The sequence below is a fragment of the Actinosynnema sp. NPDC004786 genome (assembly GCF_053601135.1).
In genome coordinates this window covers 57672-115342 of the sequence record NZ_JBSGBG010000028.1, presented here as the reverse complement: position 1 = coordinate 115342, position 57671 = coordinate 57672, and the positions used below count along the sequence as shown (strand labels likewise).

Sequence of the window (57671 nt, the reverse complement as noted above, 5' to 3'; positions counted from 1 at the left end):
CGCAACGCCGCCCACGAACGGGAGAAGAGGTCCACCCCGCCACGGTAGTGCGTCGCGCCGGCCGCACGGGCGCGTTCCGCCGTCCGCGCGAGCCCGCCGCACCGGCGCGCGAAGACGTCCCGCCGGCCGAACGGGGACGTCCCGGCTGTCGCACCAGAACGTCCCCGCCGGCCGAGCGACAACCTCCCGCCGCAGCCCGGGAAGACGTCCCCCGGCGGGCACACCGGACCGGGGTTCCGCGCGTCGCGGTCGGGTCCCCCGCGGCCCTCCGACGGGCCCACCCGCCGTCACCGGGGCCGCGACCGGCAACACCTAGGCTGACCGCATGATTTTCTACACGGACGCCGAGAGCCGGACGCTGCGCACGGCCGTCTTCGGTGTGATGGTGCTGGTGTCCCAGGCCGACCCCGGTCCCGTGATCCAGGAGCGCCACGCCGGCCTCCGCGCCCTGATGCGGCTGTCGGCGGAGCTGCGCGGCGTGCTCCACGCGTCCCGGGTCGACCTCCCGTCCGGGTCGGGGACCGAGTTCGAGGAGCAGGTCCTGGAGGCCCTGCGGATGTCGGTCAAGATCCTCGCCGCGAAGGCCCCCGACGAGGCCGCGTCGTTCCCGGACGCCGTCGAGGCGATCTGCCACGAGGTCGCGCTCGCCGACGGCCAGGTGGCCGAGGTGGAGGCCGCCGTGATCGCGAAGGTGCGGGCCGCGCTGGGCGCGTGAGGCGCGGCGGCGCGACCGCCACCGGACACGTATGGTTTGCGAGCATCGCTCATCTTGACGTGGACGGAGGCGGCAGTGGCGGGGAAGGCGGCGGCCGTGGACCCGGACCGGCTGGACCGGGAAGCGCACGAGTTGTTCCTGCACCTGGAGCCCGCGCCCGCGGTCGGGCAGGACAAGGACGGCCGGACGGTCACGATCCCGCCCGGCGAGCGGTTCGCCGGGATCGCCCGCCGGGCGCGGTTCATCGCGGTGAGCGACACGCTCGCCCAGGCCGTGGCCGCGCTCCTGGCCCGGCGGGACGTGCCGGCCGAGGTCGGGCACGTGCGGGTCGACCCGGCCGCGGACGGCGACGAGCAGGTCCTCGGGCTGGACGTGGCGGTCGCCGGGGCGCGGGCCGTCGTGCCGATCCGCCCCGGCACGGCGCGGCTGCGCGCCTACCCCGCGGTCGAGGGGATCGACCTGGCCGGCCACGAGCCGCTGCTGACGATCGACCTCCCGGCCGACGCGATCGGCCGGGACGGCTGGATCACCGCCGACGCCATCGCCACCGCCCTGGCCGCCGCCCTGACCACCGAGCCGGCCCCCGCGGCCTGACCGCCACACGACCCCCGGGGACGGGAGAGCAGTCCCGACCGGGCCGGGCGCGCACGGGCGACCGGGACCGCCTGACGGCCTCGCGCACGACGAACGGGAACGGTGGGAAGGGGGTGCTCCGCGCCTTCCCACTTCACCGTACCGCGCGTCCCCGGGCTTGCCGCAAGACCCGGCGGGTGCCGCAGAATCAGCCGTCTCGACGGCAAGGGGGAGCGGCCCGCGCACCGCCGACCGACGGCGGCTTGACAGGGGCCGGACAATGGAAAGTCGGCGTGTCCCCGGAATTTCGAAGGGACTCCGCCGATCCTAAGTACGAGGTTAGCCGCTGTGAGGGGCATGTGTCAACTCGAGGGTACGAAGCAGAACTGCGGTCCGAACGCGACTACGTGGCCGGGCTCTACCAGCGCCTCGACGCCGAGCGCGCGAGGGTGAGGGCCCGGTACGGAGCGGCGCTGCGGGGCACCGGCGGCACGCCCATGGAGCGGGACGACGAGGTGCGGGCGCTGGCGCGCGAGGCGAAGCGGCTGGACGTGGCGGACAACGGGCTGTGCTTCGGCCGGCTCGACGCGGTCACGGGCGAGCGCTCGTACATCGGCCGGATCGGCCTGTTCGACGAGGAGGACGGGTACCGGCCGGTACTGCTGGACTGGCGCGCGCCCGCGGCGCGCCCGTTCTACGTCGCCACCGCCGCCAACCCGGAGAACATGCGCCGGCGCCGCCAGTTCCACACCCGCGGCCGGCGGCTGGTCGACTTCACCGACGAGGTCCTCGGCCGGCCCGGCGGCGAGGAGCGCGGCGACGCGGCCCTGCTCGCGGCGGTCAACGCGCCGCGCGGCGAGGGCATGCGCGACATCGTGGCCACGATCCAGGCCGAGCAGGACGAGATCATCCGGCTCGACCACCCCGGCGTGCTCGTGATCGAGGGTGGGCCGGGCACCGGGAAGACGGTGGTGGCGCTGCACCGCGTCGCGTACCTGCTCTACACCCAGCGGGAGCGGATGGAGCGCCACGGCGTGCTGGTGGTCGGGCCGAACCCGGCGTTCATCAACCACATCAGCCGCGTGCTGCCGTCGCTGGGCGAGTCCGACGTGGTCTTCCTGACCCCCGGCGACCTCGTGCCCGGTCTGCACGTCACCGCCGAGGACGCGCCGGAAGCGGCGCGGCTCAAGGGATCCCGGAAGATCCTGGACGTGCTCGCGGCGGCGGTCGCCGACCGGCAGCGGCTGCCGGAGCGGCCGGTGCCGGTCGAGCTGGGCGGCGTCGTGGGGCGGGTGGACCCCGAGACCGCCGAGTGGGCCAGGCAGGAGGCCCGGGACAGCGGGCTGCCGCACAACGAGGCCCGCGCGGTGTTCACCGAGGTCCTCACCTTCGCGCTCACCGAGCGGGCGATCGGCCGGCTCGGCAAGGGCTGGCTGAGCCGGTCGGACCGGGAGTCGTGGGAGCGGGTGCGGGCGGACCTGCGCAAGGAGCTGGCGGAGGACGCGGCGTTCACCGCCCTGCTCGACGAGCTGTGGCCGGTGCTGACGCCGCAGGCGCTGCTGTCGGGGCTCTACTCCTCGCCCGAGCGGCTGCGCGCGGCGGGCGCGGACCCGGCGTTGTGGCGGGCCGACGGCGAGGCGTGGACGGTGTCGGACGTGCCGCTGCTGGACGAGCTGGTCGACCTGCTCGGCCGGGACGGGGCCGACGACGGGGCGGCCGAGCGGAAGCGGAAGGCGGTGGCCGCGTACGCCGCCGACGTGCTCGACAGCCTGGTCGGCCGCCGGGACTCGATGGACGACGAGGACCACCTGTTCGCCACGGACCTGCTCTACGCCGAGGACCTGGCCGAGCGGGTGCTCGAACGCGACACCCGCGAGCTGGTCGAACGCGCCGCCGCGGACCGGGACTGGACCTACCGGCACGTCGTGGTGGACGAGGCGCAGGAGCTGTCCGAGATGGACTGGCGGGTGCTGATGCGGCGCTGCCCCGGCCGTTCCTTCACCGTCGTCGGCGACCTGGTCCAGCGCCGGTCGCCGGCGGGCGCGACGTCGTGGGGCGCGATGCTGGAGCCGTACGTGCCGGGCCGCTGGGTCCACCGGTCCCTGACCGTGAACTACCGCACGCCGGCCGAGATCATGGACGTCGCGGCGTCGGTGCTCGCCGACTTCGCGCCGGGCGTGCGGCCGCCGGAGTCGGTCCGGGCGTGCGGTGTCCGGCCGTGGGCCCGGCGGGTGGACGGGGACGGGATGGCGGCCGCGATCGCGGAGTTCGTGCGGGACGAGTCCGGGCGCGAGGGCACCAGCGTCGTGATCGGGCCGCCGGACGTGCCGGGCGCGGTGGCGGCGTCGGAGACCAAGGGCCTGGAGTTCGACGCCGTCCTGGTCGTGGACCCGGACCGGATCCTGGCCGACGGGCCGCGCGGCGCGGCCGAGCTGTACGTGGCGCTGACCCGTGCCACGCAACGCCTCGGCGTGCTGCACCGCGGCCCGCTGCCCGCGCTCCTGGACGGGCTGGTCGAGGTCGGCGTGGCCGTCTGACGCCACCGGTCACAGCAGGTGGGCGCCGGCGTCGCCCGCGCCGGTCTCCACCAGGACCGCGCTCCACGCCGCCGCCGGGCTGGTGTCCAGCAGCACGACGCGGCTGCCGGGCGGCACGTCGGCGGTGTGGAGGTTGTGGAACGTGTCGTTCGGCCCGAGGTGGCCGTGGCGGACGAGGTTCGCGCCGCACGACGGGGCCAGCGGGGCGTCCAGGATCTCCGCGTAGACGCCGTGCGAGGGCGCGGAGAGGTTCTGCGCCACGTAGCACGTCACGTCGGAGGGGGTCAGCGAGTTGCGGGCGAGGAGGCGGGCGGTGAGGTCGCGCAGGCGGTCGCGCGTCTCCCGCGCCAGCCGGAGCGCGTAGGCGACCGGGTCGGCGCACTCCTCCCGCCACTGCGCGAACGGCCGGTCCCGGTACGGGACGCGGAACAGGTCGGCGTAGTCGCCGTTGGTCTCCAGCAGCACGTCGCGCACGCGGGTGTCGCCGGTCCTGGTGAGCACCAGCGCGCCCCCGGCGTCGCCGTAGATCGTCACCGGGTGGCGGTAGCGGCGGGACGTGGCGGGTTTGCTGCCGTGCGCCACGAGCACGGTCCGCACGCCGGGGTCGCGCAGCAGGCCGGCGGCGGTGAGCAGGGCCGGGGTGAGCGACGCGCACCCGAGCCCGCCGACGGAGAACGCCATCGCGCGGCGCGCGCCCAGGGCGGCCTGGAGCCGGGTGGCGTCGGAGCTGATCAGCGCCTCGGGCGCGCGGGGCTCGACGGTGATCACCACGTCGACGTCCGCCTCGGACGCGGAGGCCGCCGCCAGGGCCCGGCGGGCGGCCACCACGGCGAGGTCGGTGGCGGTGGCGGACTCGGCCACCGCCACGGTCTCGATGCCCAGCCCGGACCACACGGCCCGTTCCGCGTCGCCCAGGTCGGCCCACTCCGGCAACCGCGACACCGGCACCGGGTCGCCCAGGCGCCAGCCCGTGCCCGCGACCGCGATCACGCCGCCTCGCCGTAGGCGGCGGCGATCGCGTCGGCCAGCTCCTCCAGCCCGGACGGGTCCGCGCCGACCGACCCGCTCAGCTCCAGCCGCACCTCGCCGTCCCGCTCCGACACGGCGATGATCAGGCCGAACCACGCCGTCATGGCGTGCTTGAGGTTCACCGAGAGGTCCCACCGGCTCCGCAGCAGCCCGACCCCGGAGTCGAACGCCGCCATGTCCCCCGGCACGTGCACGAGCAGCACCCCCGGCTCCGGCAACGCGCGCAACCGGTCCACCCCCGGGCCGTGCGGCGACAGGTGGCGCAGCACGCCGTACCCGACGCCGTCGTGCGGCACGGACCGGGCGCGGTCGACCACGAGCGACAACGTGTCGCGCGCGGCGCCCGCCACGGGCAGCGCGACCGGGTGCAGGCTGGTGAACCACCCGATCGACGGCCCGCGGCCGGCCCGCCGGTACACGTTGGGCGTGGCCTCGCCCTCCACCATCAGGTACGCGCCGGCCGCGCCGCCCACCCGGGCCAGGCCCGACGCCGCCGCGCACAGCGCCAGCTCCCGCCCGGACGCGGACGGCACGTCCACCGGCGCGACGGACCGGCTCGCCAGGCCCTCCCCGCCCGTCCCCGCCACCGTCCCGTACGACCCGCCCTCGCGCAGGACCGCCGTCCAGTACGCCAGCTCCCCCGCGACCTCGTCGGACTCGGCCAGGTCGTGCAGCCGCCAGGCCCACTCCCGCCACGCCGCGGGCGCGGGCCGGGGCGCGGCGGCACGTCCGGCCGCCGCCTCGGCGAGCAGCGCGTCGAGGTCGTCCATCAGCACGACGGTGGACATGTTGTCGAACACGAAGTGGTGCACGAGGAGCGCCAGCAGCCCGCCGCGCCGGTGCCCGCGCTCGTAGTAGCGGGCGCGGGCGAGCGGTCCGCGTTCCAGGTCGAGGTCGTGCCGCAACGCCCGGCAGTCGGCCTCCACGACCTCGCGCTCGTCGCCCGGCGGGAGGAACACGACGTCGAACGGCGCCTCCGCGTCCGGGGCGCACTCGGCCCGGGTGCCCACGGCGTTGCGCCGGAACCGGTAGCGCAGCGGTTCGTGGCGCGCGACCAGGTGCCGCAGGGCGGTGCGGACGGCGTCGGCGGTGATGTCGGCCGACGTCAGCTCCAGCACGTGCACCTCCACGAAGTCGCCGCGCCGGTCGGGCAGGTGCTCCAGGAAGCCGCGCATGATCGGGGTCAGCGGGATCGGCCGCCCGTCCGGCGCGGCCGCGGGCACGGGCGCGGGCTCCGGCTCGGCGGCCGGCGCGCCGTCGACCACGGCCGCCGCCGCCAGCTCGCCCAGGGTCGGGTGCTGCAACAACTGCTGCGGCGTGATGTGCACGCCCGCCTTGGCCGCCCGTGCCGCCACCCGCACGCCGAGCACGGAATCGCCGCCCAGCGCGAAGAAGTTGTCGGCCGCGGACACGGCGTCCACGTCGAGCAGGTCGGCGCAGATGGCGCTCAGCACCTCCACCGCCCGCCCCGGGCCGCCGCCGTTCCCGCGCGCCCCCATCGCCCCGGTCGCACCGCCGTCCACCACCCGCACCCCCGTCGGACCGTCGTTCACCACGTGCGCCCCCGTCGGACCGTCGTTCACCACGTGCGCCCCCACCTCGGTCAACTCGTCCAGCCGCACGTCGGGGTCGGCCACGACCCGGGCGACGACGGCGGGCAGCCACGACGCCAGCCGCTCGGCGGTCGCGCGGTCGTACAGCGCGGTGGCGAACTCGACGTAGCCGCTCATCGCGCCCGCGCCCTGGTCGACCACGCCGAAGGTCAGGTCGAACTTCGCGGTGCCGGGCGCGATGCCCGCGATCGCGCCGTCGAGGTAGCGGGAGCAGGGCAGCCCGGCCAGCTCGGCGGTCGCCTGCGGCACGTTCTGGTAGGTGTAGACGACGTCGAACAGCGGGTGCCGCGCCGGGTCGCGGCGGCCCAGCACGTCGGCGACGACCTTCTCCAGCGGCGCCTCTTCGTGGTCGAGCACGTCGGCCACGGTGCGCGCGCACCGCCGGACCAGGTCGCCGAACCGGGCCTCGCCGCGCACCGGCGTGCGGAACGGCAGCACGTTGTTGAAGTAGCCGATCAGGTCGTGGCTCGCCGGGTCCACCCGGCCGGAGGTGGCCACGCCCACCACCACGTCGGTGAGCCGTCCCCAGCGGTGCAGCAGGGCGTCCACCACGGCGAGCATGGTGACGAACGTGGTCACGCCGAGCCGCCTGCTCAACGCGCGGACCGCCTCGGCGTCCCGCTCGCCCACCTCGAACTCGACCATCCCGCCCGCGAACGAGCGCGTGGCGGGCCGGGGCCGGTCCAGCGGCAGCTCCGGCGTCCGCAGCCCGGCCAGCTCCGACCGCCAGAACGCCAGGTCGCGCTCCAGCGCCCCGTCGGCGAACCGGCGGCGCTGCGAGTCGGCGAAGTCGGCGTACTGCGCGGTCAGCTCCGGCAGGTCGGGCTCCCGGCCGGCCAGCGCCGCCAGGTACAGCTCGGTGAAGTCGCGGAAGAACACCGTGGGCGACCAGCCGTCGAAGACGATGTGGTGGTAGCTCCACAGCAGCACGTGGTCGTCGTCGGCCAGCTTGATCAACGACGTCCGCGCCAGCGGCCCGGAGGCGAGGTCGAACGGCCGCACGGCCTCCGCGTCGACCAGCCGGCGGGCCTCGCGGTGCCGTTCGGCCGCCGGCAGCCCGCTCAGGTCGTGCACGACGAGTTCGGGTTCCTCCTCCCGCACGTACGCCCGCGGCACGCCGTCGTCGTCGGCCTCGATGCGCGTGCGCAGCACCTCGTGCCTCGTCAGCACGCCGCGCACGGCGGCGAGCAGCGCGGTCCGGTCCAGCGGCCCGGTCAGGCGCAGGTCGTGCGGGATGTTGTAGAGCGGGGTGCCGGGGTCGAGCCGGTCGAGGTACCACAGCTGCTCCTGGCCGAACGACACCGGCAGCGCGCCGCCGCGCGGCACGACGGCCACCGACGCGGGCGCGCCCGTCCCGCCCGCGTCCCGGAGTTCGGCGACCCGGGCGGCCAGGGCGCGCACGGTCGGGTGGGCGTAGAGGTCGGCGAACGTGAGCCGCACGGCGAAGTCGCGCTCCAACGCCCGCAGCACGCTGATGCCCGCGATGGACGTGCCGCCGAGGGCGAAGTAGTCCGAGTCCGGCGTCAGCCCCTCCGCGCCCAGCACCTCCTGCCACACCTCGGCCACGCGTTCCTCGGGCCCGCCACGGCGTTCCCCCGCCTCGCCGCGCCCGCGCCCGGGAGCCGGCCGTTCCCCCGGCTCGGCGCGCCGGGGTTCCGGGGCCGGCCGGGCGTCCCCGACCGGGCCGAGGGGGCGGCACCAGCAGCGCACCGGGTCGAACGGGTAGGTGGGCGCCTCGACGCGCGGGACGGCGGCGTCGGCGTAGTGGGCGTCCCAGTCGACCCGCGCGCCGAGCCGGTACAGCGCGCCGAGCTGCCGCAGCACGCCCCGCCGCCCCGGCACCGAGAACAGCTCCACGCACGGCAGGTCCGGCCGCAGCCGGCGGATCTCCCGCGTCAGCACGCCGTTGCCGCCCAGGTCCACCAGCACGGCCTGGTCGGCGGCGAACCGCTCGACCACCCCGGCCAGCCGGGTGCGGTCCAGGTCGGCGGTCAGCCCGAGGTCCGCGGCGGCGGCGACGGCGTCCGACGTGGACAGCTCACCGCGGGCCACCCGCACCGCGAGGTTCCCCGCGCCCGAGCCGACCAGGTGCGCGTCCCGCACGCCGAGCGACCGCGCGAGGTCGAGCAACGCGGTCTGCGCCACGACCAGCCGGGCCGCGGGCGTCCCGGGCAGCGCCACCCCGGCCAGTTCGGGGAACGCCGACACCAGCTCCGCCCACGCGGCGTCGTCCGGCGCGGCGTCGCCCGGCAGGAGCACCACGACGGGCCGGTCGTCGGGCGCGGCGGCGTCCGGCGGCACGGCCGACCGCAGCGCCTCGACCAGCTCGGCGGCGCTCTCCGCCGGGAACGCGCCGCGGAACGGGTGGTCGTCGCGCCCCCGGTTCATCGCGTGCGCCACGGTCCGCAGGCCGTGCCCGGTGCGCTCGACGAAGTCGGCGAGCCGGTCGCAGTACGCGCGGAACGCCGCCGCGGACTTCGCGGACACGGTCACCAGCTCGACGCCGGACCGCGGTTCCGCCGGGTCGGACGGCGGCGGCTCCTCCAGCACCGCGTGCACGTTCGTGCCGGTCATGCCCAACGCGCTCACGCCCGCCCGGCGCGGCACGCCGTCACGTCCCGGCCACGGCCGCAGGCCGGGGTTGACGTGCACCGGCCCGGACAGGTCGAGCATCGGGTTGGGCGACTCGAAGTGCGCCGTCGGGTACAGCTCGCCGCGCGTCACGGACAGCAGGGCCTTGAGCAGCCCGGCCATGCCCGCCGCGCCGTCGAGGTGGCCGACGTTGCCCTTGACCGACCCGATCGCGCAGCCCGGCGCGGGCACCCCGGCCTCGGTGAACGCCTCGCGCAGCGCGTCCACCTCGATCACGTCGCCCAGGGGCGTGGCCGAGCCGTGGCACTCGACGTAGGCCACGGTCGCCGGGTCGACGTCGGCGTCGCGCCACGCCTGGCGCAGCACCTCGGTCTGGGCGACCCGGCTGGGCGCGCTGAGGCCGACCATGCGGTGCCCGTTGTGGTTGACCGCGACGCCCTTGACCACGGCGCGCACCGGGTCGCCCGCCGCGACCGCGTCGCGCAGCCTGCGCAGCAGCACCACCGCGCCGCCCTCGCCCGCCGTCGCGCCGGTGGCCTTCGCGTCGAACGGGCGGCACCGGCCGTCCGTGGACTCCACGCCCCGGACCGGGGTGTGCGTCTGCTCGGTAAACAGCACGGGCCGCACGCTGACCCCGCCCACCAGCGCCAGGTCCGCCGTGCCCCGGCGCAGCTCCTCCACCGCCTTCGCCAGCGCGGCGAGGCTGCTGCTGCACGCCGTGTCCACGACGTACGCGGGCCCGGTGAGGTCCAGGTGGTAGGCGACGCGCGCGGCCGACGACGCCGACAGCGCGCCGAGCGTCTGGTGCGGGTCCTCGCCCTGGTAGAGGGTGTCGTAGTCGGACTGCGCGTGCCCGAACACGACGGCCGTGCGCGACCCGCGCAGCGACCCCGGTGCCAGGCAGGCGTTCTCGACGGCCTCGTGCGCGAGTTGGAGCAGCAGCCGCTGGTGCGGGTCCATCATCTCGGCCTCGCGGCGGGAGATGCCGAAGAACCGGTGGTCGAACAGGTCGATCCGGTCCAGGTACGCCATGGGCAGGTACCGGGCGCCCGCCCGGCCGCCGGTGTGCCGCACGCGGGTCGGCGACGGTTGGCCGACCAGGTCCGTGCCGTCGGCGAGCAGCCGGCGCAGCGCGTCCAGCCCGCCGCCCTCCAACCCGGGCAGCAGGGCGGCGACCCCGATGATGGCGATGTCCTCGTCCCGCACGGCGGCCTCCGTCGTCACAGCTCGTAGTCCCGCGCCCGCGCGTCCTCGGCGGCGGTGCGCCCGAGCGCCGCCGCCAACGCGCCGACCGTCGGGTGGTCGAACAGGGTCCGGGGGGCCACGGCGCGCCCGAAGACGGGCCGGAGCCGCGCGGCGACCCGGATGGCGAGCACGGAATCGCCGCCGAGGGCGAAGAAGTCGTCGGCGCACCCGACCCCGTCCACCCCGAGCACCTCGGCCCAGGCCCGGGCGACCTCCCGCTCCCCCGGCGTGGTCGGCGGCACGAACCGCGCCGGACCGGCGGCGGACGGCAGCCCGGACGGCGGGTCCGTAGGCGGGTCCGTCGGCGGCTCCGTCGGCCGGGAAGCGGCCGGCAGGGTCACCGCCGCCGCGTCGCCCGCCAGGTCCGCCAGCAGCCCGGCGAACTCGTCCACCAGCCCGGCGGCCGTGGCGGCGTCGAACAGGTCCGGGTCGTAGCCCAGCTGGGCCGTCAGCGGCTCGGCGTCGTGCACGACCAGGTGCAGCGGGTAGTTCGTGTTCTCCACCGCCCGCACGTCGACCGCCGCGAGCCCGTCGTCCACCGGGTAGTTCTCGACCACCACGACGCTGTCGAACAACGGCGTCCCGGCGGGCGCCCCGGCCCACCGCCGCACGTCGGTCAGGGCCGCGTGGTCCGACGGCCGCCCCTCGGCCTGCCACCGCGCCAGCCAGCGCGGCACGTCGTCGGTCTCCACCCGGACCCGCACGGGCACCGTGTTGACCAGCATCCCGACCACCGCGTCCGACCCCGGCAGGTCCGGCGTCCGCCCGGACACGACCAGCCCGAAGCACACGTCCGACGTCCCACCGCGCCGCGCCAGCAGCAACGCCCAGGCGCCCTGCACGACGGTCCCCAGCGTCAACCGGTTGCGCCGCGCGAACGCCCGCACGCCGGCGGGCAGCCCGGCCCCGTGCACGGCCGACGAGCACGACAGGTGCGCGCGGTCCGGGGGCCGGTCGTACGGCAGCGGGGGCGGCCCGCGGAAGCCCTCGAACGCGGCACGCCACCGCTCCTCGCCGGGATCCGCGGCCAGCACCCTGGCCACGTGGTCGCGGAACGGCCGCCGGGCCCGCGGCCCGCCCAGGACCTCCGACAGCACCTGGAACGCGCTCCACCCGTCCAGCAGCACGTGGTGGAACGTCCACAGCAGACGGACCTCCCGCTCACCGGTCCGCACGACCGCCACCCGGGCCAACGGCCCGGAGGACAGGTCGAACCCGGCCGCCCGGTCCTCGGCCAGCAGCCGCCGCCAGCGCTCCTCCCCCGCCGCGCCCCGCCAGTCGTGGTGCGCGATCGGCAGGTCGACCGACCGCCGCACCACCTGCACCGGCTCGCGCACCCCCTCCCACACCACGGTCGTGCGCAACGCGGGGTTCGCGTCGACCACCCGCCGCCACGCCCGCGCCAGGCCCTCCGGGTCGGCGTCGGCGAGGGTCAGGTGCACCTGCTCCACGTACGCGTCGGGCCGGGACAGGCTGTGGAACAGCATCCCGCTCTGCGCGGGGGTGAGCGGGTACACGTCCTCGACGGACCGGCCGTCGCCCGCGACCAGGTCCAGCTCCGCCTGGTCCAGCCGGGCCAGCGGGAAGTCCGACGGCGTGACGCCGCCCGCGCCGGGAGCGACGCAGTGGTCGGCGATCTCCCGCAACGCGGTCAGCACCTCCTCCGCCAGCCGCGCCACCTCCGGCGTGGGGTGCGCGTCGGGCGCGTGCAGCCACTCCACCTCCAGCTCCCCGGCGGCGGTGACGGCGGCGGTCACGTCCAGGCGCGGCGCGGTCGTCGGCGGCTTGGCGAGCCGGATGCCGCCGGGGACGCGGGCGAACACCGCGTCGAAGCGGCCCAGGTAGTTGACCCGCGCCCACGGCCGGTGGTCGGCCGGGCGGGTCGTGGTCAGCCACCGCAGCGCGCCGTGGCCCAGCCCGTGGTGGTGCGCGGCGCGCAGCCCTTCCTTGGCGGCCTTGACCGCCGTGCCCCAGTCGTCGTGCGCCTCGGCGGCGAACGGGCACAGGGTGGTGAACCAGCCGACCGTGCGGGACAGGTCCACCCCGGCGAACAGGTCCTCCCGCCCGTGGCCCTCCAGCTCCAGCGGCACGCGGGCCACCCCGCGCCACCGCCCCAACACCCGGGCCACGGCGGCGACCAGCACGTCCTCGACGCCGGCGCGGTAGGCGGCGGACGCGCCGCGCAGCAACGCGGCCGTGTCCCCGGCCGGCAGCCGCACGGTGACGGCGCGCTCGGGCAGCTCGGGTTCGTCCCGGGCGGCCTCGCCGGTGACGGCGCGGTCCCAGTACGCCGCGTGGTGGTCGAACCCGCCGGCCGCGGCGTGCGCGCGCAGCCGCCGCGCCCACTCGCGGAACGACGTCGTCCTCGGTCCGAGGTCGACGGCCCGGCCGGCGGCGGCCTGCTCGTAGCCGGTCGCCAGGTCCTCCAGCAGGATCCGCCACGACACGCCGTCCACCACGAGGTGGTGCGCCATCAGCACCAGCCGTCGCCCGGACAGCACGGCCCGGAACAGCGGCCCCTCGGCCAACGACGGCCGCCACTCGTCCGGCCCGGCGGACCCGGTGGCGAAGACCTCGTGCCCCACCTCCTCCGGCACGTGCTGCCGCCACTGCCCGTCCACCCGCTCGAACCGGGCGCGGAGCTGGTCGTGCCGCACGGGCAGCGCCTCGACCGCGGCCCGCAGCGCGGCCACGTCCACGTCCGGGTCCAGCTCGACCTCGACCCACTGCGCGCAGTGCGCCGGCGTCGGCGCGGTGGCCAGGAACCAGTGCTGGACCGGCGTCAACGGCACCGCGCCGGTCGCGGGTCCGGTGTCGGCGGGCGCGGGCCGGGCGGCGGTGGCGTGCGCCGCGACGCCGCTGAGCGTCTGGTGCAGGAACACGTCCCGGGGCGTCACGGACACGCCCAGCTCCCGGGCCCGCGACACCACCTGGATGCTGAGGATGGAGTCCCCGCCCAGGGCGAAGAAGTTGTCGTCCGCGCCGACCCGTTCGACGCCGAGCACCTCCGCCCAGACCCGGGCCAGCGCCTCCTCGGCCGGCCCGCTCGGCGGCACGTGGGCGCGGGTCGAGCGGGCGCGCGGCGGCGGCAGCGCCCGGCGGTCCACCTTGCCGCTCACCATCAGCGGCAACGCGGGCAGCGGCACGAACACGGCGGGCACGAGGTGCGCGGGCACCCGGTCGGCCAGGAACCGGCGCAGCTCGTCGGTCCCGGTGCCGGCGACGACGTAGGCGACGAGCTGCCGGTGGCCGGGCACGTGCTCGTGCGGCACCACGGCGACCTCGGTCACGTCGGGGTGGCGGCGCAGGGCCGCCTCCACCTCGCCCGGCTCCACCCGGAACCCGCGGATCTTCACCTGGTCGTCGGTGCGGCCCAGGAACTCCAGCAGCCCGTCGGCCGTCCAGCGGACCACGTCGCCCGTGCGGTACAGCCGCCCGCCGTGCCCGAACGGGTCGGCGACGAACCGCCGCGCGGTCAGCCCGGGGTGGCCGAGGTAGCCGCGGGCCAGGCCGGTCCCGCCGACGTGCAGCTCGCCGGGCGTGCCCGCCGGCACCGGGTCCAGGTTGTCGTCCAGCACGTAGCAGCGGGCCCCGGTGATCGGGCGGCCGATCGGCAGCGCGGCGGCGGCCAGGTCCGCGGGCCGCACCACGTGCGCGGTGGCGAACGTGGTGTTCTCGGTGGGGCCGTACCCGTCCACGATCCGCAGGTCCGGCACGTGCCGCAGCACGGCGGCGCAGTGCTCGGGCGAGATCACGTCGCCGCCGCTGCCCAGGTGCCGCAGCCCGGCGAACGCGGTCGGGTCGGCGGCGGCGACCTCGTGGAACAGGCCGGCGGTCAGCCACAGCACGGTGACGCCGTGCGCCGCCGTGAAGGCGCGCAGGTCCTCCGGCGACAGCAGCGTCCGGGAGGACACCGCGAGCCGCGCCCCGGACAGCAGCGCCGCCCAGATCTCGAACGTGGACGCGTCGAACGACAGCGTGGAGCACTGCGCCACCACGTCGTGCGGCCCGATCGGGAACGGGTCGCCCTCGGCGAGCCGGGCGACCGACCGGTGCTCGACCAGCACGCCCTTGGGGCGGCCGGTGGAGCCGGAGGTGAACATGACGTAGGCGGCGTTGCGCGGCCGCACCACCACGGGCGGGGCGTGGTCGGGCCACGCGGCGTCCGCCTCCAGGTCCACGACCTCGACCCCGGCGGGCAGCCGGTCGCGCAGGTCGGCGGGCGCGAGCACGAGGCCCGTGCCGGAGTCGGCGACCATGTCGGCGAGCCGGGTCGTCGGGTAGGCCGGGTCCAACGGCACGAACGCGGCGCCGGCCTTGAGGACGCCCAGCAGCGCGACGACGGCGGCCGGGCCGCGCGGGGCGCAGACGCCGACGCGGTCCTCCGGCCGCACGCCGCGCGCGAGCAGCCCGTGCGCGAGCCGGTTGGCGGAGGCGTCCAGCTCGCGGTAGGTCAGGGACACCCCGTCGCAGGTCACCGCGATCGCGTCGGGCCGGGCGGCGACCCGGTCGGCGAACCGGCCGGTGACCGTGCGGTCCGGGGCGGTCGCGCCGGGCGGCCAGTCGTGCAGCACCCGCCGCCGTTCGCCGGGCGCGAGCAGCCGCAGCCGGGACAGCGGTCGGCCCGGATCGGCGGCGACGTCGGCGAGCAGCACCAGGAAGCGGTCGACCAGCCGGGCGACGGTGGCGTCGTCGAACAGGTCGGTGCGGTACTCCGCGGCCAGCCGCAGGCCGCGGTCGTCGCGGGTGAACTCGAGCGTCAGGTCGAACGCGGCGGCCCGGCGCGGCGGGTCGAACACCGCCACGTCCAGGCCCTCCAGCGCGGGCGGTGCGGCGGGCGCGTTCTGCAGCGCCACCACCACGTTCACCAGCGGCGAGCGGCCCGCGTCGCGGTCGGGCCGCAGCAGTTCGACCAGGCGGTGGAAGGGCACCTCGTCGTGGTCGAGCGCGTCGCGGACGACGTCCTTGACGCGGCGCAGGAAGTCCGCGAAGGACAGTGCGGGGTCCACTTCGGACCGGATCACCACGGTGTTGACGAAGAACCCCACCAGCCCGGCGAGGTCCGGGTGGTCGCGGCCCGAGGTCACCGTGCCGACCGCGACGTCCCGCCGGCCGCTCACCCGCGCCAGGAACGCCTGCGCCGCCGCCACGAGCGTGGTGAACAGCGTCACGCCGTGGGCGCGGCCCAGCTCGCCCAGGGCGGCGGCGACGTCGGGCGGCACGGTCCGGTGGTGGGTCGCCCCGGCCGTGGTCGCCACCGCCGGGCGCGGCCGGTCGGCGGGCAGGTCCAGCACCGCCATCCCGGCCAGCCGCCGCTCCCAGTGCGCGAGGTGCGCGTCCAGGGCGGCCCCGGCGAGCCGGGCGCGCTGCCGGCGGGCGAAGTCGGTGTAGCGCAGGGGCAGCGGCGGGAGGTCGGGCTCCCGCCCGCGCACCGCGGCGGAGTAGCACAGGCCCAGCTCCTCGGCCAGCACGCCCATCGACCAGCCGTCGGTGACGATGTGGTGCAGGCACAGCACGAGCAGGTGCTCGCCGTCCTCCTCGCCGTCCAGCAGGGCGGCGCGCAGCAGCGGCCCGGTGCGCAGGTCGAACGGCCGGTCCACGAAGTCGGCCAACGCGGTCACGGATTCCAGCGCGACCTCGTAGGGCGGTCCGACCACCTGCGTGCCGCGGCCGTCGACGGTGTGGAAGGTGGTGCGCAACTGCTCGTGCCGGGCGACGAGCCGGGTCAGCGCGGCGCTCAGCGCGCCCCGGTCGGGTTCGCCGCGCAACCGGAACCCCGCCGTGGTGGTGTACTCCGCGCCGCCGGGCGCGAACTCGTCCAGGAACCACAGGCGTTCCTGCGCGTACGACAACGGCGCGGAGGTGTCGGGCGGCCCGGTGGCGGGGTCGGGCGCGGGGCGGTCGTCGGACAGCTCGGCGGCCAGGGCCTCGACCGTGCGCAGCGCGAACACCCGCCGCGCGGGCAGGTCCGGGTCCAGCGCCGCCACCACCCGCATGGCCAGGATCGAGTCGCCGCCCAGCGCCACGAAGTCGTCGTGCGCGCCGACCCGCTCGACGCCGAGCACGTCCCGCCACACGGCGGCGACCCGTTCCTCGGCGGGGGTGCGCGGCGGCGTCACCGGGCCGGCGGGTCGCGGTTCGGGGAGGCCGCGCCGGTCGAGCTTGCCGTTGGGCGTCAACGGCAGCGCGGGCAGCGGCACCACCGGCGACGGCACGGCCTGGGCCGGCAGCCGGTCGGCGAGGAAGGACCGCAGCGCGTCCGGCGCGGTGTCCGCGACCACGTACGCGACCAGCCTGGCGTCCCGCAGCACCACCGCCGCGGCGGACACGGCCGGGTGCCGCAACAGGGTCGCCTCGACCTCGCCCGGGTCCACCCGGACCCCGCGCACCTTCACGTGCCCGCCGGTCCGGCCCAGGTGGTCGAGCAGCCCGTCCGGGCGGCGGCGCACCAGGTCGCCGGTGCGGTACATCCGGCTGCCGGGCGGGCCGTGCGGGTCGGCCACGAACGACGCGGCGGTGAGCCCCGGCCGGCCGAGGTACCCGCGGGCCACGCCGGGACCGGCCAGGTACAGCTCGCCCTCCCGCGCCGGGCGCAGCGCGTCGTCCAGGACGTGCGCGCGGACGCCCGCGATCGGCCGGCCCAGCACGGCGTGGTCGACCTCGGTCACCGGGCACAGGAGGCTCTCGACCGCGACCTCGGTGGTGCCGTAGGAGTTGTGGGCGGCGACGCCCGCGGCGACCAGGCTCGCGCACAGGTCCGGGTCCACGGGCTCTCCGCCGGTGACCACGAGCCGCGGCCGGCGGTCGCCGTCGAGCAGGCCCGCGCGCAGCAGCTCGCGCAGCCGTGACGGCGTCTCGTCCAGCACGTCGATCCCGGCGGCCGCGACGTGCGCCGCCAGCGCCCTCGGGTCGGCGAGGGTGTCGTCGTCGATCACGTGCAGCTCGTGCCCGGCCAGCATCCACAGCAGCGGCAGCCACATCGCGTCGAAGCCGAACCCGGCGGTGTGGGCGACCTTCAGCCGGGCCGCCGACGCGAACAGGCCGCCGGCGTGGTGGGCGTGCAGCGCGAGCAGGCCGCGGTGGGTGGCCAGCACGCCGTTCGGGCGGCCGGTGGAGCCGGAGGTGTGCAGCACGTAGGCGAGGTGGTCGGGGGTGAGGCGGGGCGGGGGGATCCCGGCGGCCGGGTGGTCGTCCTCGACGAACGCGGTGGGCACGTCGGGCAGCCGGTGCGCGAGCCGTCGCCGGGTGAGGACGAGGGCCGGGCGCGAGTCGGCCAGCAGCTCCGCCAGCCGCACGTCCGGCAGGTCGGCGGCCAGCGGCGCGACCGCGCCACCCGCCCGCAGGATCGCGAGCAGGGCCACCACCGCGTCCACGCCCCGGTCGAGCAGCAGGCCGACCGGGTCCTCCGGCCGCACGCCGCGCGCGAGCAGCCCGTCCGCCACCCGCTCCACCCTCGCGGCCAATTCCCGAAAGGTGAGCCGTTGCGCGCCGCACACCACCGCGGTCACGTCCGGTTCGACGCCGACACGGTCCGAGAAGAGGTCGGCCACGCTTTCCACCGACAACGGCCCGACCTCCATGCGCAATTCCGCCAGTCGACTCCGGATTTCGCCCGATGTCCGCGACGACCGGGCCGCCGACGTTTCCAGCGGTGGCCGGCGGCGGCAACCGCCGATCGGCGGCATACCATTTCGGGGAACCGAACCGGCTACCCCGGGCAGCCGGTTCGCGAATTCCCGGACCGCACGACCGGATTATTTCGACCCCGATCCGGAGGACGCGGGAAAAAGACGTTCAGCCGACCCCGTGCCGAATAGCGGTTCCGGGGCTCAGGGGGCGCAGGCGGCGGTGAGGTCGGCGACCCGGGCGGCCTTGTCCTCCAGCCACGCGGCCGGGCGCAGGACCAGGTCCTCCAGGGTCACGTCGCGCAGCGTGGCGGCCAGCGCGCCGACGGCCTCGTTCACGGTCGTGTTCCCCGCGTCGGCCGCCAGGTCGGCCAGGGTGGCGCCGGCGGCGTGGGCCTGGTCCACCGCGCGCTCCGGGCTCGACGTGTCGAACACGGTCGTGGCCTGGGACAGCGCCTCGGTGCAGACCTGCACGGTGGAGGCGGTGTCGGCGACGGCGGCGGCCGCGTCGGAGGCTTCCTGCAACGAACCGCACGCGCTCAGCGCGGTGACGGCGGTGATCGTGGCGATGGCGGCGACTACCCGGGACGTGACGCGCATGGCTCCTCCGGCTCTCGTCCGAACCAGAGGTCTCCCCGGCCACCGAGCGCGGTGACGCCGTGACCGGGCCGCCGCGGAGCGGCCGTAGTGACGATCACGGGCGGAGTGGGTACTCCCCTCTGCCACCAGCATGCCGGTGATCGAACCGGGCGTCAAAGTGACGCCGGTTACGCGCCGTTTCCGGCCGCCGGCACGATCATCGACGTGCGGAAAGACGACCCGAGCCGTGCTCACCTGTTTGCGCGAGGCGTGCGCAGGGCATTCGGAAGTGTCCTGATCACGCGACCGGAGGTATGACGGTGTCACCCTCGGTAAGCGACAACGTGCTGGCCGACCGCTACCAGTTGATCGAGCCGATCGGGGCCGGCGGCATGGCCGAGGTCCACCGCGCGTGGGACGCGGTCCTGCGCCGGCACGTCGCGATCAAGCTCTTCCAGCCCGGTTTCGACCCCGCGGCCGCGCAGCGGTTCGACAACGAGGTCCGCGTGCTGGCCGCGCTCTCCCACCCGGCGCTGGTCTCGGTGTACGACGCCGACACCACCGGTCCCCGGCCGTTCGTGGTGATGCGCCTGGTCGAAGGCCGGACCTTGCACGACCGGATGACACTCGGCCCGGTGCCGGTCGACGAGGTGCGCACGCTCGGTGCCCGACTGGCCGACGCGCTCGCGCACGTGCACGCCCACGGCCTCGTGCACCGGGACGTGAAGCCGGCGAACATCCTGCTCGACCAGGACGACGACGCCTACCTCGCCGACTTCGGCCTGGCCCACCTGACCGGCGCGACCCGGCTGACCCGCACCAACCAGCTCGTCGGCACCGCCGCCTACCTCGCGCCGGAGCAGGTGCTGGGCGGGGACGTCGACCACCCGACCGACGTGTACGCGCTCGGCCTAGTGCTGCTGGAGTGCCTGACCGGGCGGCGCGAGTACCCGGGCAGCGAGGTGGAGGCGGCGGTCGCCCGGCTGCACCGCCCGCCGGTGGTGCCCGTGGAGCTGCCCGCCGACCTGCGCCGCCTGCTGGCCGCGATGACGGCGTCCGCGCCGGAGGACCGCCCGACCGCGCACGAGTGCGCGCGGGTCCTGGGCACGTTCCCGCCCGCGTACCCCGCACCGGCCGAGCCGGACCCCGGCGACCCGACCGAGGAGCTGCCGCGCCGGGCGGGCACGTCGTGGAAGGCGCTGGTGGCGTCGGCGGGCGCGATGGCCGGGGCGTTCGCGATCACGCTGGCCGCGCTGTCGGGCGACGAGCCGGCGACCCCGTCGCCGCCGGGACCGGCCACGCAGCAGGCCGAGCCGAAGCAGGCGGTCTCCTCGGACACGGCGGAGGACCCGGCCCAGCCCCGGTTCCTGGTCACGCCCCGCGCCCCGGCCCCGTCCGAGGAGACGACCGCCGAGGCCACGACCTCCGCCGCCCCGACCGGCACGCCGGCGGGCGACACCCCCGAACCCGTGACGGACGGCGGCACCACCACCGCCAACCCCGTGCCCACCACCACGCCGCAGCAGCAGCCGACGACGAGCCAGGCCCCCACCGCCACGCAGAGCCCGAGCGCCAGCCCGGACCCCGTCGAGCCGCCGGCCGAGCCCACCGGCGACGGCAACCCGAACGACGGCGCCTGAGCGCCGGCACCGGGGTGACGACACCGGGATGACGAGACCGGGATGACGCCGGTTGCCGGCGGATCCCGCCCCGGCAACCGAACCCGAGCGACCACGACGGCGGACCCGCGGACCGGCCCCGCCACCCGACTCACCGGTCGGGCACCGCGCCGAGACCCGTCAGCGGCGGATCCGGCGGTGGACCCGTCAGGGATGGCCCTCGGCGGTGGATCTGCCGGCGTTGCGCCCGTCGGCGGTAGGCCCGTCGGCGGCTGATCCCCGCAGTGAACCCGTCAGGGTTGGGTCGCCGCGGTGGACCCGTCAGGGGTGGATTCGGGCGGTGGATCCGTCGGGGGTGGACCCGTCGGGGTGGATGCCGGGTCCGTGGTCCGGGTCGTCCGCCGGCGCGATCGGGGTCGGGCTGAGCGACGACTCGTCCTCGCCCTCCTCCAGCAGCGTGGCCGCAGGCCCGACCACGCGCGGGTCCGGCTCGCCCACCACGTCGTGGTCCTTGTCCGCGTACTCGACGCGCGCCAGCACGCTGCGCATGGCCTCGATGCGGGCCCGCTTCTTGTCGTTGCTCTTCACCACGGTCCACGGCGCGGCCTCGGTGTCGGTGGCGCGGAACATCGCCACCTTCGCCTCGGTGTAGGCGTCCCACCGGTCCAGCGACTTGATGTCGTTGGGGCTGAGCTTCCACTGCCGCACCGGGTCCACCTGCCGGATCAGGAACCGCGTCCGCTGCTCCGCCCGCGACACCGAGAACCACAGCTTCACGAGCACGATCCCGTCGTCCACCAGCATCCGCTCGAACGTCGGGGCCTGCCGCATGAACCTCTCGTACTGCTCGTCGGTGCAGTACCCCATCACCCGCTCGACCCCGGCGCGGTTGTACCAGGACCGGTCGAACAGCACGATCTCCCCGGCGGTCGGCAGGTGGTTGACGTACCGCTGGAAGTACCACTCCCCCTGCTCGCGCTCGGTCGGCTTGCCCAGCGCGACCACGCGCGCGCCGCGCGGGTTGAGGTGCTCGGTGAAGCGCTTGATGGTGCCGCCCTTGCCCGCCGCGTCACGGCCCTCGAACACGATGACCATCCGGCCGCCGGTGTCCTTGATCCAGTACTGGAGCTTGAGCAGCTCGATCTGGAGCAACCGCTTGGCCAGCTCGTAGTCCTCGCGCGAGAGGCGCGTCGGGTACGGGTAGTTCTCCCGCCAGGTGTCGATCTCCGAGCCGTCGGGGTGGCGGAGCACCGGGTCGTCCCCGTCCTCGTAGTCCACCACGAGGTCGTCCACGCGCAGGCCGGGGAAGAGGTCGGCGATGTCGAGCGGGGTGTTCACGCTTCCGACGTACCCGGGCGCAGATCGGGCAAACCCGACCGGGTGGCCGATGACGCACATCTCGTCGCCGACCGCCACGACCCGCGCGTCGGGCTCCAGTCGGCCGACGCCGGAGGGCCGAAGTCGGTCACACCGCGTGACGTCACCCGGACGTGTCAACCCGCCGAACGCCGGACTCGTCCGTCCACTGTGGACGGCTAGCGGGCGTCGCGTCGCTGGTCGATCGCGGCCGACTCGACCACCTGGTCGAAGGACTCGTAGCGGCGGTCCGGGATCGAGTGCAACGCGTGCACGGTGTCCTCGTCGGCGTTGTTGCGCGACGCGTGGTCGACCAACTGCCCCTTGTCGGCCGGGTACGCGACGTCCCCGAGCACGTTCCGCAACCGGCCCACCGTCGTCGTGTCGCTCATCGCTCTCCTCCCGAACGCGTCGGTCGCCCACCCGGTTACCCCGCCCGGCCGCGCCGACACGCGCCGGGTCGGCGGCGGGCCGGCGACCCGCCGATCCGCAGCCCGCCGATCCGCGGCCCGGCGTGCGCCCGGGTCGGCGGCAAGCGGTCGGCAGCCCACCGGTCGGCGGTCCGCAGGCCGGCGGCAACCCGCGGGTCGGTGGCACGCCGGTCGGTGGCACGCCGGTCAGCGGCGTGCGCCGGTCCGGACCACGTCGCGCACGGCGGCGGCGATGCGCCGGCCGCCGCGCCCGTCCCCGAACGGCGACGGCAGGGCGGCGAGCGCGGCACGGCGGTCGTCGCCGTCGGCGAGCCAGTCCAGCGCGAGGTCCGTGAGGTCGTCGCCGGGGCCGACGGGCACGCCGAAGTCGCGCAACGCCTCGGGCCGCGCGGTCTGCCGCCCCACCGCGAGGACCGGTCGCTTGAGGACGGTGGCCTCCTCCAGCACCGCGTCGGAGTCGGTGACGAGCAGGGCCGCGTGCCGGGCCAGCGCCAGGAACTCCGAGTGCCACAGCCGGTCCACCACGCGCAGGCCCATCCCGCACGACAGCGCGCCGGCGCGGGCCAGCGCCGCCTTCGTGCGCGGGTCCGCGGGCAGCACGACCGGGTGCCCGGCGTCCACCACCCCGGCGAGCTGGTTCGCCAGCGAGAACAGGGCCTCCTCGTCGTCCACGTGCCCCAGGGTGGCCAGCACGTAGTCGTCGGGCCGCAGCCCCCGGTCCCGCAGCACGGCGAGCCGGCCCGGCTCCGACCCGAGGCGGTGGCGCACGGCCTCCACGGCGGTGGTGCCGGTCACCCGGACGTCCCGGTCGCCGAGGCCCTCGGCCTCCAGGTTGCCCACGTCGCCGGGGGTGGCCGCGCACAGCACGTCGGCGGCCCGGTCGAGCACGACCCGGTTCTGCTCCTCGGCGCGGTGCGGCTCGTGGCCGCGCAGCCCGGCGTCCACCCGGACCACCGGGATGCCGTGCGCGCCGGCGGCGAGCGCGGCGGCCACCGCGGTGTCGGACTCGCCCGGTACGAGCACGGCGTCCGGGCGGTCGGCGGCGAACGCCCGCCGCATCCCCTCCAGGGCCACCGCGATGCGGCAGCCGCGCACGTCGCCGGCCACCGCGGCGGACTCGTCCCGCGCGGGGCGGACGACCCGGGCGGCGTCGCCCAGCGCGCCGAGCACGGGCGCGAGCTTGAAGACCTCCGGCCGGGCGCCGAGGACCGCCGCGACGCCGCCGGGTCGCAGGGCGGGCGCGGGCGTGGGCGCGGTGTGGACGGTCGGGCGTCGGAGCGTGGCGGTCATCGGGGCCTCCGTCGGTCGAATGGTCGGTCCTCTCCAGGAGACCCCCGTCGGGGCGGTGGCCGTGTCGTCCCCCGGTGACAGGTCGGTGCGCCTTGTGGACGCGGGTTGACGGCTCGGTCGTCCGCGAGTCGCCGGGGCGCGGTGGAGCTGCTTGCATGGTGCGGGTGATCCGACGGTGGCAACGCCTGTTCCGCTCACGGCGGGCCAGGGACGTCATGGCGGCGCTGGTGATCGCCGGTCCGGCCGCGGTGGGGCTGCTGACCGGGCTGCACCGCACCGCGCCCACACCGACGCCCGCCGCGTTCGCCGCGATCTCGGCGTTGTGCGCGGTGGTGGTCGGGTTGTGGCGGCGCGACCACGATTGGCCGGCCGTGGTGGTGGCGTGCGCCACGTTCCTGCTGACCGACCTGCCGTACCCGATCTACGTGATGACGTTCTCGCTGACCAGGCGGCGGCGCTGGCTGCCCGCCGTGGTGTCCATGGCGTGCGTGCTGCTGTGGCCGACGCACCAGGTGCTCTTCCAGCCGGTGGCCACCGGTCGCCTGTTCGAGTTCCGGGCCGACCTGCCCGCGCACGGGGTCAACGGGCTCGTGTACTGGTCGCTCGCCACCGTGGCCCCGTTCGTGATGGGCCTGGCGAAGAACAGCCTGGAGGAGGCGTCGGCCGAGCGCGAGCGGCTCGCGGCGCAGTCGGCCGAGCGGCAGCAGCGGTTGCGCGAGAGCACGCTGCGCGAGCGGAGCCTGACCGAGCGGGCCCGGCTGGCGTCGATGATGCACGACGGCGTCGGCCACCACGTGACCGTGATGGTGACCACGGCGGGCGCGATCAGCGTCGACCCGACGGCCACCGAGTCGGTCCGGCGGCGGTGCGAGCTGATCGCGGACGTCGGCCGGGAGGCGATCGGGCAGCTCCGCGAGGTGCTCGACGTGCTGTCCGCGCCGGCGGACGCGCACGGCCCGGCGCCGGCGTTCGGCCTCGACGACGTGGCGGACCTGGTGCGCGACTACCGGTCGCTGGGCGTCGAGGTGGCCTACTCGGCGGACGTGCCGGGCGAGGTGCCCGGCACCACCGGGGACCTGTGCTACCGGATCGTGCGCGAGTCGCTGGCCAACGTGCTGCGGCACGCCGCCGTGCCGAGGGCCGAGGTCCGGCTGGTGGCGGACGACCGGGTGCGGCTCACCGTGGCCAGCCCGCTCGGGCCGCGCCACCCGCCGTCCCTGCCCGGCACGGGCCGCGGCCTGCGGCTGCTGGCCGAGGAGGCGGCGCTGGAGGGCGGGGACCTCACCGCCGCGCCGTCGCCGGACGGCTCCCGGTTCGTGCTGCGCGCCGAGCTGCCGCGCGGTCGCGGCCCCGGTGCCCCCGTGGGACGATCGGCGGCATGATCAGGGTGCTCGTCGTGGACGACCAGGCCCTGATCCGCGCCGGGACGAGGGCGGTCCTGGAGTCCGCGGGCGACATCGAGGTGGTGGGCGAGGCGGCCGACGGCGCGGAGGCGGTCGCGGCGTGCCGCGCGCACCGGCCCGACGTGGTGCTGATGGACCTGCGCATGCCCCGGGTGGACGGCGTGACCGCCACCGCGCGGCTCAAGCGCTCGCCGGACCCGCCGCTGGTGCTGGCGCTGACCACGTTCGACGACGACCAGCTGATGATCGACGCGCTGACCGCGGGCGCGGACGGCTTCCTGCTCAAGCAGCTCCGGCCGAAGGACCTGGTCAACGCGGTCCGCGCGCTGCACGGCGGCGCGTCGGTGATCGACACCGGGCTGAGCAGGCGGATCCTGCGGCGGATCTCCGGCCCGACCGCGGGGTCCACCGCGTTCCCCGACGCGGCCGGGCGGCTCGGGCTGCTCAGCGAGCGGGAGCGGGAGGTCCTCGGCCTGGTCGGGCTCGGACTGGACAACGCCGGGATCGCCGAGCGGCTCTTCATGAGCGTGTCGACGGTCAAGACCTACGTGTCGCGGACCCTGGCGAAGCTGGAGCTGGACAACCGCGTCCAGGCCGCGTTGCTGGCCAGCCAACTGCGGCTGACGCCGGCCGACCACCCGCCGGACGACGCCTGACCTACCCCTTCGGCCCGGCGGTCTTCGGCACGAACGCGTAGACGCTGGCGGGCGAGCCGGAACCGCGCCGGTTCACCGTGCCGCCGACGAGGACGTGCGCGCCGGTCGGCGGCAGCTGGGCCAGGTTCGCCAGGATCTCCAGGCTGATCCGGTGCTCCCGGTACAGCAGCTTGGACACCCGGTACTCCACGTCCAGCGCCGACTCGGGGCTGAACGTGTCCGTGCCCAGCGCGCCCCGGCGGCCCAGCCGGCCGGTGTCGACCAGCCACCGCACCGCCTCCAGCGAGAACCCCGGCTGGTGCATCCGCCCGTCGGCGTCGAAGTTGAAGAACGCCGGGGTGCCCCAGCGGTCCTCCCACCCCGTCCACAGCACGACCGCGGCCTCGTTCGGGATGCGACCGTGGCGCTTCTCCCACCGCCGCAGGTCGGCGACGCTCACCTCGTAGTCCGCGTCGCGGGCGGCCTGCTCGCGCACGTCGATCCGCACGGCGGGCAGGAACAGGTCGTCGGCGTCCAGCTCGTCGGCGTGCGGCTGGTCGGCGTTGAAGTGCGCGGGCGCGCCCCAGTGCGTGCCGGTGTGCTCCCCCTGCTGCACGTACTGCAGGTAGAAGCCGTGCTCCGGCACCGTCGTCACGGTCGTCATCGTGAACGCCGGGTCGCCGGGGTAGACGTTGGTCCGGTCCGGGTCGTTGACGTGGGCGAGGTTCACCAGGCGGTAGTCGGCCAGGCCGAGCCCGCCGGCGCGGCCCGAGGCGCCCGCCGAACCCCCGGCCGCGAACATCCCGCCCACCGCGGTGGCCACACCCGCGAGCATCGACCGTCTCCGCACCGCAGACCACTCCTTCAGCCCCACAGTCACCCGATCCGGGCAACCGTACCGGCTGACTGATCACAAAACGACGACCTGCCGGACGGCTTCTCCTGACGCCAAACGGGTGAACCCGGTGTTGATGTCGTCCAGCGCGAGCCGGCCCGAGAGCAGTTCCTGCACCGGCAGCAGCCCCGCCCGGTACAGCTCGACGAACCGCGGCACGTCCCGCCGCGGCACGCACGAGCCGAGGTAGCTGCCCTTGAGCGTGCGCTCCTCCGCGACCAGGCTCAACGCGGGCAGCGAGACCGTGCGGTCGGGGTGCGGCAGGCCGACGGTCACCGTGGTGCCGCCCGCGCCGGTGGCCAGGTACGCCTGTTCCAGCACCGCGGCGACACCGGTCGTGTCGATCACCTTGTCGGCGCCGCCGCCGGTCACCGACCGCACCGCCTCCACCGCGTCCGGCCCGCCGGCCACGTCGTGCGTCGCGCCGAGCTTGCGCGCCAGCTCGCGCTTGTGCGCGACGACGTCCACGGCGACGACCTGCGCCGCGCCCGCCGCCCGCGCGGCCAGCAGCGCGGCCAGCCCGACCCCGCCCAGGCCGAACACCGCGACCCGGTCGCCGGGCGCCACCTGCGCGCTGTAGAACGCCGCTCCCGCGCCGGTGAGCACCGCGCAGCCGAACAGGGCGGCGATCTCGAACGGCAGGTCCGCGGGCACGAGCGTGGCCGACTTCTCCGACACCACGGCGTACTCGGCGAACCCGGACACGCCCAGGTGGTGGTGCGGGCGCGTGCCGTCGGGCAGCCGCAGCCGCCGTCCGCCGCCCAGCAGCGCGCCCTCGCGGTTGGCCGCCGCGCCCGGCTCGCACAGCGCCTGCCGCCCGGACACGCACCGGCGGCACGAGCCGCAGGCGGGCACGAACGACAGCACCACCCGGTCGCCGACGGCGAAGTCCGACGCGCCCGGCCCGGTCTCGACCACCTCGCCCGCGGCCTCGTGGCCGAGCAGCATCGGCAGCGGCCGGATCCGCGACCCGTCGATCACCGACAGGTCGGAGTGGCACAGCCCGGTGGCGCGCACCCGCACCAGCAGCTCGCCGTCGCCCGGCGGGTCCAGCTCCAGGTCGAGCACCCGCAGCGGTCCGCCGACCTCGGTCAGCACCGCGCCCCTGGTCCTCACGCGACCACCAGCCCTTCCATCGCGGCGCGCAGCCCGGCCGGGATGGCCACCGGCTTGCGCGTGTCGCGGTCGGTGAACACGTGCACGAAGTACCCCTCGGCGACGACCTCGTCCCGCCCCTCCGGGTAGAAGCCGATCTCGTAGCGGACGCTGGACCGGCCGAGGTGGCCGATCCGCAGGCCCGCGTCGACGGCCTCGGGGAACGCGATGGACGAGCGGTAGTTGCAGTGGGACTCCACGCACAGCCCGATGGCCTGCCCGCGGTGGATGTCCAACCCGCCCTCCCCGATCAACCAGGTGTTGATCACGGTGTCCATGAAGGCGTAGTGCACGACGTTGTTCACGTGCCCGTACACGTCGTTGTCGTGCCAGCGGGTCGGGATCCGCTGCCAGTGCCGGTAGTCGTCGCGCACCACACCTCCTGGGTCAGTCGAGCATCCGGGTCAGCTCGACGCGGGACCGCACCTCGAGCCTGGCGAAGATGTTGCGCAGGTGGTGCTCGACGGTGCGGTGGCTCAGGAACAGCCGCGCGGCGACCTCCCGGTTGGTCGCGCCCTCGGCGACCAGGCGGGCGATCTGCGCCTGCTGCGGGGTCAGCGCCGAGGTCGGGTCGGCGTCGGCGCGGCGGGCGGCGCGGCGGCCGGCGCGGTCGGCGCTCCGCTCGGCCTGGGCGGGCGCCACGGCCTCGCCCGCGGCGCGCAGCTCGGCGCGGGTCCGCGCGACCCAGCGGTCGGCGTCGTAGCGCTGGAAGATCTTCACCGCGTCGCGCAGCAGCTCGCGCGCGGCGCGGGGCTTGCGGTCGCGGCGCAGCCGGTGGCCGTAGAACAGCTCGGTCTTGGCCAGCTCCATCGCGGTGCCGCTGGCCCGGTGCAGCCGGATCGCCTCGCGGAAGTGCTCCTCGGCGCGCGTGCCGTGGGCGAGCAGGCCGCGGCAGCGGTGCGACAGGGCCAGCCGGGCCGCGCTGCCCGTGGTGCCCGCCCACTTCTCGTACCGGCGCAGCGCCCGGTCCGCCGTGCCGGGCCGGCCGCAGCCGACGGCGGCCTCCACGACGTGCGGCGCGGCCATCACCTTGATGCCGGTGTGCACGCCGCCCGAGCCGGCGGCCATCAGCCGCAGCCGGTCCAGGGCGTCGGCCGGGCGGTCCAGCGCCAGGTCCACGCAGGCGAACGCCCACGCGCCGAACGTGCCGGACCGGCCCAGTCCCCGTTCGGCGATCTGCTCGGCGGCGGCGTCGATGCGGTGCATCGCGGTGTCGGTGTCGCCGCGCAGGGCGGACACCAGGGCGAGGATCGTGAGGTGGTCCACCACGGCGTTGTGCTGGCCGATGGCGGTGGCCGCGTGGACGCCCTCGAACGCGGCCGACAGCGCCGGCGAGTGGTGGTCCAGCAGCAGCGCGGACAGCGCCCGGTAGACCAGCGCCCACGGCACCAGGGCGGTCAGGCCGTGCTCGTGCGCCGCGGTGACCGCGCTGGTGGCCAGCTCGTGCGCCCGGGTCGCGTCGCCCAGGGTGTAGGCGGCCTGGCCGCCCCAGATCTTGGCCTGCGGGTGCGGCACCCGTTCGGCCAGCTCCACCACCGAGCGCAGCACGGGCAGCGCCTCCTCGTGCCGCCCGGCGAACGTGGCCGCCATGCCCGCGAGGTGGTCCAGCGTGATCCGGGTCTCGTCCGGCTCGTCGGGCAGCCGCAGGCCCGCCGCGAACCGGGCGGTCTCGGCGTAGCGGGCGTGGTCGCCCGCGATGCTGGCCGCCTCCCCGGCGAAGCCCAGCGCGGTGATGGCGAGCGCGCGGTGGGTGCCGACCAGCTCGCCGGCCGCCTGGAGCAGCCGGCGCACCGCGACGTCCGGCAGGCCGTGGCCCAGGTCGATGCCGCCGCGCACCAGCTCCGTGCGGGCCCGCAGCTCGGCGCTGTCGGTGAGCCGGGCGGCGGTGCGCAGCGCGACCCTGGCCCGGCGCGGCGCGCCGGAGGCCCAGTGGTCGGTGGCGGCCGCGATCAGGTGCCGCGCCCGGGCGTCCGGGTCGGAGGTCAGCGCGGCGGCGCGGTCGTGGTCGCGCGCCGCGGCCGGGTAGTCGCCGCAGCGGCGGGCGCGGCGCGCCGAGTCGGCCAGCCGGGCGGCGAACGCGTCACGCGCGCCGGGCGCGCGGGCGGCCTCGTGCCACGTGCGGCGGGGGCCGGGCGGCAGGTTCCCGGCCAGCGCGGCGTGCGCGGTGTAGCGCAGGGCCAGCGGGATCCCGGTGCGCAGCGCGGACCGGACCAGCGGCCCGCCGTCGAGCAGGGCGGCGGCCTCCTCGACCGCGGCCAGGTCGAGGTCGGGCATCCGGGCCAGGGTGTCGGCGTCCACCTCGTCGTCCACCACGCTCACCGCCACCGCGAACCGGGCCTGCGGCGACAGCGCGCGGAAGCGGGCGCTGAACCGGGCCCGCAGCGAGCTGTCCTCGGGCAGCGCGTCGGGCGCGGGCGCGGTGCCGCCCAGCTGCTCGGAGGTCAGCGCGCGGGCCAGCTCGGTGAGCGCCAGCGGGTTGCCCCTGGCCAGGTCGGCGACGTCGTCGGCCAGGCCGGGCGCGAGTCCGGGCCGCAGGTCGCGCAGCACCCGCAGGCTGTCGGCGTGGTCGAGCGGGTCGAGCCGCACCCACGGCAGCCCGTACGGCCCGCCCTCGGTGGCGATCAGCAGCGCCACCGGCTCGTCGGCGACCTGCGCGGCCAGCCCGACCAGCCAGTCGGTGTCCTCCAGCAGGTGCGCGTCGTCCACGCGCAGGAGCACCTCGCGGCCGGATGCGGCGAAGGCGTCCCGCGCGGCGGCGAGCATCGCGGTCTTGCCCGACCCGGCGCCGCCGCGCAGCACCAGCGCCCCGCCGTGGCCGGCGCGGGCGCGGGCGAGCAACGCGTCGACGGCGACGCGCTGCCGGTCACGTCCGCGCAGCATGGGGCCAGTCTGGCCGGAGGGCGAGGGTCGGCGGAAGGGCTGCGGCGGAAATTATCTACCGGTGTTAGTTTTCGCTCGGGACCGGTGGTTGCACCGATGCGGAGCGCTCACCCGGTGACGCAGGGTCATCACTGTCCGCAGTTTCCCTGCCAAGCGAGGTGTACACCGACGTGCAACTCCGCACACTGATCCCCGCGCTCGTCCCCGCGCTGGTCCTGTCCCTGGTCGGCGTGGCGCCGGCGCACGCCGAGGTCGAGTACCGACGCGGCCCGGCCCCGACCAACGCCGGCATCGAGGCGCTCCGCGGCCCGTTCGCCACCTCCTCCACCTCGGTGTCGTCGCTCGTGAGCGGCTTCGGCGGTGGCACGATCTATTACCCGACGAGCACCGCCGAGGGCACCTTCGGCGCGATCGCCATCTCACCCGGCTTCACCGGCACGGAATCCACCATCGCGTGGCTGGGTCCCCGCATCGCGTCGCAGGGCTTCGTGGTGATCACCATCGCCACCAACACCCTCTACGACCAGCCCGACAGCCGCGCGAGCCAGCTGCTGGCCGCGCTCGACTACCTGACCCAGCGCAGCGACGTCCGCAGCCGGATCGACGCGTCCCGCCTGGGCGTCATGGGCCACTCGATGGGCGGCGGCGGCACGCTCCGGGCCGCCGAGGAGCGCCCGGCCCTGCAGGCCGCGATCCCGCTGACCGGGTGGCACACCGACAAGACCTGGGGCAGCGTTCGGGTGCCGACCCTCGTCGTCGGCGCGGAGGACGACTCGGTCGCGCCCGTGGCGTCGCACTCCATCCCGTTCTACACCTCGCTGCCGTCCACGCTGGACAAGGCGTACCTGGAGCTGAACGGCGCGAGCCACTTCGCGCCCAACACCTCGAACACGACCATCGCCAAGTACAGCATCGCCTGGCTCAAGCGGTTCATCGACAACGACACCCGCTACGAGCAGTTCCTGTGCCCCGCGCCGGGCCGCAGCACGGAGATCTCGGACTACCGGGACACCTGCCCGCACTCGGTCTGAGACCGGGTCCCGCCCGACCCGGGTGCGCGACGTGGCGTCGATCCCCGATCGACGCCACGTCGCCGTTTTTCACGTTCGGGTGATGTCGAGGACCACTGTGGCGAGCACTCCGCAGGAAGCGGGCAACGTTCACAGTATCGGGTTACCCACGCAAGACTGAATTTTTGTCCGCACTTGCGCGGGAAGACCACCGGAAGTTCGAAATCGCTCCAGTCAACGCCGCTTTCCGGTGAAATCCGCTGCGCCGAACGTGGTACGGATTCCACGACACGGGGAATATCCGCGCCACAGCGGTCTGAAGATCACCCGTTATTACTTGCGACGTGGACCAGCTCCACGGTGCGTGTTCATTTCGAGCCCATCTGACCCTCAGGGGTGTCGCCATATCGGCCGCTTCCCGTACCACGTTCGGGCTCACTACCGTCGGTCCGGACCAATGAGCGAAACCCGATTGGCGGTGTGCGTGCGGTGACTGTGACCGATCCGGACTTGGAGACCGAGCACTCGAGGCTCAGCCTCGGCACGGCGGCGGCGCGGAACCTGGCGACGACGACCAAGTCCGTCCCCCAGATGCAGGGCATCACATCGCGGTGGTTGCTGAAGATCCTGCCCTGGGTGGAGGCCAAGGGCGGCACCTTCCGGGTCAACCGCAGGCTGAGCTACGCGGTCGGCGACGGGCGCCTGACGTTCACCAACATCGGCGCGGACGTCCGCGTCATCCCGCAGGAGCTGACCGAGCTGGCGCTGCTGCGCGGCTTCGAGGACGTCGAGGCGCTGTCCGCGCTCGCCGACCGGTTCGAGCAGCGCGAGTACGAGCCGGGCGCGGTGATCGTGGAGGAGGGCCGCCCGCAGGACGCGCTGCACCTCATCGCGCACGGCAAGGTGAACCTGATCGGCCAGGGCGAGTACGGCGACCAGACCGTGCTCGGCACGCTCGCCGACGGCGAGCACTTCGGCGGCCAGGTGCTCGCCGGACCGCAGGGCGAGTGGGAGTTCACCGCCAAGGCCGTCACGGCGGTCATCGCGCTGGTGCTGCCGTGGGACGTGTTCGAACAGCTCAACGGCGACGCGGGCGGTCTGCGCGCGCACATCCAGCGGATGCTCGCGGGCGGCGCGGGCAGGTCCAACGCCTACGGCGAGGCGGAGATCGACATCGCCTCCGGCCACGACGGCGAACCGGACCTGCCGGGCACGTTCGTGGACTACGAGGTCGCGCCGCGCGAGCTGGAGCTGAGCGTCGCGCAGACCGTGCTGCGGGTGCACAGCCGCGTCGCCGACCTCTACAACCACCCCATGGACCAGGTCGAGCAGCAGTTGCGGCTGACCATCGAGGCCCTGCGCGAGCGGCAGGAGCACGAGATGGTCAACAACCGCGAGTTCGGCCTGCTCAGCAGCGCCGACCTCAAGCAGCGCATCCACACCCGCACCGGCCCGCCCACCCCCGACGACATGGACGACCTGCTGTCCACGGTGTGGAAGGAGCCGACCGCGTTCCTGGCGCACCCGAGGGTGATCGCCGCGTTCGGCCGGGAGTGCAGCAAGCGCGGGATCTACCCGTCCACGATCGACCTCAACGGCCACCACGTGCCCGCGTGGCGGGGCGTGCCCGTGCTGCCGTGCAACAAGATCCCGGTCACCAGGACCCGCACCAGCTCGATCATGCTGCTGCGCGCCGGGGAGCACAACCAGGGCGTCATCGGCCTGCACCAGACCGGCCTGCCCGACGAGTACCAGCCCGGGCTGAACGTGCGGTTCATGGGCATCAACGAGAAAGCGATCATCTCCTACCTCGTCAGCGCGTACTACTCCACCGCGATCCTCGTGCCGGACGCCATCGGCGTGCTGGAGCACGTGGAAATCGGCCGCGAGGACTGAGTCCCCCTCCCGATCCCTGACCAGATAGGCAGCAGAAGTGACCGTGACAGATCCCGGCCTCGCCCCCGAGGAGGCCGAGCAGCACCGGCAGAGCCTGGGCACGGCGGGTGCGCGGAACCTGGCCAGCACCACCAAGTCCGCACCGCAGATGCAGGGCATCTCGCCCCGGTGGCTGCTGCGGAAACTGCCCTGGGTGGCCACCCAGGCGGGCACCTACCGGGTCAACCGGCGGCTCACCTACGCCGTCGGCGACGGGCGCGTCAGCTTCACCAGCACCGGCGAGCAGATCCGCGTCATCCCGCAGGAGCTGCGCGAACTGCCCGTGCTGCGCGACTTCCCCGACGACGACCTGCTGGTCGCGCTCGCGGACCGGTTCCAGCAGCGGGAGTTCCAGCCCGGCGACGTCCTGGTGACCTCCGGCGAGCGCGCCGAGGAGGTGTACCTCGTCGCGCACGGCAAGGTGAACAAGATCGGCCAGGGCAAGTACGGCGACCAGACCGTGCTCGACACGCTGGCCGACGGCGACCACTTCGGCGACGAGGTGCTCTACGGCGCCGAGGAGGACGAGTGGGGGTTCACCGTCAAGGCGATCACCCCCGTGACCGTCCTGGCGCTGCCGCGGCGCGCGGTGCAGGAGCTGGGCGACCGGGCGGAGGCGCTGCGGGCGCACGTCGAGTCGGTCGCGCGCACCTCGGGCAAGCCGCAGAACAAGCACGGCGAGGCGGCGATCGAGATCGCGTCGGGCCACGACGGCGAGCCGGACCTGCCGACGACGTTCGTGGACTACGAGCTGTCGCCGCGCGAGTACGAGCTCGAGGTGGCGCAGACCGTGCTGCGGGTGCACAGCCGCGTCGCCGACCTCTACAACCACCCGATGAACCAGACCGAGCAGCAGTTGCGGCTGACCATCGAGGCCCTGCGCGAGCGGCAGGAGCACGAGATGATCAACAACCGGCGGATCGGGCTGCTGCACAACGCCGACCTCAAGCAGCGCATCCACACCCGCACCGGGCCGCCCACCCCGGACGACCTGGACGAGCTGCTGTCCCGGCGGCGCAAGACGGCGTTCATGCTCGCCCACCCGCGCGCGATCGCCGCGTTCGGGCGGGAGGCGAGCAAGCGCGGCGTCTACCCCGGCACCACCGACGTGGACGGCACGAAGGTGGTGACGTGGCGCGGCGTGCCGCTGCTGCCGTCGGACAAGATCCCGATCTCGCCGCGGCACACCACGTCCATCCTGGCCATGCGGGTCGGCGAGCAGGACCAGGGCGTGATCGGGCTGCACCAGCCCGGCATCCCCGACGAGGTGCAGCCGAGCCTGAACGCCCGGTTCATGGGCATCAACGAGAAGGCGATCGTCTCCTACCTGGTCACCGCCTACTTCTCGGTGGCCGTGCTGGTGCCGGACGCGCTCGGCATCCTGGAGCACGTGGAGATCGGTCGATCCTGACCACGCCGGAGTCGACGGCAGCCGGGCCGCCACGCCCGGCTGCCCGTTCTCCCCTGCCCGCGCCCGCCGCGCGGGACGGGTTACCCCCCGAACAGGAGTTGTGGCGATGACCGACCTGGACGTGAGCCTCGACCACCGGTCCGCGCGCGAGGTGCTGAGCTGGAGCCGCGCGGGCGTCGACCCGGCGTTGCGGACCGCGGTGGACCGCCTGCCGGAGTCCATGCGGGCCATAGCGGGCTACCACTTCGGGTGGTGGGACGAGTCGGGCAGGCCGACGGGGGCCGACGCGGGCAAGGCCATCCGGCCCGCGCTGGTGCTGCTGGGCACGCAGGCGGTGGGCGGCGCGGTGGACGCGGCGCTGCCGGCCGCCGTGGCGGTGGAGCTGGTGCACAACTTCTCGCTGCTGCACGACGACGTCATGGACGGCGACACGACCCGCCGCCACCGGCCGACGGCGTGGCACGTGTTCGGCGTGAACCCCGCGATCCTGGCCGGTGACGCGTTGCTGACGTTGGCGCTGGACGTGCTGGCGGGCAGCGGCCACCCCCAGGCGCAGCAGGCGATCCGGGTGCTGTCGGCGGCCGTGCAGCAGTTGTTGGACGGGCAGAGCGCGGACCTGTCGTTCGAGGAGCGCGCCGACGTGCGGCTGGGCGAGTGCGTGCGGATGGCCGAGCGGAAGACCGGGTCGCTGCTCGGTGCGGCGTGCGCGTTGGGCGCGCTGTTCGGCGGTGGGCGGGCGGAGCAGGTGGAGCACCTGCGGGCGTTCGGGGAGCGGGTCGGGTTGGCGTTCCAGTTCGTGGACGACCTGCTGGGGATCTGGGGCGACCCGGAGGTCACCGGCAAGCCGGTGTACTCGGATCTGCGGAACCGGAAGAAGTCGCTGCCCGTGGTGGCCGCGTTGACGTCGGACACTCCGGCGGCGCGGGAGTTGCACGCGCTGTACCACGGTGAGGACGAGCTGAGCCAGGCCGATCTGGCGCGTGCGGCGGAGCTGATCGAGGTGTGCGGCGCGCGGGCGTGGGCCCAGGGCCGGGCGGACGACCTGCTGGCGAGGGCGCGCGAACACCTGCACGCCGCCGGCCCGTCCGAACGCGCGGCCCGCGAACTGGACGCCGTAGCCCGCCTCGCCACCCGCCGCGACCACTAACCCGTTCTCCCCTCACGTGTCGCAGACCTCTGACCAGCGGTTTCCCCGGCAATCGGATACACGATCGAGTGATTGCCGCCGACCGACCTAATCAAAACACCGTTATCCTCGAAGTCGAACGTCGGTTGAAACAACGAGGCCGGCAACCAACCCGTCGCCCCACGCCACCCCAACCCACCCCATCCGCCACCTCCCACCCACTCGCCCTCCCACACCTCACCCTTTGCCCACCCCCTACCGCCCACCTCACCGCTCCAGCCTCCCCCTCCACCCACCGCTCCAGCCTTCCCGACCCTTCCCACGCTCCCTCCCCGCCGCTCGCTCCTTCCCTTACTTCCGCCTTCCCTTGCTTCCGCCTTCCCGCACTTCCCCCTTCCGCCGACCGGCCGCTCCAGCCTTCCCACCCCCGCACGTCCCTCCAGCCCTGCCGCCCCCAGCCCCTCCCACCCCCGACCTGACGAGGAGCCGCGCCGTGGCCCTTCCCGTAGTGCTGTTGGCCTCGCCCCGGTCGTTCTGCGCCGGGGTGGAACGCGCGATCGAGATCGTGGACCGGCTGCTGGACCAACGCGGCGGCCCGGTGCACGTGCGCAAGCAGATCGTGCACAACACCCACGTGGTCGCCGAGCTGGAAGCACGGGGCGCGGTGTTCGTGGACGAGCTGGACGCCGTCCCGGACGGCGCGACCGTGGTCTTCTCCGCGCACGGCGTATCGCCCGCGGTACGGGAGGAAGCGGCCCGGCGCGGCCTGGAGGTGATCGACGCGACCTGCCCGCTGGTGACCAAGGTGCACGCGGAGGCGAGGCGGTACGCGGGGCGTGGCGACACGGTCGTGCTCATCGGGCACGCCGGGCACGAGGAGGTCGAGGGCACGCTCGGCGAAGCGCCCGAGCAGACCGTGCTGGTCGAGACCGTCGCCGACGTGGAAGCGCTGGAGGTGCCGGATCCGACGAAGGTCTCGTACCTGACCCAGACGACCCTGGCGATGGACGAGACGGCCGAGGTGCTGGCCGCGCTGCGGGCGAAGTTCCCGGCATTGCGGGGGCCGTCGTCGGCGGACATCTGCTACGCCACCACGAACCGGCAGGACGCGGTGCGCGAGATCGCGCAGGACTCGGACCTGGTGCTGGTCGTCGGGTCGCAGAACTCGTCGAACTCGGTGCGCCTGGTGGAGACGGCGCGCCGGATGGGCGCGCCCGCGCACCTGATCGACGACGTGTCGGACATCCAGCCCGAGTGGCTCGAGGGCACGCGGGTGGTCGGGGTGAGTGCGGGCGCGTCCGCGCCGCCCCGGTTGGTGGACGAGGTGATCGAGGCGCTGGGGGCGTGGGACGTCCAGGTCCGCGAGACGGCGCGCGAGACGATCCAGTTCACGCTGCCGACCGCGGTGCGGCCGAGGCCCAACGACGCCGGGACCGGCTCCGCCGCGCCGACCGGCCGGCCGTAGGAGGCCAGCGCGCAGTCGACAAGGGGTGCGTCCCACGGCGCGTTCCGCCGACTAGCCGCAGGTTCGGCCGGATAGCCGCAAGTTCCGCGCCGGCTGGCCCCCCGTTCGGCAGGTGACCGCGACGTCGGAAGGTGACCGCGACGTCCGGAAGGTGGCTGCGACGTTCGGCGGGTGACCGCACATTTGGCGGGATCGCGGGACGACGGGTGTCGGGCACGCACGGTCCTGCGCTCGATCCGGGAGGCCGGCCGCCGGGGCGCGAACCGGCACGGCGGCGAACGCGGGCGACCACACCGACGACCAAACCGGCAGCGCCGACAACGCCGGCCAGGCCCACCAAGCCGACCACGCCGGAACGTGCCGACCAGGCCAACCATGCCGAAACGCGAGGCCAAGGGCGGCGAAACCGCCCAAAACGCCGCGCATTCACCCGACCGAGCCCAATTCCGTCAACCACCCCGAACCTCAAACCTTGGTCAACAACCATTGTGAGAGCACTTCCCCCCTCCCTAGGTTGGTTTCAGGCCACAAGCCGCTCGGTGGTGAGCTCACCGCGAGGACACAAAACCCCTCACCGTGTTCTGCGAGGTAAGCGTGATCGCGAATCCCACACCCATCGGGTAGACCCCCGACGGACGCCTGGGACGCCCAGTCCCAGGCGATCCGAAGCCGAACGCAGTGCGAACGGACGGTTGACCGGACCGATCATCCGACCGCTGAACGCCGACCCGCCACCGCCCGGAAGCGACCGAACACACACCGTCGCCACGACACGCCAACCCTCCCACATGCCGGGAAAACCGAGACAGGAGCGCTGATCACCCCTAGGGTCTACCGGCGTCAGCGACCCTGACCCCCGCGCGACCAAGATCAATACCGACGGCTTGAGGAGCTGGTGTGTCGACCCTCCGGGTGCGCCCCTACACCAGAACCGGCGGGCGGACGCGGTCCGCGACCACGCTGGCCATCGAGACCATCGTGACGACGAACGAAAAGGCGCGCCGAGACGCCCTCACGTCGACCGCGGAACACCGCATCATCAGCGACCTGTGCCGCAATCCGCATTCCGTCGCGGAAGTCGCGGCGACATTGCGGTTGCCGCTCGGAGTCGTGCGCGTGCTGCTGGCGGACATGTCCGATCTCAGCCTGATCAACGTGCACCAGGACAACACGATCGACGACAAGGGCCGGCCGTCACTGGAGTTGATGGAACGCGTCCTCATGGGCCTGCGCAGAATCTGAACGTTCCCGCAACGCGTGCACCACGGCGGCCATGTCGTGCTTGCCGTGCCCCAGCTCCACCGTGCGCGCGAACAGCGCCAGGCACGCGTCCAGCAACGGCGAGGCGATCCCGGCGGCACGGGCGGCGTCGGTGATCAGCCGGGTGTTGGTGAACACGTCGCGCGCGGCGGCCTGGGCCTCGAAGTCGTCCTCCAGCAGCTTCACGGCCTTCACCCGCGACACCTTGCTGGCCATCGGCCCCTTGTCGAGCACCTCCACCAGCGTGCCGAGGTCGAGGTCGTGCCGCTCGGCGAAGTGGAACGCCTCCACCAGCCCGGTCGTCATGGTGATCAGGAACGTGTTCACCGCCAGCTTCATCAGCAGCGCGTTCGGCGCCGCGCCGCAGTCCACGACCTCCGCGCACATCGGCGTGATCACCTCGCGGACCCGCGCGACGGCCTCGGGGTCGCCGGCCAGCATCGCGACCAGCTCCCCCGCTTCGGCCGGCTGGCGTGAACCCGAGACCGGCCCCTCGACGTAGTCGCCGCCGGCGGCACGGACGTCGGCCGCGAGCGCGCGCGAGAAGTCCGGGGACGTCGTGCCCATGTGCACCACGGTGCGGCCCGCGACGAGCCGGGCGAACCCGTCGGTCCCCCGTTCGAGGACCGCGTCGATGGCCTCCTCGTGGGCGAGCATGAGGATCACGACGTCGGACGCCGCGAACACCTCCGCCGGGGTCGACGCCACCCGCGCGCCCGCGGCGCGCAGCGGTTCGGCCCGGTGCGGCGAGCGGTTCCAGACCACGAGCGGCCGGCCGGACCGGGCCAGGTTGAGCGCCATCGGCTGACCCATGATGCCGAGACCGACGAATCCGACCTCCACCACTACCTCCTCGCGCGACGGCGCCGTGCCGCCTCCCGCGGGGATTCAACGCCGTCGCGGCGGCCCGGTCTTGAACGGTGGTGCGCCTGGGCGTTCAACTCGGGTGTTCCCGACGTAGGACACTCGCGACCTGAACGTAGGACACGCGCGACCTGAACGTAGGACTCGCGCGGGGTGGGGGTCAGGAGGTGGGGAGGCGGACCAGGGGTGTGCCTCGCTCGGCGTCCCGCACGACGAACTCCGCGATGTCGTGCCAGCGCAGGCCCACCGAGGCCGACAGCGACACGGGATCCTTGCCGGGGCCGGTCGCGGTCACGAGCCACGAGCCGACGACCATCGACTCGCCCGCGCGGGACTTGACGACCAGTTCGCACCGGGTCGGCCCCTGGGCTCCCTTGACCTCGAAGCTCAGGGACGTGCCCCACGGCTCGGGGGTCGCCGCGAGCCGGGCGGACACGCCGGTGGTCGCGTCCGTGCGGCTGACGACGCCGGAGCCGTCGGGCGAGCCCTTCGCCACGTTGGACCGCTCCGGCACGGCGGGGGTGGACGGGGGGCCGGCGACCGGGTCGGACGGTGCGGCGACGGTCACCGACACGACCGCGGTCAGCACGACGAGCAACACCGCGGCGGCGGCGGCCAGCAGCGCGATGTCACGGCGCTTGCGCGCCCTGGAGGCGGAGACCGAGTCGAGCATCGCGCGCACCGAACGGCCGTCGGGCCGCTCCCCCGCGTTGGCGCGCAGCATGCCGTTGGCGTCGGCCTCGTCGAGCAGGTCGGGCAGTTGGGCGAAGTCGCGCAGGTCGAGCGCACATCGACGGCACTGGGCGAGGTGGTTCTCGAACGCGTCGACCTCGTCCTCGTCGAGGACACCGAGGACGTACGCCGCCACGTCGATGTGGTTCGGCTGCGAAGTCACCTGTTCAGCCCCGATCCTGCAACGCGCGTCGCAGGGCGCGCAGCGCGTAGTACACCCTGGACTTCACCGTGCCGGGCGGTACCCCGAGCACCGCGGCGGCTTCCCCGACGGTCCGATCCCTCAAGTACGTCTCGAGAATAGCCTCCCGGTGTTCTTCCGTCAGTCCGTTCATCGCTTCGGCTACGACTATCGCCGCCAGCGTGCGGTCGGCTTCGTCGCGCGCCGGGGCTTCGTCGGACGGCGTCAATTCCGACTCCTGCGGTCGGACGCTCCTCTTGCGACGGTCGTCGATGACGAGCCGCCGGGCCACGGTGAACAGCCAGGAGCGCAGCAGGACGGGGTCCCGCTCCAGCTTCTCGGCGTTGCGCCACGCCCGTACGAGCGTCTCCTGGACGATGTCCTCTGCCCACTGCCGGTCGCTGCCGGTCAACCTCATGGCATGACCGAGCAGTGCGCTGCCGAACTCCTGGTAGAGCCTGCGGATCAGCTCGTCTTCCAGGCTCACGTCCGGCCGGCCGTGCTCTCTCTGGGGGGAAGTGCTGCGTCTGTGCCGCGCCACGCCGAGCATCCAAGCGCGCCGGGGGTGGCCGCGTCGAGGGTTTCACCGCAAAAAAAGTCGTCGATTTGTTCGTGAACCGTCACCGCTTCGTGTCCGTATCCCCCGGTATCCGCTTCAAAGGCACGGACCCGACTGCCGGTCCGCTAGCCCTTTCGGCGGACCCGCCGGCCGGAGAAAGGACCAACGATGCGAAGTCGACGTTCCCGGAGGGCGTTGCTGCCCGTTCTGGCGGCAGCGGCGTCGGTGCTGGTCAGCGCCTGTGGCGTGACCGGGGTGACGCCCGTTGCGAGCCAGGACGGGGCGGAGGGCGCCGGTTCCGGTCCGACGACTCTCCAACAACAGCCGGAATTCGGCAAGGAGCCGCACCAGATGCTGTCGGCGACCGAGTCGAAGCAGGTCGGCTGGTTCGTGGCGGACGCGGCGGGCTTCGCGCTGTACCGCTACGACAAGGACACCGCGAAACCGCCGAAGTCCAATTGCGAGGCGGAGTGCGCGAAGAGTTGGCCGCCGGTGCTGGTCGGCGACCACACGATGACGTCGGGCGTGGACCCGACGCTCGTGGGGTCGGTGGCGCGCGCGGACGGCGCGAAGCAGGTCACGCTGGCCGGGTGGCCGCTGTACCGGTACGCGGGCGACAAGAAGGCGGGCGACCTGGCCGGTCAGGGCAAGGGCGGCGCGTGGTTCGCGGTGACGCCCGAGGGGAAGAAGGCGCAGGCCGAGGACGGCGCGAAGCCCGGCGCCCCGGCCGGCGGCGACGGTTACTAGGACGAGAAAGCCATGTCAGCCAAGCGTTTCGCGGCGGTCGTGCTGGCGCTGCACCTGCTGGTGCTGCCCGCGTTCCCCGGTGTCGCGCGCGCCGACGACCCGCCCGGCGCGGGCCCGGTGGAGCAGACGCCGCTGGGCCCGATCACCGCGCTGGACAAGGAACTTTTGGTGAAGGTGCGCCTGGCGGGCCTGTGGGAGATGCCCATGGGCGAGGAAGCGCAGACGCGGGCGGCGAGCACGCGGGTCAAGGAGGTCGGCGCGCAGCTCGCGAGCGACCACGCGTTCCTCGACGAGCGGGTGGTGCGGTTGGCGTCGCAGATGAACGTGCCGCTGCCGGACGAGGCGAACGCCGACCAGCGGTCGTGGATGGCGGAGATGCGGTCGCGCACCGGCGCGGCGTTCGACGACTCGTTCGCCAACCGGTTGCGCGCCGCGCACGGTTCGATCTTCCCGGCCATCGCGACGGTGCGGGCGAACACCCGCAACGAGGCGATCCGGCAGTTCGCCCAGGTGTGCAACCAGATCGTGCTCAAGCACATGACGCTGTTGGAGAGCACGAACCTGGTCACCGCCATGGGGTTGGCCAAACCGGTGGCCGCGGGCGTGGCGCCCGCGGCGGCCGTGGGCGCGGACCCGGTGCGCGCGACGGCCCCGCTGCCCTCCGGTGGTCCGAGTCCTCTCGTCGTGCTCCTCATGTGCCTGGTGGGCGCGGTGGTGACGATCGGGATCCTGCGCCTGCTGCGGCCACGCGGCAACGTCCGGTGAAAGGAGGTGGTGCCCTACCACGACATCCGCGCAGCACGTACCCCACCGTGGAGATCCTCCACGCCCTCGAACCCGTCCGGCAGGACGTGACCACTCCTGCGCGGCCTGCCGGGCGGGTCCTCCCACCGCCTGCGAGTTCTCTCCCGCCACCTCGGAGGTAGACACCCGTGCTCACCCAGGTTCCGCTGCTGGTCGCCCAGGCGGCCGGCGGCGACCACGACGCCGGAGTGCGCCACGTCGCGCAGATCTCGGCGCGTCTGGCCTACGCGACCATGTGCGCCACCCTGTGCTGGGGCGTGCTGATCGCCACGGGCTGGGCCAACAGGATCACCGGACGGCAGGGGTTGCGCAACAGCCACATGGTGCTGGCGACCATGGCCCTGACGTTCGGCTCGCTGCACGCGTTCGCGTTCACCCTGTTGCAGCTCGGCGCGTTCTCGTACCTGAGGCTCCTGGTGCCGTTCTCCGACGGCGGCCTGTTCCGGCACGCGCTGGGCATCGTCGGCCTGGAGCTGATGCTCGCCATCGCGATCACCGCGGGGCTGCGCAAGAAGTTGTACTACCGCAAGTGGTTGCGGCTGCACCAGCTCGCCTACGTGGCGGTCGCCGCGACCGTGGCGCACTCGTGGTTCGGCGCGGTCGCGAACGGCAACCTGGCCGTGCTGTGGCTGGCCGGGCTCACGATCCTGATCCCCACGGTGACCGTCGCCGTGGCGCGGTTCCTGCCGCCGGACTGGTTGGTGAAGCTCGGCATGCTGGAGCCGGAGCCCGGGTTCGAGCCGGAGCCGGACGGCGCGGGCGGCAGCGCGTTGGACATCAGCGTGGACAACGAGCGGTGCCACCGCTACGGCATCTGCCAGGCCGAGGCCCCGGGGCTGTTCCAGCTCGTGGACGACGAGCGGCTGCGGTACGAGCGCAGGCCGCCGCCCGAGCTGTTCGCGAAGGCCAGGGCCGCCGCGCGGGCGTGCCCGATGCGGGCGATCGAGCTGCGGGAGCGTGTGCGGTGAAGAACGAGGAGCGCGTCGTGATCGCGGGCGGCGGGCTGGCCGGGCTGCGCGCGGGCGAACGGTTGCGGGAGCTGGGTTTCCGCGGCGAGATCGTGATCGTGAGTGCGGAGCGGCACCTGCCCTACCACCGGCCGGCGCTGTCGAAGGAGGCCGTCAACGGCGAGCTGATCCCGTCGGACCTGCGGCTGACGATCAGCCGCGAGCTGAACGCGGTGTGGCGGCTGGGCACCGCGGCCACGCACCTGGAGCCGGACCGGCACGTGGTGGGCCTGCCGGGCGGCGAGGAGCTGAGGTACGACGGGCTGATCATCGCGACCGGGGTGGAGCCGCGGCACCTCGCGGGAGCGCCGCGCCAGGACCCGCGCATCCACGTGCTGCGGACCGTGGACGACGCGATCGCGATCAAGCAGGCGATCAACTCGACGCAGGGGTTGGTCGTGGTCGTCGGCGGCGGGCTCATCGGGTGCGAGATGGCCGCGTCGGTGAAGACGATGGGCCGGGACGTGGCCATCGTGAGCCGGTCGTCCACGTTGCTGGGCAGCGCGGTGGGCCGGACCATCGCCGACACGGTCACCGAGGCGCACCGGTCGCGCGGTGTGCGGATGGCGATGGGCGTGAAGATCCGGCACTGGGTGCGGCAGGCGGGCGGGGTGGCCGTCCACCTCTCCGACGGGCAGGTGTTCTTCGCCGCGGTCGTGGTGATCGCGGTGGGCGCGTCGCCGTCGGTCGCCTGGCTGCGCGGGTCGGGTCTGGTGCTGGAGGACGGGGTGCTGTGCGACCCCACGTGCCACGTGGTCGGCGGGACCGACATCGTGGCCGCGGGCGACGTCGCGCGGTGGCCGAACCTCCGGTTCGGAGGGCAGCCGCGTCGGGTCGAGCACTGGCTCAACGCGGTGGAAATGGGGCGGGCGGCCGCGGAGAACCTGTTGGCGGGCAGGGAGGATTCGCGGCCGTTCACCCCGGTGCCCCGGTTCTGGACCGAGCAGTACGGGATGCGCATCCAGGGCTCGGGCCTGCCCGCGATGGGCACGGACACGACCACGCTGGCGGGGTCGCGCAAGGACCACCGGACCATCACCGGGTTCATCAACGACGGCCGGCTGGTCGGGATGGTCGGGTTGGACGCGCCGACGGCGATGATCAAGCTGTCGACCGAGCTGTGGCGGCAGAACCGGGTGACGGCGACCGGCCCGCACCGCCGCCCGCCGCGCGCGGTCCCCGAACCGCCGGCGTCGCAACCGGACGGCTCGCGGTCGAACGACCCGCGGTCGGACAACCCGCAGCCATACAGCCAACGGTCACACGCGTCACGGTCGAACGAACCCCGGTCGAACGAACCCCGGCCGGACGGGTCGCGGCCGGACGGATCGCGGTCGAACACACCACAGCCGGACGTGCCCGTCGCGGCGGGCATCGCGCCGGTGACACCGATCGGGGCCGCCCGGCTCGGGGCCTCGGCGCGATCCCGGCCGACGCGCTCGGAGCAGTCCCTGCGCTTCGAAGCCGTTCGCTCCGAGGCGATGCGGCTGGAATCGGCGCTGCTCCGGGAGGCGGCGCGGGTGGAGGCGGCCCGCGCGGAGTCGGTGCGGGCGGAATCGGTGCGGGCGGAGTCCGTCCGGGCGGAATCGGTGCGGGCGGAGGGAGGAGCGGCCCGGACGCACTTCTCGGACCCGGTCGAACCGACCGGACTTCCGCGCCGACAACAGGATTCCCCGCCGTTGCCCATCCCGCCGTCGCACGCGCCGGTCGTGCGGTCGCGCGGGCACCTGCGCTCCCTGGCGCGCACCGGCCCGAAGGCCAGACCCCGCTGAGGAGTCCGGTGGCGACCGGCCGCGGCCACGTGTCTCACATGGCCGCGGCCGACGCGCGCGTCCACTTGTGACTTCGCGGCACCGAAGGCACGTGGGACGGCGTCACGCGCTTGGTGCGGCAGGATTCCGGGCGTGGTGAGGCGGACGTCCGCATCGGTGCGGCGAGGCCGGGGCACCGGTCGTTCACAAGCTGTTCCTGATGTGTGAAATATTCAGACATCAGGGACAGATTGACGCAAGTTTACCGCTCCGACAGGCTCCAGAGCCGTCCCCCATCCGGTCTGGAGGTCCCTGTGCTCCGACTAACTTCGTATCTGGCCTCGTTGGCGCTCGTCGCCGTGGTGCTCGTCGTCGGCGGCGGCACGGCACAAGCCGACGGCTGCTACACGTGGAACCGCTCGCTCTCCCAGGGCGCGTCCGGCGAGGACGTGCGGCAGCTGCAGATCCGCCTGTCCGGCTACCCGGGCTACGGCGCGGTGCTCGCCCTCGACGGCTCGTTCGGCCCGGCCACCCGGTCGGCCCTCATCCGCTTCCAGCAGGCGTACGGCCTGGCCGCGGACGGCGTCGCGGGTCCCGCGACCTACTCGCGGATCTACGCGTTGCAGGACGACGACTGCACGCCGATCAACTTCTCCTACGCCGAGTTGAACAACTGCAACTCCACCTGGTCGGGCGGAGCGGTCTCCGCGGCGACGGCGAAGGCCAACGCGCTGGTGTCGATGTGGAAGCTGCAGGCGATGCGGCACGCGCTGGGCGACCAGCCGATCCGGGTCACCAGCGGGTTCCGCAGCGTCGCGTGCAACAACGCGGCGGGCGGCGCGTCCAACTCCCGGCACCTCTACGGCGACGCGGTGGACCTGGGCGTGAGCCCGCACTCCCTGTGCCGCCTGGCCCAGCAGGCCCGCAACCACGGGTTCAACGGCATCCTCGGCCCGGGCTACCCCGACCACAACGACCACACCCACGTCGACCACCGGGGCAGCCGCTTCTGGTCGGCCCCGTCCTGCGGCATCTGACCGATCCGACAGGGCACACCCCCGGCGCGCGCGGGTCCACCCCTCCGCCCGCGGGCGTCGGTCCCCGGGTCCCGCGGGCACAACCCCTTCACCCCGCGGGACCCGTGAGAACCGCGGGCCGCGTGCGGGCCTCCACCCGCCGCGGCCCGCGGCCCGCGTGTCCAACCTCCAGAACGCGCGTGTCCTACCTCCAGAACGCGCGTGTCCTACGTTCGGAACGCGTGAGTCCAACGCTCAGGTCCCGTGAGTCCAACGCCCGGGACCCCCGAATTCAACGCCCGGGACGCCGCCAGTCCACAGTGGACGCCTCCTGAGCGGCGACCGGACGGCCGCCCACCGCTCCACCCGCGGGAACGCCCCGCCGCCACTACCATGGAGGCGTGATCTTCCTCAGCGTGGTGCTGACCCTCGTCGGGCTGAGCACGCTGCTGTGGCGCGACGACGACCTGATCGGCCTGCCGCCGGCCGTCGCCGGCTCCGGCCTGGTCGTGCTCGGCGTGGCCGCCGGCGTGCTCTGGGCGGTGCGCCGACGCCGCCGGTGGGAGCGCAAGGGCGAACCGCGCCCCGTCGGCAACGTCGTCGACCGCGCCAAGGCGCTGCCCCGGCTCCTGCGCGAGCGGAAGGCGTACGGCCTGCCCACCAGCACGCTCGCCACCTGGGCGTTCGCCGTGGTCTACCTGGTCTCGCCGATCGACCTGCTGCCGGAACTGCTGCCGGTGATCGGCGTCACCGACGACGCCGGCGTGGCGGTCTGGCTGCTGACCAGCGTGTCCACCGTCGCGGGCCAGTACCTGCGGTGGGAGCGCGAACGCGCGAAGACCCGCTGACCTCACCGGCCGCCGGGGTGGGGCAGCTCGCGCACCTCCGTCAGCAACGTCGTCACCGCGCCCATGATCCGCGCCGTCGCCTCGTCCAGCACGGCCTTGGTCGGCTCCAGCCCGTACAGGTCGGACAGGTCCACCTCGCGCCCCGCCACCACCGACACCTTCCGCCACGGCCGGGGCAGGAAGCTGCCCGGCGGCAGCAGCTCACGGGTGCCCCACTGGGCCACCGGCACGACGGGCGTGCGGGTCGTCAACGCCAGCCGGGCGACCCCGTTCTTGCCGCGCATGGGCCAGCCGTCCGGGTCGTTGGTGAACGTGCCCTCCGGGTAGACGATCACGCACTCCCCCGCGTCCAGCGACGTCCGCGCGCCGTCCAGCGCCCGCCCGGCGCGCACGCTGCCGCGGTCGACCGGGATGTGCCGACCGGACGACATCACCCATCCGATGACCGGTGCCCGCCACAGGCTCGCCTTGGCCAGGTAGCGGGGCACCCGGCCGGACGCCAGGGCGAACGCGGTCAGCGTCACCGGGTCGGCGAACGACAGGTGGTTGGACGCGAGCAGCACGGCACCCTCGCGCGGGATGTTGGTCCGGCCGGCCATCCGCATCCGGACGAACAGCACCACCAGCGGCCACAGCAGGTCGATCGCCACGGAGTACCAGAACCCGCGACCGCGCCGGGGCAGGCGGGTGGTCAACGCCACCATCTGGGAGAACGTCACGGCAGGATCTTCGGTCATGGCGACGGGGGCCGTCACCGCGGCCCACCCCACGCCACCGCGGCGACCCACCGGACCACCGTCGCCCCGGTCTGATCCAGTTCGACTAATCTCCTCCCCCGTGGCAGGGCTTCCCGCACCGCGGACCGCGGCCGATCGGATCAACGTGCTCCTCGTCGAAGACGACGAGGGCGACGCCGTGCTGGTCGAAGCCCTCCTGGACGAGGTCGAGGCGGACGTCGAGCTGCACCGCGCGCGGACCCTGCGGGAGGCCGAGGGCCTGCTGGCCAAGGCCGACTGCGTGCTGCTGGACCTGGGTCTGCCCGACACGACCGGCCTGGACGGCCTGACCCGGCTGCTCGCCCACCCGGCCCCGGTGGCGATCATCGTGCTCACCGGCCTGAACGACGAGCACCAGGGCACCAGGGCGGTGGCCGCGGGCGCGGAGGACTACCTGGTCAAGGGCCAGGTGGACGGCGTGGGCCTGGCCCGCAGCATCCGCTACGCGGTCGGCCGCAAGCAGGCCGAGGAGACCCAGCGGCAACTGCGCGACGAGCAGCTGCTGGCGGCGGAGAAGACCCGCCTGGAACGCGGCCTGCTGCCGTCGCCGATCATGCGCGGCGACGACATCGGCTGGCAGGTCCGCTACCGGCCGGGCGGCAGCCGGATGCTGCTGGGCGGTGACTTCTACGACGCCGTCCGCACCGCCGACGGCACGTTGCAGGTGCTGATCGGCGACGTGTGCGGGCACGGGCCGGACGAGGCCGCGATCGGCGTGTTCCTGCGCATCGCGTGGCGGGCGCTGGTGCTGGCCGACCAGGAGCCGTCACGGGTGCTGCGCACGCTGCACGAGATCCTGGAGCACGAGCGCCACCAGCCCGGCCTGTTCACCACGGCGTGCATGGTGACGATCTCGCCGGACCGCCGGTGGGCGCGGGTCTACCTGGCCGGGCACCCGGAGCCGATGCTGCTGGTCGGCGACCGCGTGGTGGAGCTGCCGCGCGACCGGGCCGGGCTGCCGCTGGGCGTGCTGCCGGACAGCACGTGGAGCGGCCTGGACGTGCCGCTGCCGCCGGGCTGGGCGATGCTGCTCTACACCGACGGCCTGGTCGAGGGCCGCGTGCACGGCGACACCGAACGGCTCGGCTCGGAGCGGCTGATCGACCTGATCGGCGAGATCACCCGGGAGCGGCCGGACTGGACGCGCACGCCGGCGACGCTGCTGGACGGCCTGATCAGCAGGGTGAAGGAACTCAACGGCGGGGAGCTGGACGACGACATGGCCGTGCTGCTGATCTCGGAACGCGACTGATGGACATCCGCACGCGCTGGCCGGCGAGCCGGCTGCTGATCGCCGCCGTGGTGGTGCTGATGGTGGTGTGCGCGGCCGCCATCGGCAGCCTCGTGGTCGCGCTGAGGGGCATGACCGCCGCCCGCGTCGAACTGCTCGACCGGATCGACCCGGCCCGGCGGCACGTGCTCCAGATCGAGACCGCGCTGGCCAACCAGGAGACCGGTGTGCGCGGGTACGTGCTCACCGCCAACCAGAACTTCCTGACCCCCTACACCGAGGGCCGGCAGGCCGAGCACGACGCGGTGGAGACGACCCGGTCGCTGTTGTCCGCGGCGCGGCGGGCCGACCTGGTCGCCGACCTCGACGCGGTCCAGCGGCTCGCGGACGACTGGCGGCAGAGCTACGCCGAGCCGCTGGTCGACCTGGTGTACGTGTCGGGGAACCCGCAGACCACGCTCGCCGACGCCGAGCGCGGCAAGGCGCTGTTCGACCGGGCCCGGACGGGGCTGGCGGCGTTGCAGACCAAGGTCGACCAGGCGTCGGTCGCCGCGAGAGCGGACCTGGACGAGGTGGCCAGGCAGTCGTTGTGGCTGGTCATCGGCCTGGGCCTGCTGCTGGTGCTGATCATCTCCGGGGTGGCGGTGATGCTGTACCGGATCGTGATCGCGCCGCTGACCGGGCTGGCCGACGACGTGCGGCAGGTGTCGTCGGGGGACTTCGAGCACAAGGTCGAGGCCGGCGGGCCGCGGGAGACGGTGATGCTCGGCCAGGACGTCGAGGCCATGCGGACCCGCATCCTCGCCGACGTGGAGGAGCTGCGGCGGTCCAACGGCGAGCTGGAGCAGTTCGCGTACGTGGCCTCGCACGACCTGCAGGAGCCGCTGCGGAAGGTGGCGAGCTTCTGCCAGCTGCTGGAACGGCGCTACTCCGGCCAGCTCGACGACCGCGGCGAGCAGTACCTCCGGTTCGCGGTGGACGGCGCGAAGCGGATGCAGGTGCTGATCAACGACCTGCTGGCGTTCTCGCGGGTGGGCAGGCTCACCCGCGAGCAGACGCTGGTCGACTGCGACGAGCTGGTCGCGCAGGTGCTGGACAACCACTCCGAGGTCATCGAGCGGACGAAGGCCACGGTCGAGGTCGCGGACCTGCCGACGGTGCGCGGCGAGGAGTCGCTGCTCGGCGGCGTGTTCGGCAACCTGATCAGCAACGCGTTGAAGTTCCACGGCGAGGAGCCGCCGCACGTGCGCGTCGACGTGGAGCGCACGGGCGCGTTCTGGACCTTCACGGTCAGCGACAACGGCATCGGGATCGACCCCGAGTACGCTGAGCGCATCTTCGTGATCTTCCAGCGCCTGCACCACAAGGACGACTACCCCGGCACCGGGATCGGCCTCGCCATGTGCCGGAAGATCATCGAGTACCACGGTGGCACGATCTGGTTGGACACCGAGAGCGCCACGGGCACCACCTTCAGGTTCACGCTGCCGGCAGTAGAGGACGACGAGCAATGAGCAACCCGCTGAACGTGATCGACGTCCTGCTGGTCGAGGACGACCCGGGCGACGCGTTGATGACGCAGGAGGCGTTCGAGCACCACAAGATCCGCAACCAGCTCCACGTGGTGCGCGACGGCGTCGAGGCGCTGGAGTTCCTGCGCCGCCAGGGCCCGTACGCGGACGCGCCGCGGCCGGGGCTGATCCTGCTGGACCTGAACCTGCCGAAGATGGACGGCCGCGAGGTGCTGGCCGAGATCAAGGCGGACGAGACGCTGCGCCCCATCCCCGTGGTGGTGCTCACCACGTCGGAGGCGGAGGAGGACATCCTGCGCAGCTACAACCTGCACGCCAACGCCTACGTCACCAAGCCGGTGGACTTCGACCGGTTCATCGAGGTCGTGCGGCAGATCGACGACTTCTTCGTGACCGTGGTGAAGCTGCCCCGCTAGGCGCGTGCCTCAGGCGACCGAGTAGCGCACCACGCCGCCGTCCTCGTCGGTGACGAGCAGGCCCCGGTGGACGAGCACGTCGAGGTGCGCGGCCGTCTCGCCGGTGGCGAGCACCTGGTTGAACAGGTCCAGCTCGTCGAACCGGCGGGCGCGCCGCGTCCAGCCGAGCGCGCGGGCCGTCTCGAAGGCGGTGCCGGTGCCGGCCCGGACGGCGTCCAGCGTGGCCGCCAGGCGGTCCTCGTGGTGGGCGAGCAGCTCGTCCACCCGGGCGTGGCTCGACTCGGTGACGGGCCCGTGGGCGGGCAGCAGGCGCAGGTCCGGGTGGTCGCGGACCAGGCGCAGCGAGTCGAGGTAGTCGCCGAGCGGCAGGGCCGGGCGGGCCGGTTCGAAGCCGAGCGACGGGGTGATGTGCGGCAGCACGTGGTCGCCGGCGAACAGCAGCGACGAGTCGAGGTCCAGGAACACCACGTGACCGCGGGTGTGGCCGGGGGTCGGCAGGACCCGCAGCACCCGCTTCTCCAGGGCCAGGTCGCCCGCGTGGAGCCACTCGTCGGGCTCCTCGTAGTCGCGCAGCTCGGCCTCGCCGACCGCCGCGACCACCGCGCGCCACCGCTCGGCCAGGTGCCGCGCGCCCCACGTGACCAGGCCGTGGAGCTGGCCGTCACGGCTGCGGGCGGTGATCCTGGCCAGCGACGGCTGCTCGCCCGCGCCCAGCGCGACCTTCGTGCCGAACCGGCGGCGCAGCGCCACGGCCATCGTGTAGTGGTCGCGGTGGACGTGGGTGACCAGGAAGCGGTGGACGTCCTCGAAGCCGTGCCCGAGCGCGCCCAGCGCCGCCTCCAACGCGGTCTCGCCCGCGTCGAGGGCCCAGCCCGAGTCGATCAGGACGACGCCGTCGCCGTCGTCGACCGCGTACACGTTGACGGTGTGCAGCCCGTCGTTGGGCAGCGGCAGCGGGATCCGGTGCACGCCGGGCGCGACCTCGAAGACTCCGGGTTGGGTCCACTCCATCCCCGGATACTACTTGTCGGTAACCTCGGCGAGTTCGGGGTGCTTCTCCAGGTAGCCGCGCACGAACGGGCACTGCGGCACCACGGCGAGGCCGCGGGCGCGGACGTCCTCCAGCGCGTACCGGACGAGGGTGCTGCCCAGCCCTTTGCCCTCGATGGCCACCTCGGTGTGGGTGAACGTCACCACGCCGTCCGCCGAGGTGTACTCGGCGAAGCCGCCCAGCTCGCCGTCCAGGCGGACCTCGTAGCGGGACTGGTCGGGGTTGTCGGTCACGGACACTGCGGTCACGGGCACGCTCCTGACGTCGGACCTGGGGCTTGACGCTGCCACCGTAGTCGCACGGGGCAAGATTGTCGGATGGACGTGTATCTGCTGATCCTGGGCGATCACCTGCCCAACCCGCGCACCGGTCGGGCGGTGACCGAGTGCGACCGGTTGCGGGCGATCGTCGAGCAGGCCGTCGTGGCCGAGGAGGCGGGGTTCGCCGGGGTGGCGATCGGCGAGCACCACTTCACCCGGTACATCGTGTCCGCGCCGGAGCTGCTGCTGGCCACGATCGCGGAGCGCACGTCGAGGTTGCGGCTGTCCACCGGCGTGACGCTGCTGGCGCACCACGACCCGGTGCGGGTGGCGGAGAACCTGGCCACGCTGGACGTGCTGTCGCGCGGGCGGGCGGAGCTGATCGTGGCACGGGGCGTGTCGCAGCGCACCGACGTGGCGTTCGGCGTGCAGGACGACCTGCGGGCGCGGTTCGACGAGAACCTGCGGCTGCTGCTGCGGCTGCTGGAGGAGCGGCACGTCACGTGGGAGGGCAGGTACCGCAGCCCGCTGGTGGACGTGACGACCCGGCCGCGGCCCGTGCAGCAGCCGAGGCCGTCGGTGTGGATCGGCAGCGCGTCGGCGGTGTCGGCGGACCTGGCGGTGGAGCTGGGGCTGCCGTTGATGCTGCCCAGCACGTTGCGCGACCCGAGCACGCACCGGTCGGTGGTGCGGCGTTACCGGGAGGCGATGGGCGGGGGCGGGCGGGTGGCGTTGCCGAGCCACGTGTTCGTGGCGCCGACGGCGGCCGAGGCGCGGGCCACGTGGCGACCGCACCTGACCGCGTACGCCGAGTTCGCCGACCCGTGGCGGGGTGACGGCGCGGTGGACGTCGACGCGTTGATGGAGGGCGCGGCGGTGTGCGGCGACCCGGCGGAGGTGACCGAGCGGCTGAACCGGCTGACCGAGCTGCTGTGCCTGGACGCGCAGCTCGTGATGGTCGACATCGGCGGGCTGCCGCACCAGGCCGTGCTGGACACGATCCGGCTGTTCGGCGACCAGGTCCTGCCGAACCTCTCCCCCGCCCCGCGTGACGCGATGGACCCGACGACCGCGTCCTGAGCGTTGAATTCAGGGGTCCTGGACGTAGGACTCACGCGTTCTGAACGTAGGACACGCGCGTTCTGAACGTAGGACACGCGGGAGTGGGGGCGGGGGAAGGTGGGTAGTCGGGTGGGGAAGGAGGTCGCCATGGTCCAGCCCCAGCCGCCCGAGCCGCGGCCCGTGCCGGTGCCCGAGCCCGTGCCCCAGCCCCCGGCGGAGCCCAGTCCGGGCACCGAGCCGCCCGTGCCGCCCACGCCGGAGCCGCCCACGCCGACGTGAGCCGGCCCGCGGGCGGTCAGGTCGGGCGGTCGGCGCGGCGGTGGCGTTCCCAGAGCAGCAGGGTCGTGGTGAGCAGGGAGAAGCCGAACAGGTAGTCCTCGACCGGGATGTCCCAGGGGACGCGCAGGCCGCTGATGGCGGCCGGGGCGTAGAGGACGATCGGGTCGCTCAGCTTGGTCAGCCACCCGTCGACCGGCACCTGGAAGGCGAACAGGACGGCCATGGTGAGCCAGTAGGCCCGGCGGCGGAACAGGCCGGTGCGCAGCACGAGCAATTCGGCGACGACCGTCAGCACCACCGACGCCACGGCCGCGATCAGGTACTCCGGACCCACCGCGCGTCCTCCGGTCGTGGCGCCGAGACGACCCGCACCGCCTCGTAGGTCAGCAGCGCGCACAGCGGGATCACCAGGAAGAACAGCAGCTCCTCCACCGGCATCCCGCCCGGCAGCACCAGCCCCAGGGTGAACTTCGCGCTGAACGTCCAGTGGCCGCGCGCGATGGCCACGAGGTCCCACGCGCCGAACACCGCGACCACGGGCAGCAGCGTCCGGGCCACCGCGTCGAGCCGCCGGTACACGCCCGCGCCCAGGCGCTCCAGCGGCGCGGTCAGCAGCAGGCAGGCGATGAGCACCGCCAGGTAGTGCCACCGATCATCCATGCGATTCACCGTAGGGCGGGCCGTGGAGGGCCGCATGACGGCGAACGCGGCGGCGTAAGGGGCCGGCGAGGACGAGGGCGGAGCTGTGGGCGGCGGGCCGGGACAGCGTGCGCGGCGGCGGTGGGGCGGGACGGTCAGGCGGCGGTGGGGTCGAATTCCGACGCGCCGTGCAGGCGGCCCCGTTCGAAGGACGCGGTGAACGCGTCGTCGCCCAGGGCGGCGCGGATGGCGGTGGTGATCCGGTCCACGTCGCCGCGCTCGCCGGCCGGCAGCGGCGCGCCGGCCCGTTCCCGCAGGGCGGCGGCCGCGCCGAGCAGCCGGGCCGCCTGCTCGTGGTCGCCGCACAGGGCGTGCGACCCGGAGAGCCCTTCGAACGCCAGCGCCACCGCGCGCGGGTCGCCCGCCTTGCGCGCCGTCGCCAGCCCTTCGCGGTGCAGGGCGCAGGCGGCCTCGGCGTCGCCGCGCAGCTCGGCGATGAACCCCAGCTCGGCGATGATGAGCGCGACCGCGATGTGGGACTCCAGCCGCTGGTCGTGCACCAGCCACTTGCGCAGCAGCGCCTCGGCCTCGTCGAACCGCCCCTGCCGCCGCGCGCCCAGCGCCAGGCCCAGCTCGGCGAACTCCTCGCCGATCGTGTAGCCCTGCGCGACGGCCTGCGCGCGGGCGCACTCGTGCAGCTCGTCGGCCTGCTCGTGGTCGCCGGTGAGCAGCGCGATCCGGCCGAGGGAGGACAGCTTGTCGGACACCTCGGTGCTCAGGCCCAGCTCCTCGGCGATCCGCAGGCCGTCGCGGTGCAGTTCGGCGGCGCGCTCGTAGTCGCCGACGACCTCGGCGTGCGTGCCCAGGCCGAACGTCACGTGCAGCTGCCCCCACCGGTCGCCCACCTCGGTGAACAGGGCCATGCCGACCTCGCCGTGCCGGGCCATCGCGTCCAGGTCGCTGCGCGCCAGCGCGTAGCGGGTGAGCGTGCCGTGGGCGGCGGCCTCGCCCCACCGGTCGCCGTGGTCCTCGAACACGGCCAGCGCCCCGGCGACGAGGTCGTGGCCGATGCTCAGCTCGCCGATGCCCAGGCCGATGAACCCGAGGAACCACTCGGCCCGCGCCCGCCGGACCGCGGCGGCCGGGTCGGTGGGCCGGGTCGCGGGCGGCGGCGCGACCCGCGAGGCGACGCCCATGAGCAGGTTGAACGCGGTCTGCCACACCCGGACCGTGCCCGCGACGTCCGCCGGGCCGCCGCCGGCCAGCGCCGCGGTCAGCGCCCGCCGCCCCTCGCCGAGCCGGCCGCGCAGCACCCAGTACCAGGCCAGCGACTCGACCAGCGGCAACGCCTCGCCGTGGTGGACGGCGTGGTCGATCGCGGCCCGCAGGTTGGCGGCCTCGGCGTCGAGCAGGCGCAGCCACCGCCGCTGCCCCGGTCCGCGCAGGTGCGGGTCGGCGGTCGCGGCCAGCCGCGCGTAGTGCTCCCGGTGCCGCAGCCCGATCACGGCGACCTCGCCCGCCTCGCGCAGCTTCGCCGAGGAGTACTCGGCGACCGACTCCAGCAGCCGGTACCGGGGCGGGTCGGTGGGGGTGACGGTGACCAGCGAGCGGTCGACGAGCCGGGCCAGCACGTCCGGCACGTCGAGGTCGTCGCCGCCGGCCACGTCCTCGGCCGCGCTCAACGTCCACCCGTCCACGTGCACGGACAGCCGGCGCAGCACGGTCCGCTCGGCGTCGGTGAGCAGCTCCCAGCTCCAGTCGAGCACCGCCCGCAGGGTCCGCTGCCGGGCGGGCGCGCCGCTGTGCCCGGCGGTGAGCACGCGGAACCGGTCGTCCAGCCGGGCCAGGACCTCGTGCACGCCCCACGCGCGGACCCGGGTCGCGGCGAGTTCCAGGGCCAGCGGGATGCCGTCGAGCCGGCGGCAGAGGGCCGCGACGGCGTCGGCGTTGTCCGCGTCGAGGGCGAAGCCCGGCGTGCCGGCCGCCGCGCGGGCCACGAACAGCTCGACGGCGCTGGGCTGGGCCAGGGTGGGCACCGCCCACAGCAGCTCGCCGGCGACGCCCAGCGGGCGTTGGCTGGTGGCCAGCACCCGCAGGTCGGGCGCGGCGCGCAGCAGCCCGGCGGCCAGCTCGGCCGCGGCGGGCGCGAGGTGTTCGCAGTTGTCGAGCACGAGCAGCATCCGCTTGGCGCGCAACGCCTCGGCGAGCCGGCCCGCCAGGTCCGTGACCACGCCGTCGCGGATGCCGACGCTCGCCGCGACCAGCGCGGCCACCTCGTCCGGCGACGCGCCCGCGGGTAACGCGGCCAGCTCGACCAGCCACGTGCCGTCCCGGAACCCGCCGACGAGCTGCCGGGCCACGGCCAGCGCCAGCCGGGTCTTGCCCACCCCGCCCGGACCGGTGAGGGTGACGAGCCGGTCCGCCGCGAGCAGCCGCCGCACCTCGTCCACGTCGGCGTCCCGGCCGACCAGGTCGCCGAGCAGGTGCGGCAGGTTCGTGGGCGGCTCCACCGCGCCGGCGAGCGACGGGTCCTGCTCCAGCATCGCCCGGTGCAGCGCGACCAGCCGCGGCCCCGGTTCGACACCCAGCTCCGCGACCAGCCGGGCCCGCAGGTCGCGGTAGCCCGCCAGCGCCTCGCCCTGCCGCCCCGCCTGGTAGAGGGCGCGCAGGTGGGCGGCGCGGAGGCGTTCGCGCAGCGGGTGGCGGGCCACCAGGTCGCCCAGCTCGTCGGCCAGCACGCCCGGCTCGCCGAACTCCAGCCGGGCCTCGGCCCGCTGCTCCCACGCGGTGAGGCGCAGCTCGACCAGCCGGGCCGTGACCTCCCGGGCGAACTCCTCGTCGGCGAAGTCGGCGAGCACCGGGCCGCGCCACAGCGCCAGGGCGTCCTCCAGCACGGCCACCCGGGTCCGCGGGTCGCCGGCCGCGGCGGCCTGCGCCAGCAGCGCCTCGAACCGCCCGGCGTCCACCGCGTCCGGCGGCACGTCGAGCACGTAGCCGGGCGGGCGGGAGACGACGAGCCGCCGCGCGCCGGGCTCGGCCTCGTCCAGCGCGGCGCGGAGCTGGGACACCCGGGTCTGCAACGCGCCGGAGGGGTTCGCGGGCAGCCGGCCGTCCCACAGGCGGTCGATCAGCCGGTCGGCGGGCACCACCCGGCCCGCGTCGACGGCCAGCTGCGCGAGCAGCGACCTGACCTTGAGCTCGGGAACGCGGACGGGGCGGTCGTCGGACGTCCACGCCATGAGCGGCCCCAGCACCCCGAAACGCACGGTCAAACCGTACCCGAAAGCGACCCGAAGTCGATCTGGACCGTTCCTGGAGCGGCTCCCGACACCGTGGGATTCCGAATGGGCGGATCACCGCCAGAGCGGTCACGCCCGAGCGGCTGCCGCCCGCGCGGTTCGAGCAAGGGGAAAGAAACACCATGTCTGTCGAAGTCGGTGACCGGGCCGGGACCAGGGAATGGCTCGGACTCATAGTCCTGCTGCTGCCGACCGCTCTGCTGTTCGTGGCCCAGACCGTGCTGTTCCTGGCGACTCC

Annotated in this window: 45 protein-coding genes (2 of these 45 cut by a window edge); 24 read left to right on the top strand and 21 right to left on the bottom strand. The window is 74.4% G+C overall.

Annotation, left to right across the window (positions count from 1 at the left end; translation table 11 throughout):
• Window positions 1-35, bottom strand: partial view of a maleylpyruvate isomerase N-terminal domain-containing protein gene (locus tag ACWEFJ_RS24180; protein ID WP_378092003.1) — the 5' end (the start) only. 622 nt of this gene lie to the left of the window's left edge; the window shows 35 of its 657 coding nt (coding positions 1-35); the start codon lies at window positions 33-35; its stop codon lies off the left edge, out of view.
• A 290-nt stretch (window positions 36-325) separates the two neighbouring features.
• Between ACWEFJ_RS24180 and ACWEFJ_RS24175 the strand changes: the two genes are divergently transcribed.
• The 3 genes from ACWEFJ_RS24175 (at window position 326) to helR (ending at window position 3825) form a co-directional block, all read left to right on the top strand.
• Complete coding sequence (locus ACWEFJ_RS24175; RefSeq protein ID WP_378092005.1) at window positions 326-715, top strand: hypothetical protein; 390 nt, start codon at window positions 326-328, stop codon at window positions 713-715.
• 54 nt (window positions 716-769) lie between these two features.
• Window positions 770-1309: a hypothetical protein gene (locus ACWEFJ_RS24170; protein WP_449715127.1), complete on the top strand. Its 540-nt coding sequence runs from the start codon at window positions 770-772 to the stop codon at window positions 1307-1309.
• A gap of 338 nt (window positions 1310-1647) precedes the next feature.
• Entirely contained in the window at window positions 1648-3825 is a 2178-nt protein-coding gene (helR, locus tag ACWEFJ_RS24165) for an RNA polymerase recycling motor ATPase HelR (protein ID WP_449715126.1), read from the top strand.
• Between the two features lie 9 nt (window positions 3826-3834).
• On the opposite strand, the gene ACWEFJ_RS24160 is transcribed toward helR, so the two are convergent.
• The 4 genes from ACWEFJ_RS24160 to ACWEFJ_RS24145 form a co-directional block, all read right to left on the bottom strand.
• Entirely contained in the window at window positions 3835-4815 is a 981-nt protein-coding gene (locus ACWEFJ_RS24160; protein WP_378092011.1) for a 3-oxoacyl-ACP synthase, read from the bottom strand.
• Window positions 4812-10283: a condensation domain-containing protein gene (locus tag ACWEFJ_RS24155; RefSeq protein ID WP_449715125.1), complete on the bottom strand. Its 5472-nt coding sequence runs from the start codon at window positions 10281-10283 to the stop codon at window positions 4812-4814. The genes ACWEFJ_RS24160 and ACWEFJ_RS24155 overlap by 4 nt, the downstream gene beginning before the upstream one ends.
• Window positions 10280-17854 carry an amino acid adenylation domain-containing protein gene (locus ACWEFJ_RS24150; protein ID WP_449715124.1) on the bottom strand — a complete coding sequence of 2525 codons (7575 nt, stop codon included), beginning with the start codon at window positions 17852-17854 and terminating at the stop codon, window positions 10280-10282. The genes ACWEFJ_RS24155 and ACWEFJ_RS24150 overlap by 4 nt, the downstream gene beginning before the upstream one ends.
• A gap of 279 nt (window positions 17855-18133) precedes the next feature.
• On the bottom strand, window positions 18134-18529 hold the full coding sequence (locus tag ACWEFJ_RS24145) for a bacteriophage spanin2 family protein (RefSeq protein WP_449715123.1): 396 nt from the start codon (window positions 18527-18529) through the stop codon (window positions 18134-18136).
• A 299-nt stretch (window positions 18530-18828) separates the two neighbouring features.
• Here ACWEFJ_RS24145 and ACWEFJ_RS24140 point away from each other — a divergent pair, with 299 nt between their 5' ends.
• Window positions 18829-20148 (top strand): protein kinase domain-containing protein, encoded by a 1320-nt coding sequence (locus tag ACWEFJ_RS24140; protein WP_449715122.1) that lies wholly within the window; start codon window positions 18829-18831, stop codon window positions 20146-20148.
• A 300-nt stretch (window positions 20149-20448) separates the two neighbouring features.
• On the opposite strand, the gene ppk2 is transcribed toward ACWEFJ_RS24140, so the two are convergent.
• The 3 genes from ppk2 to ACWEFJ_RS24125 all read right to left on the bottom strand — a co-directional run bounded on the left by ppk2 (window position 20449) and on the right by ACWEFJ_RS24125 (window position 23204).
• Window positions 20449-21465 (bottom strand): polyphosphate kinase 2, encoded by a 1017-nt coding sequence (gene ppk2, locus ACWEFJ_RS24135; RefSeq protein ID WP_449715121.1) that lies wholly within the window; start codon window positions 21463-21465, stop codon window positions 20449-20451.
• A gap of 197 nt (window positions 21466-21662) precedes the next feature.
• Window positions 21663-21875, bottom strand: coding sequence for a DUF2795 domain-containing protein (locus tag ACWEFJ_RS24130; RefSeq protein WP_378092026.1), 213 nt, complete (start codon window positions 21873-21875; stop codon window positions 21663-21665).
• Between the two features lie 225 nt (window positions 21876-22100).
• Complete coding sequence (locus ACWEFJ_RS24125; RefSeq protein WP_449715120.1) at window positions 22101-23204, bottom strand: UDP-N-acetylglucosamine 2-epimerase; 1104 nt, start codon at window positions 23202-23204, stop codon at window positions 22101-22103.
• Window positions 23205-23359: 155 nt separating this feature from the next.
• Here ACWEFJ_RS24125 and ACWEFJ_RS24120 point away from each other — a divergent pair, with 155 nt between their 5' ends.
• Both ACWEFJ_RS24120 and ACWEFJ_RS24115 read left to right on the top strand, forming a co-directional pair.
• Window positions 23360-24586 carry a sensor histidine kinase gene (locus tag ACWEFJ_RS24120; protein ID WP_449715119.1) on the top strand — a complete coding sequence of 409 codons (1227 nt, stop codon included), beginning with the start codon at window positions 23360-23362 and terminating at the stop codon, window positions 24584-24586.
• Window positions 24583-25263 carry a response regulator transcription factor gene (locus ACWEFJ_RS24115; protein ID WP_449715118.1) on the top strand — a complete coding sequence of 227 codons (681 nt, stop codon included), beginning with the start codon at window positions 24583-24585 and terminating at the stop codon, window positions 25261-25263. The genes ACWEFJ_RS24120 and ACWEFJ_RS24115 overlap by 4 nt, the downstream gene beginning before the upstream one ends.
• 1 nt (window position 25264) lies before the next feature.
• On the opposite strand, the gene ACWEFJ_RS24110 is transcribed toward ACWEFJ_RS24115, so the two are convergent.
• The 4 genes from ACWEFJ_RS24110 to ACWEFJ_RS24095 are packed head-to-tail and all read right to left on the bottom strand — an operon-like array spanning window position 25265 to window position 30172.
• Complete coding sequence (locus ACWEFJ_RS24110) at window positions 25265-26092, bottom strand: cyclase family protein (protein WP_449715117.1); 828 nt, start codon at window positions 26090-26092, stop codon at window positions 25265-25267.
• Window positions 26093-26152: 60 nt separating this feature from the next.
• A complete protein-coding gene (locus tag ACWEFJ_RS24105; protein ID WP_378092038.1) occupies window positions 26153-27253 on the bottom strand; it encodes a zinc-binding dehydrogenase in 1101 nt (366 codons plus the stop codon).
• A complete protein-coding gene (locus ACWEFJ_RS24100) occupies window positions 27250-27666 on the bottom strand; it encodes an acyl-CoA thioesterase (protein ID WP_449715116.1) in 417 nt (138 codons plus the stop codon). The genes ACWEFJ_RS24105 and ACWEFJ_RS24100 overlap by 4 nt, the downstream gene beginning before the upstream one ends.
• A 13-nt stretch (window positions 27667-27679) precedes the next feature.
• Window positions 27680-30172 carry a helix-turn-helix transcriptional regulator gene (locus tag ACWEFJ_RS24095; protein ID WP_378092042.1) on the bottom strand — a complete coding sequence of 831 codons (2493 nt, stop codon included), beginning with the start codon at window positions 30170-30172 and terminating at the stop codon, window positions 27680-27682.
• 170 nt (window positions 30173-30342) lie between these two features.
• Between ACWEFJ_RS24095 and ACWEFJ_RS24090 the strand changes: the two genes are divergently transcribed.
• The 6 genes from ACWEFJ_RS24090 (at window position 30343) to ACWEFJ_RS24065 (ending at window position 38361) form a co-directional block, all read left to right on the top strand.
• Entirely contained in the window at window positions 30343-31203 is an 861-nt protein-coding gene (locus tag ACWEFJ_RS24090; RefSeq protein ID WP_449715115.1) for an alpha/beta hydrolase family protein, read from the top strand.
• Between the two features lie 468 nt (window positions 31204-31671).
• Window positions 31672-33078 (top strand): family 2B encapsulin nanocompartment shell protein, encoded by a 1407-nt coding sequence (locus ACWEFJ_RS24085; RefSeq protein WP_449715114.1) that lies wholly within the window; start codon window positions 31672-31674, stop codon window positions 33076-33078.
• A gap of 37 nt (window positions 33079-33115) precedes the next feature.
• Window positions 33116-34528 (top strand): family 2B encapsulin nanocompartment shell protein, encoded by a 1413-nt coding sequence (locus ACWEFJ_RS24080; protein ID WP_378095722.1) that lies wholly within the window; start codon window positions 33116-33118, stop codon window positions 34526-34528.
• A gap of 106 nt (window positions 34529-34634) precedes the next feature.
• Window positions 34635-35675 carry a family 2 encapsulin nanocompartment cargo protein polyprenyl transferase gene (locus ACWEFJ_RS24075; RefSeq protein ID WP_449715113.1) on the top strand — a complete coding sequence of 347 codons (1041 nt, stop codon included), beginning with the start codon at window positions 34635-34637 and terminating at the stop codon, window positions 35673-35675.
• A gap of 472 nt (window positions 35676-36147) precedes the next feature.
• Window positions 36148-37119 (top strand): 4-hydroxy-3-methylbut-2-enyl diphosphate reductase, encoded by a 972-nt coding sequence (gene ispH, locus ACWEFJ_RS24070; RefSeq protein WP_449715112.1) that lies wholly within the window; start codon window positions 36148-36150, stop codon window positions 37117-37119.
• A gap of 897 nt (window positions 37120-38016) precedes the next feature.
• The gene (locus ACWEFJ_RS24065) at window positions 38017-38361 is read left to right on the top strand and encodes a DUF742 domain-containing protein (protein WP_449715111.1); all 345 of its coding nucleotides are present in this window, start codon (window positions 38017-38019) and stop codon (window positions 38359-38361) included.
• Here ACWEFJ_RS24065 and ACWEFJ_RS24060 read toward each other — a convergent pair.
• The 3 genes from ACWEFJ_RS24060 to ACWEFJ_RS24050 form a co-directional block, all read right to left on the bottom strand.
• Window positions 38314-39225 (bottom strand): NAD(P)-dependent oxidoreductase, encoded by a 912-nt coding sequence (locus ACWEFJ_RS24060; protein ID WP_449715110.1) that lies wholly within the window; start codon window positions 39223-39225, stop codon window positions 38314-38316. The genes ACWEFJ_RS24065 and ACWEFJ_RS24060 overlap by 48 nt on opposite strands.
• A 178-nt stretch (window positions 39226-39403) precedes the next feature.
• Complete coding sequence (locus tag ACWEFJ_RS24055) at window positions 39404-40138, bottom strand: anti-sigma factor family protein (protein WP_378095737.1); 735 nt, start codon at window positions 40136-40138, stop codon at window positions 39404-39406.
• A 4-nt stretch (window positions 40139-40142) separates the two neighbouring features.
• The gene (locus tag ACWEFJ_RS24050; protein WP_378095740.1) at window positions 40143-40706 is read right to left on the bottom strand and encodes a sigma-70 family RNA polymerase sigma factor; all 564 of its coding nucleotides are present in this window, start codon (window positions 40704-40706) and stop codon (window positions 40143-40145) included.
• Window positions 40707-40883: 177 nt separating this feature from the next.
• Between ACWEFJ_RS24050 and ACWEFJ_RS24045 the strand changes: the two genes are divergently transcribed.
• The 6 genes from ACWEFJ_RS24045 to ACWEFJ_RS24020 all read left to right on the top strand — a co-directional run bounded on the left by ACWEFJ_RS24045 (window position 40884) and on the right by ACWEFJ_RS24020 (window position 46888).
• On the top strand, window positions 40884-41462 hold the full coding sequence (locus ACWEFJ_RS24045) for a hypothetical protein (RefSeq protein ID WP_378095743.1): 579 nt from the start codon (window positions 40884-40886) through the stop codon (window positions 41460-41462).
• A gap of 12 nt (window positions 41463-41474) precedes the next feature.
• Window positions 41475-42227, top strand: a complete 753-nt coding sequence (locus ACWEFJ_RS24040; protein ID WP_449715109.1) for a DUF4142 domain-containing protein — start codon at window positions 41475-41477, stop codon at window positions 42225-42227.
• A 167-nt stretch (window positions 42228-42394) separates the two neighbouring features.
• The gene (locus ACWEFJ_RS24035) at window positions 42395-43234 is read left to right on the top strand and encodes a ferredoxin (RefSeq protein ID WP_378095752.1); all 840 of its coding nucleotides are present in this window, start codon (window positions 42395-42397) and stop codon (window positions 43232-43234) included.
• Complete coding sequence (locus ACWEFJ_RS24030; RefSeq protein ID WP_449715108.1) at window positions 43231-45045, top strand: FAD-dependent oxidoreductase; 1815 nt, start codon at window positions 43231-43233, stop codon at window positions 45043-45045. Before ACWEFJ_RS24035 ends, ACWEFJ_RS24030 begins: the two co-directional genes overlap by 4 nt.
• A 323-nt stretch (window positions 45046-45368) precedes the next feature.
• Window positions 45369-46061: a D-Ala-D-Ala carboxypeptidase family metallohydrolase gene (locus ACWEFJ_RS24025; protein WP_449715107.1), complete on the top strand. Its 693-nt coding sequence runs from the start codon at window positions 45369-45371 to the stop codon at window positions 46059-46061.
• 380 nt (window positions 46062-46441) lie between these two features.
• Entirely contained in the window at window positions 46442-46888 is a 447-nt protein-coding gene (locus ACWEFJ_RS24020; protein ID WP_378096596.1) for a YkvA family protein, read from the top strand.
• Between the two features lie 2 nt (window positions 46889-46890).
• Here ACWEFJ_RS24020 and ACWEFJ_RS24015 read toward each other — a convergent pair whose 3' ends face one another.
• A complete protein-coding gene (locus ACWEFJ_RS24015) occupies window positions 46891-47592 on the bottom strand; it encodes a lysophospholipid acyltransferase family protein (protein WP_378096599.1) in 702 nt (233 codons plus the stop codon).
• 133 nt (window positions 47593-47725) lie between these two features.
• Between ACWEFJ_RS24015 and ACWEFJ_RS24010 the strand changes: the two genes are divergently transcribed.
• Genes ACWEFJ_RS24010 through ACWEFJ_RS24000 form a run of 3 tightly spaced genes read left to right on the top strand, consistent with a single transcriptional unit; the run spans window position 47726 to window position 50843 of the window.
• The gene (locus ACWEFJ_RS24010) at window positions 47726-48916 is read left to right on the top strand and encodes a PP2C family protein-serine/threonine phosphatase (protein ID WP_378096592.1); all 1191 of its coding nucleotides are present in this window, start codon (window positions 47726-47728) and stop codon (window positions 48914-48916) included.
• Window positions 48916-50409, top strand: coding sequence for a sensor histidine kinase (locus ACWEFJ_RS24005; protein ID WP_378096589.1), 1494 nt, complete (start codon window positions 48916-48918; stop codon window positions 50407-50409). The genes ACWEFJ_RS24010 and ACWEFJ_RS24005 overlap by 1 nt, the downstream gene beginning before the upstream one ends.
• Entirely contained in the window at window positions 50406-50843 is a 438-nt protein-coding gene (locus ACWEFJ_RS24000) for a response regulator (protein WP_449715106.1), read from the top strand. Before ACWEFJ_RS24005 ends, ACWEFJ_RS24000 begins: the two co-directional genes overlap by 4 nt.
• Window positions 50844-50852: 9 nt before the next feature.
• On the opposite strand, the gene ACWEFJ_RS23995 is transcribed toward ACWEFJ_RS24000, so the two are convergent.
• On the bottom strand, window positions 50853-51854 hold the full coding sequence (locus ACWEFJ_RS23995) for an MBL fold metallo-hydrolase (RefSeq protein ID WP_378096584.1): 1002 nt from the start codon (window positions 51852-51854) through the stop codon (window positions 50853-50855).
• A gap of 9 nt (window positions 51855-51863) precedes the next feature.
• Entirely contained in the window at window positions 51864-52142 is a 279-nt protein-coding gene (locus ACWEFJ_RS23990; RefSeq protein WP_449715105.1) for a GNAT family N-acetyltransferase, read from the bottom strand.
• Between the two features lie 69 nt (window positions 52143-52211).
• Between ACWEFJ_RS23990 and ACWEFJ_RS23985 the strand changes: the two genes are divergently transcribed.
• Window positions 52212-53234 carry an LLM class flavin-dependent oxidoreductase gene (locus ACWEFJ_RS23985; protein WP_378096579.1) on the top strand — a complete coding sequence of 341 codons (1023 nt, stop codon included), beginning with the start codon at window positions 52212-52214 and terminating at the stop codon, window positions 53232-53234.
• Window positions 53235-53363: 129 nt separating this feature from the next.
• Entirely contained in the window at window positions 53364-53495 is a 132-nt protein-coding gene (locus ACWEFJ_RS23980) for a hypothetical protein (RefSeq protein WP_378096576.1), read from the top strand.
• Window positions 53496-53511: 16 nt separating this feature from the next.
• Here the strand turns inward: ACWEFJ_RS23980 and ACWEFJ_RS23975 are convergent, their stop codons facing one another.
• The 3 genes from ACWEFJ_RS23975 to ACWEFJ_RS23965 all read right to left on the bottom strand — a co-directional run bounded on the left by ACWEFJ_RS23975 (window position 53512) and on the right by ACWEFJ_RS23965 (window position 57400).
• Complete coding sequence (locus ACWEFJ_RS23975; protein WP_449715104.1) at window positions 53512-53829, bottom strand: lycopene cyclase domain-containing protein; 318 nt, start codon at window positions 53827-53829, stop codon at window positions 53512-53514.
• A complete protein-coding gene (locus ACWEFJ_RS23970; protein WP_449715103.1) occupies window positions 53811-54155 on the bottom strand; it encodes a lycopene cyclase domain-containing protein in 345 nt (114 codons plus the stop codon). Before ACWEFJ_RS23970 ends, ACWEFJ_RS23975 begins: the two co-directional genes overlap by 19 nt.
• 134 nt (window positions 54156-54289) lie before the next feature.
• Window positions 54290-57400 carry a BTAD domain-containing putative transcriptional regulator gene (locus ACWEFJ_RS23965; RefSeq protein WP_378096568.1) on the bottom strand — a complete coding sequence of 1037 codons (3111 nt, stop codon included), beginning with the start codon at window positions 57398-57400 and terminating at the stop codon, window positions 54290-54292.
• A gap of 155 nt (window positions 57401-57555) precedes the next feature.
• On the opposite strand from ACWEFJ_RS23965, the gene ACWEFJ_RS23960 reads away from it, so the two are divergent.
• Window positions 57556-57671 carry the 5' end (the start) of an MFS transporter gene (locus ACWEFJ_RS23960; protein WP_378096565.1) on the top strand. 1435 nt of this gene lie beyond the right edge of the window, so the window shows 116 of its 1551 coding nt (coding positions 1-116); the start codon lies at window positions 57556-57558; its stop codon lies off the right edge, out of view.

Excerpts from the sequence above, each read along its gene's own strand:
- ACWEFJ_RS24175 (WP_378092005.1), top strand. The coding sequence starts at position 326 with ATGATTTTCTACACGGACGCCGAGAGCCGGACGCTGCGCACGGCCGTC.
- ACWEFJ_RS24145 (WP_449715123.1), bottom strand. The coding sequence starts at position 18,529 with ATGCGCGTCACGTCCCGGGTAGTCGCCGCCATCGCCACGATCACCGCC.
- ACWEFJ_RS24130 (WP_378092026.1), bottom strand. The coding sequence starts at position 21,875 with ATGAGCGACACGACGACGGTGGGCCGGTTGCGGAACGTGCTCGGGGAC.
- ACWEFJ_RS24125 (WP_449715120.1), bottom strand. The coding sequence starts at position 23,204 with ATGACCGCCACGCTCCGACGCCCGACCGTCCACACCGCGCCCACGCCC.
- ACWEFJ_RS24120 (WP_449715119.1), top strand. The coding sequence starts at position 23,360 with ATGGTGCGGGTGATCCGACGGTGGCAACGCCTGTTCCGCTCACGGCGG.
- ACWEFJ_RS24115 (WP_449715118.1), top strand. The coding sequence starts at position 24,583 with ATGATCAGGGTGCTCGTCGTGGACGACCAGGCCCTGATCCGCGCCGGG.
- ACWEFJ_RS24095 (WP_378092042.1), bottom strand. The coding sequence starts at position 30,172 with ATGCTGCGCGGACGTGACCGGCAGCGCGTCGCCGTCGACGCGTTGCTC.
- ACWEFJ_RS24075 (WP_449715113.1), top strand. The coding sequence starts at position 34,635 with ATGACCGACCTGGACGTGAGCCTCGACCACCGGTCCGCGCGCGAGGTG.
- ACWEFJ_RS24050 (WP_378095740.1), bottom strand. The coding sequence starts at position 40,706 with ATGCTCGGCGTGGCGCGGCACAGACGCAGCACTTCCCCCCAGAGAGAG.
- ACWEFJ_RS24045 (WP_378095743.1), top strand. The coding sequence starts at position 40,884 with ATGCGAAGTCGACGTTCCCGGAGGGCGTTGCTGCCCGTTCTGGCGGCA.
- ACWEFJ_RS24040 (WP_449715109.1), top strand. The coding sequence starts at position 41,475 with ATGTCAGCCAAGCGTTTCGCGGCGGTCGTGCTGGCGCTGCACCTGCTG.
- ACWEFJ_RS24015 (WP_378096599.1), bottom strand. The coding sequence starts at position 47,592 with ATGGTGGCGTTGACCACCCGCCTGCCCCGGCGCGGTCGCGGGTTCTGG.
- ACWEFJ_RS24005 (WP_378096589.1), top strand. The coding sequence starts at position 48,916 with ATGGACATCCGCACGCGCTGGCCGGCGAGCCGGCTGCTGATCGCCGCC.
- ACWEFJ_RS24000 (WP_449715106.1), top strand. The coding sequence starts at position 50,406 with ATGAGCAACCCGCTGAACGTGATCGACGTCCTGCTGGTCGAGGACGAC.
- ACWEFJ_RS23995 (WP_378096584.1), bottom strand. The coding sequence starts at position 51,854 with ATGGAGTGGACCCAACCCGGAGTCTTCGAGGTCGCGCCCGGCGTGCAC.
- ACWEFJ_RS23985 (WP_378096579.1), top strand. The coding sequence starts at position 52,212 with ATGGACGTGTATCTGCTGATCCTGGGCGATCACCTGCCCAACCCGCGC.
- ACWEFJ_RS23980 (WP_378096576.1), top strand. The coding sequence starts at position 53,364 with ATGGTCCAGCCCCAGCCGCCCGAGCCGCGGCCCGTGCCGGTGCCCGAG.
- ACWEFJ_RS23970 (WP_449715103.1), bottom strand. The coding sequence starts at position 54,155 with ATGGATGATCGGTGGCACTACCTGGCGGTGCTCATCGCCTGCCTGCTG.